The sequence below is a fragment of the Providencia sp. PROV205 genome, from assembly GCF_028479505.1.
GTDB lineage: Bacteria > Pseudomonadota > Gammaproteobacteria > Enterobacterales > Enterobacteriaceae > Providencia > Providencia huaxiensis.
The window spans coordinates 115344-173014 of record NZ_JAMPNU010000019.1 but is presented as its reverse complement, the minus strand read 5'-3'; the positions used below and the strand labels follow the sequence as shown (position 1 = coordinate 173014).

The window sequence follows — 57671 nt, the reverse complement described above, 5'->3', positions numbered from 1 at the left end:
GTTTTGAACTTATTTACCAATTACGCCAACAATTAGATGCAACAGAAAAGCAGCTTTATGTTTCTGATAGGCGTTGGAAAAAAGCAGTTTATTTATTACAAGCAAGTGCTTTCTTTAATGGGCGCAATAGCGTATCTCCTCTAGATCTTGTGTTATTAAAAGATTGCCTTTGGCATGACATGCAGTCGATGAATACGTTACCGAAACTATTGCAGTCATTATTACAAGAAGATGGCTGGCAACAACGAAAGTTAACCCGCGAAATAGAGCAAACTTATCAGCAATGGATGTCATCGACCCAAGACCAAAATAACCAAGATGCATTTAAAGTTAATAAAAACAATGCGATGTTTGCTCGTAAAGCGTCCTATGTATTACCCGAAAATATCGGTGACGGTCGAATTACTCTATTTTTACATCGCCCACTGCAACTGCATAATATGAAAGTCACTTTTGTAACAACCGATAAAAAATCCCTGATAACCTTCTTAAATAAAGGAACAACACTATCTGCCCACCTAAATGGGATTGGCTTTGCACAAGAAATTGCCGCTGAGGTAAATAATTTAAATCAGATACAGTTATTAGATGTAAGCCATCAATCATCTACTTTATATATTCAAGATAAAGCTTCGTCGCTAGTGCCAAATACAAATAACCAAGAGTGGCTAGACAAGCTGGATAAAATTCAAGAAGAGATTCAAACCGCGCGTTATCAGTTTGAAAAACAACAGCCCAACTTATTTATTGAACCGCACTGGCTTGCAGATATTGAACAAAGCTTCATGAAACTCACAGAAAAGCTAAACCAATTACGTAACCAAATCACGGGTAAAGTGGCCGAATAACGATGATGAGTTTAGCCACATTAGAAATGTTGCTTTCGGTTAATGAAGGCCAATTAATTGAAGAGATCATTATATCTTTACTGGCAACCCCTCAATTAGCGGTGTTTTTTGAAAAACACCCTCGATTAAAAAAAGCTTTACTCAAAGATTTATCGGGTTGGAAAAAGGATCTCAAACAGCGTATGCAAGATGCGCTTGTTCCCGCACAACTTTCAGAAGAATTTGAACTTTATCGTCAATCCCTTGGTATTTCGACAGATGCCTTTTTTAACCAATTACCGGGGGTTATAGCAAAACTTCAGCAGCTGGATTCCCCGTTTTATCGTGAGGCACATCAGCTACAAAGTGGAAAAATAGAAAACCGCAGCGCAAGGCAGTCATTATTTGTTCAAAGATGGCGAGTTAGTTTAATTTTACAAGTGACAACTCTTCATAAAGAACTGTTAGAGCAAGAAAAAGAACAATTGCTGGCGGAGTTACAACGCCGATTAGCGTTAAGTGGCAATTTAGAGGATATCTTAGGCGAAAATGAGCGAGCTGCAGGCCGGCTATGGGACTTAACCAAAGGTGTAAACATGACTTCCGCTTATAATGACCAATTATTAAGCCGATACAGTGATTTTTTACGTCAGCAGCCTGAATTAGAAAAAATAGCGCAATTATTAGGCCGTAGCCAATCTGCTCAATCGATTCCTGACGATAGTGTTTTTCTTGAGCCCATGACAATCATGGAAAAGGTACCCGAAATAGTACCTGAGCAAGTCAACGGTTTAAATCAAAGTGATGATATTTTACGGTTATTACCTGCAGAACTCGCCATGTTAGGCCTTGAAGATATTGAATTTGAATTTTATCGAAAATTACTCGAAAAACAGCTTCTAACCTACCGATTACAAGGGGATAGCTGGCAAGAAAGAAAAGTTCTGCGCCCTATTACCCATCACCATGATGAAGAGCAGCCAAGAGGGCCATTTGTTGTATGTATTGATACATCGGGTTCGATGGGCGGTTTAAATGAACGCTGCGCCAAAGCCTTTTGCCTTGCATTAATGAAAATTGCGCTGGCAGATAACCGCTCATGCCATGTGATGTTATTTTCCACAGAAATTGTGCATTACGATTTACTTTCTATTGATGGCCTAGAGCAATGTATTCGTTTTTTACATCAAACATTTAAAGGTGGGACTGACTTGGCAGCTTGTTTACAAGAAACCGCAGTAAAATTGGAATCAAAACAGTGGATTGATGCAGATGCCGTGGTGATTTCTGATTTTGTTGCTCAGCGTTTACCTGATGAATTGATTCAAAAAATTAAGACTATGCAGAAGAAAGGTAAATACCGCTTCCATGCGGTATCTGTATCAAATTATGGGAAACCCAGCATCATGAAAATCTTTGACCATATTTGGCGTTTTGATACTGGGTTAAAAAGCAGGCTGTTACGCCGCTTTAGTCGCTAATTACAGCATACCTTCAACAGATTCTTGCATTTCAGCACCCCAAACACCGCATTGTACTTGGCCAATGTGCTGGCGTTGAAGAAGTAGCATGACTAAGCGTGATTGGCCAATGCCACCACCGATAGTTTGTGGCATTTCACCTTTTACTAACGCTTGGTGCCACTCTAATTCCATACGTTTTTCATCACCGGTTAAGCCTAATTGGCGAGTCAAACACTCAGGGCTTACACGAATTCCCATTGAAGAGAGCTCAAATGCGTCCTGTAAAATAGGGTTCCACACAATGATGTCGCCGTTCAAACCACAAAAACCGTCTTCATTTTTTGTTGTCCAGTCGTCGTAGTCAGGCGCGCGAACATCATGTGATTCACCGCTAGATAGCTTACCACCGATACCAATTAAGAATACTGCGCCTAGTTCTTTTGCGATTGCACGTTCACGCCCTTTCGCATCTAAATCAGGGTAGCGCTGTAACAACTCTTCACTGTGAATAAAGTGGATTTGGTCTGGCAGGAACGGTGCCAACCCAAATTCTTTACTTACGGCAGCTTCTGTTTCTTTTATTGCCTTATAGATTTTACCCACTGTCTGCTTCAGATAAGGAAGTGTACGTTCCTCATCTGCCATCACTTTTTCCCAATCCCACTGATCAACATAGACGGAATGGATTGGGGTTAAGCGATCCTCGTCAGGACGCAACGCTTTCATATGCGTGTATAGACCTTGGCCTTCACTAAAACCGAAACGACCTAATGTTTTACGTTTCCATTTAGCCAAAGAATGAACCACTTCAAAGGTTGCACCTGGAATTGATTTCACTTTTACTTGAACGGCTTTTTCGCTGCCAGATAAGTTGTCTTGAGTACCATCCCCTAAACGGCTTAGGATTGGCCCTTGAACTTCAATCAACCCTAATTCTTTTTCAAGTAAACGTGAGAAATACGATTTCACAAAACTAATTTGTTGCTGATGTTCGATAAATGACTTGTCCATAATTTATTCCCATAATTTGTTAGCTGTGTTAGCTGATGTATAGATTAAGCAACAAAATGAGGTATAAATTCAATATCCATCATTAAAAAAAGCCTTTATTGTTTATTTTGAATAAAAAAACAGGTATAAAAATGAATAATCGTTAAAATAGAGGTGGAATAATGCCGGAAAATTATCAAATCGATAATCTCGATCGTGACATACTTCACGAATTAATGGGAAATGCACGTACACCGTATGCTGAATTAGCTAAAAAATTTGCTGTTAGCCCCGGGACAATTCATGTCCGTGTCGAAAAAATGAAGCAAGCAGGGATTATTAAAGGCACACGTATTGATATAAACCCAAAACAATTAGGCTTCGATGTTTGTTGCTTTATTGGCATTATTTTAAAAAGTGCAAAAGATTACCCAACCGCACTAAAAAAATTAGACGCCTTAGAAGAAGTTGTCGAGGTGTACTACACAACAGGGCAATACAGCATTTTTATTAAAGTGATGTGCCGCTCTATTGATTCTTTACAAGACGTACTTATCAACAAAATTCAGACCATTGATGAGATACAATCCACAGAAACACTGATCTCCTTACAAAACCCGATCTTACGAACAATCAATCCGTAGAAAAAAAATGATATAACCACATTATCCACAGGTAGATCCCAGCTCATTCACAGCGTACAATAGCGACCTATTATTGTGAAAGAGAATCACCATGACAAAAGTAACCTTAATAAGTGGCAGTACAATGGGCAGTGCGGAGTATGTTGCCGAGCACATGGCAGAGATTTTAGAAGAACTCGGTCATGAAACTGAAATTCAACATGGCCCAAAGCTTGATGACTTAACACTTGAAGGCATATGGCTGGTGGTGAGCTCAACACATGGAGCAGGTGATCTCCCTGAAAATATTCAACCTCTTTTTGATTCAATAGAAGAAAGCGCTCCTGATCTAAGCCAAGTTCAATTTGGTTCTGTAGGGATCGGCAGCTCTGAATATGACACTTTCTGTGGAGCGATCCACAAAATAGATGCTTTATTAATCAAGCAAGGGGCTAAAAGGATCGGTGAATGTTTGGAAATTGATGTCCAACAACACGAAATACCGGAAGATCCCGCAGGTGAATGGGTTAAAATTTGGGCAAACGAACTCTAGTTTGATTAAAATAACAGCAATCAACTGTGGATAACTCAGGGAAGATCCCGGTATTAACCCGTAGTTATCCAGAGTATAAGTTTTAAGGCTGACAATGCCTGTGTATAAGTACCCTTTTTGATCCCAGCTTATACGCAAACGGATCACGGATCATTCACAGTATATGATCCTTTACACTTTTATGATCTTTAAAGTGAAAATCCACTTATCCACAGAAACCCGTGATCCTAATAAAAGATCTAATAAAGAGATCTTTAAATAAAAAGATCTTAATATTATATAAGGGAGAAACCTAAAGCTTGGTCTCTTCCTCAAACTTGAGTAGAATTCTCTCCTCAAATGCACAATCCGCATTTTCTAACGTTTAAGGTTCACACATGTTTTATCCAGAGCAATTTGACGTCATCGTAATTGGTGGTGGTCATGCCGGTACTGAAGCAGCAATGGCAGCTGCACGTATGGGGCGTCAAACCCTATTACTGACTCACAATATTGATACATTGGGCCAGATGTCTTGCAACCCAGCCATCGGTGGGATCGGTAAGGGACATCTGGTTAGAGAAATTGATGCGCTAGGTGGCTTGATGGCCACAGCAACAGACAAAGCAGGTATTCAATTTAGAACATTAAATGCCAGCAAAGGGCCTGCAGTTCGTGCGACTCGAGCACAAGCTGACCGTGTTCTTTATCGCCAAGCTGTCAGAATGGCTTTAGAAAACCAGCCTAACTTAATGATTTTCCAACAACCTGTAGAAGACTTAATTGTTGAAAACAATAGGGTCACAGGGGCTATTACCCGCATGGGCTTAAAATTTAAAGCCAAAGCGGTGGTATTAACCGTTGGTACTTTCCTTGATGGCAAAATTCACATTGGTTTAGAAAATTACAGTGGTGGTCGTGCAGGAGATCCTCCTTCAATTTCACTTTCTCAACGTTTGAGAGAATTACCTTTACGTGTTAATCGTTTAAAAACAGGAACGCCACCACGTATTGATGCAAGAACCATTGATTTCAGTCAGTTAGCTCAACAGCTAGGTGACGACCCAATGCCCGTATTTTCATTTTTAGGTTCACAAGATCAACATCCACAACAGATGCCTTGTCATATCACCTATACCAATGAAAAAACGCATGAAGTGATCAGAAATAATCTGGATCGCAGCCCTATGTACGCAGGCGTGATTGAAGGGATCGGCCCACGTTACTGCCCTTCGATCGAAGATAAAGTCATGCGTTTTGCTGATAAAGACTCACATCAGATCTTCCTAGAACCTGAAGGCCTAACCAGCAATGAAATTTACCCTAACGGGATATCCACCAGCTTGCCATTTGATGTCCAAATGCAAATTGTTCATTCCATGAAAGGAATGGAAAATGCGAGGATCATTCGTCCTGGCTATGCCATTGAATATGATTTCTTTGACCCTAGAGATCTAAAACAGACGCTTGAAAGTAAATTTATTGATGGATTATTCTTTGCTGGCCAAATTAACGGCACTACAGGTTATGAAGAAGCTGGAGCTCAAGGCCTATTAGCAGGCCTTAATGCGGCACAACATGCCTTTGGTTTAGAAGGTTGGTTCCCTCGTCGTGACCAAGCTTATATCGGTGTTCTCGTTGACGATCTTTGTACTTTAGGGACAAAAGAACCTTACCGTATGTTTACCTCACGTGCAGAATACCGTTTGATGCTTCGTGAAGACAATGCGGATTTACGTCTAACAGAAAAAGGCCGAGAGTTAGGTTTAGTTGATGACGTTCGCTGGGCTCATTTTAATAACAAAGTCGAATTGATTGAAAAAGAGCGCCAACGCTTAAAAGATATCTGGGTTCATCCAAAATCAGATAACCATACAGAAATAGATGGAATTTTAACCGTTCCATTATCGAAAGAAGCCAATGGGGAAGATTTACTACGTCGCCCGGAAATGACGTATAAAATGTTAACCTCACTCAACCTTTTTGCTCCAGCTATTGATGATCCTCAAGCCGCGGATCAAGTGGAAATTCAAGTTAAATACGAAGGTTATATTGCCCGCCAAAAAGAAGAAATCGAAAGACAACTGCGTAATGAAAATACGTTGTTGCCTGTTGACCTCGATTACAAACAAGTTAAAGGGTTGTCTAACGAGGTAATGGCGAAACTGAACGACCATAAACCGACATCTATTGGTCAAGCATCACGAATTTCAGGGATCACGCCTGCTGCAATCTCTATTTTACTTGTTTGGTTGAAAAAGCAAGGCATGCTACGCCGGAGCGCTTAACATGGATTTATTATCAAAACTGAATCAATTGCTAGTAAAAACCGATATCAACTTGACGGAAAAGCAAAAACAGCAACTCATTGACTATGTTGGGTTATTAGCGAAATGGAACAAAGCCTATAACCTGACATCGGTACGTGACCCACAACAGATGTTAATCCGCCATATCATGGATAGCATAGTGGTGAACGGTCAACTCATCGGGCAACGTTTTATTGATGTTGGAACGGGCCCTGGTTTACCCGGCGTGCCTTTAGCGATTGTTCGACCTGATTCCCATTTTGTTCTATTGGACAGCTTAGGAAAGCGTGTACGCTTTTTAAAACAGGTTCAACATGAGTTAGGGCTGACTAATATTGAGCCTGTTCAATCACGCGTTGAAGAGTTTCCAGTGGAAAAAAGCTTTGATGGTGTGATTAGCCGCGCATTTGCTTCGTTGAATGACATGTTGAGTTGGTGCCATCATTTACCTTCAGCAGAAGGGCGTTTTTATGCACTCAAAGGTGTCATTCGTGATGATGAAATGGCGCTACCAGACGAGTTTATGATTGAATCGATCACGGAACTTGAAGTGCCCGAACTTGATGAGCAACGTCATTTAGTTAAAATTTCGATGAAATAAAGTTGCTTTCTATCAAATAATTTTATCATTTAGAGCGATAGCTGGACGTTTACAAACGGCCAGCTATTTTTATTCGCCATCAAATAATAAAAATATATATTTTACGTGGTATTTACACGGCAATAACGAATAAGTTGCAAAAATAAGGCATTGAAAGAAAAATACTGGCTAATTGATGATTTTTACTTAATCGATTTAGCAAAAAAATAGTGAATCGAAAAATATTGGATTTACTCTTTCAAAATTTAGCTTAGGAATTAATTTCTTTAATTATTTGATTTACTGGTTAAATCTATTTTTTGTTATGAATAAAATTGAAGTAATAAATAAAGTGAATAAAGTTAAATGTGATATATGTCACATTTATATGAATATATGCAGCAATTCATTAACTATTTATTAAATATTACAGCGACAATTCTGCGCTAACTCGAAAAAATTAAATATTTATTCACCTTTTCGCTACTTACTGATTGAATTCATTTCGCCTGCCCGTATAATTTGCACGTTTTTGTCTCTTGACACATTTACGCAAAGGCAGTTTTATACAACACTTAGCGTTTCTGAGGCTGAGAAGAGCTGGGAGTAAACAAAAGTTATGTCTGTATCCCTTTATGACAACAAGCATGCTGTAAAGCAGTTGTCTGTTCAGTTGATAACTTTTGTGATCCTCAGTGGGGCTTTCTGTGCAAATAGTATAGAATGGGGGGCCTCTGCTCTTGCTGGTGGGTTAGCATGCTGGTTACCAAATATCGTATTTATGCTGCTATCACAATTTCAGAAAGCAAAAGGAGAGGATGAACCTGTCCGCATTGCCTGGTTCTTAGCATTAGGAGCAGGGCTAAAGGTTGTTACAACTATCACTGTCTTAGTTGTTGCTTTCGGTGTGTTCAAAGCGTCATTAACACCACTGGGTTTGACCTATTTAGCGGTGCTAATTGTTCAGATTGTTGCACCAGCCGTTTTTAAACGGTAAGTATTTTTAAACTACAAAAGGGTAAGAGGCATCATGTCTGCATCAGGAGAAGTGATGACTACAGAGGATTACATAGGCCACCATCTGAGAAACCTTCAGTTGGACCTGAGTACCTTTAAGTTGGTCGATCCCCACGCTAGTCCAACATTTTGGACGTTGAACATTGACTCGCTTTTTTTCTCAGTAGTTCTCGGGGCTCTGTTCCTGTGGCTATTTAGAAGAGTTGCAGCCAATGCGACTAGTGGCGTACCCGGTAAGTTACAGACTGCAATAGAACTGATCATTGGTTTCGTTGATAACTCAGTCCGTGATATGTATCACGGTAAGAGCAAAGTTATTGCTCCTTTAGCATTAACAGTGTTCGTCTGGGTATTCTTAATGAACCTGATGGATTTACTACCAATTGATTTCCTTCCGTATATTGCTGAACATTATCTCGGGTTACCTGCATTACGTGCAGTACCAACCGCAGATGTTAGTGTCACATTATCGATGGCTATTGGTGTGTTTATCCTAATCCTCTTCTACAGCATCAAAATGAAAGGAATTGGCGGATTTACAAAAGAGCTCACAATGCAGCCTTTTAACCATCCTGTCTTCATTCCAGTAAACTTGATTCTTGAAGGGGTAAGCCTGCTGTCAAAACCTGTATCACTCGGTCTGCGACTGTTTGGTAACATGTATGCAGGTGAATTGATCTTTATTCTTATCGCGGCTCTGCTTCCGTGGTGGTCACAGTGGTTGTTAAGCCTACCTTGGGCTATCTTCCACATACTGATTATTACGCTACAAGCCTTTATTTTTATGGTTCTAACAGTTGTTTATCTGTCGATGGCATCTGAAGAACACTAATTTAATTTTATCAATAATTGTATTAACTGAAACAAACTGGAGACTGTCATGGAAAACCTGAGTATGGATCTGCTGTACATGGCTGCCGCTGTGATGATGGGCTTAGCGGCGATCGGTGCTGCGATCGGTATCGGCATCCTAGGTGGTAAATTTTTAGAAGGTGCTGCTCGTCAGCCAGATTTAATTCCTCTGCTGCGTACACAGTTCTTTATCGTAATGGGTCTGGTCGATGCTATTCCGATGATTGCTGTTGGTCTGGGCTTGTATGTAATGTTCGCTGTTGCCTAATTAACGTTACGGAACACTGTAAGAACATTAATTCACTAATGAATATGAGGTATTGTCTGTGAATCTAAATGCAACAATCCTCGGCCAGGCTATCGCGTTTGTCCTGTTTGTTTGGTTCTGTATGAAGTATGTATGGCCACCGATTATGGCGGCCATTGAAAAACGTCAAAAAGAAATTGCTGACGGTTTATCTTCCGCAGAACGTGCTAAAAAGAACCTGGAACTGGCGCAAACCGACGCAACCGACCGACTGAAAAAAGCGAAAGCTGAAGCTCAAGTCATCATTGAACAAGCGAATAAACAACGCGTTCAAATGATTGATGAAGCAAAAGCAGAAGCAGAAGCAGAACGTGCAAAAATCGTCGCACAAGCGCAAGCTGAAATTGATGCTGAGCGTAAACGTGCACGTGAAGAGTTACGTAAACAGGTTGCGATGCTTGCTATCGCAGGTGCCGAGAAGATCATCGAACGTTCCGTGGATGAAGCTGCTAACAGCGACATCGTTGATAAACTAGTCGCTGAACTGTAAGGAGGGAGGGGCATGTCTGAAATTGCTACTGTAGCTCGCCCCTACGCCAAAGCAGCTTTTGACTTTGCTGTGGAAAACCAAGCTGTTGCTAAATGGCAGGAAATGCTGGCCTTCACCTCTGAGGTGACGCGCAATGAGCAGGTTGGTGAGCTGCTTTCTGGTTCTATTGCACCAGAAACATTAGCTAAAACGTTTATCTCTGTTTGTGGAGATGAAATTGACGAGCATGTTCAGAATCTGATTCGTGTTATGGCAGATAACGGGCGTTTAACGACGCTACCAGAAGTTTTAACGCAGTTTATCCAATTGCGCGATTCTCTGGAATCAACCATTGAAGTTGATGTTTTATCCGCTAACGAATTGAGTGAACAGCAGTCAGCTAAAATTTCTGCAGCGATGGAAAAACGTCTGTCACGCAAAGTTAAGCTGAATTGCAAAATTGATAAGTCTGTTATTGCTGGAGTGATCATTCGTGCTGGAGACCTCGTCATCGACGGGAGTATCCGCGGTCGCTTAGAGCGTTTAACTGACGTCTTGCAGTCTTAAGGGGACTGGAGCATATGCAACTGAATTCCACCGAAATCAGCGAACTGATCAAACAGCGTATTGCTCAGTTCGATGTTGTGAGTGAAGCTCACAATGAAGGTACGATTGTATCCGTTAATGACGGTATTATTCGTATTCACGGTTTAGCCGAAGTCATGCAGGGTGAAATGATCGCGCTGCCTGGCAACCGTTACGCTATCGCACTGAACTTAGAGCGTGACTCTGTTGGTGCGGTCGTTATGGGTCCTTATGCCGACTTGGCAGAAGGCATGAAAGTTAAATGTACTGGTCGTATTCTTGAAGTTCCAGTAGGCCGTGGCCTGCTAGGACGTGTTGTGAATACACTGGGTCAACCAATTGATGGTAAAGGTCCTGTTGATAACGATGGCTTCTCTCCTGTAGAAGTTATTGCTCCAGGTGTTATCGACCGTCAATCCGTTGATCAACCTGTTCAAACTGGTTATAAATCAGTCGATGCCATGATCCCAATCGGTCGTGGTCAGCGTGAGCTTGTTATCGGTGACCGTCAAACAGGTAAAACTGCTTTGGCAATCGATGCAATCATCAACCAACGCGACTCTGGCATCAAATGTGTTTACGTCGCTATCGGTCAAAAAGCATCAACTGTTGCTAACGTTGTTCGTAAACTTGAAGAACATGGCGCTCTGGAAAACACCATTGTTGTTGTTGCAACTGCATCTGAGTCAGCTGCACTGCAATATCTGTCAGCCTACGCTGGCTGTGCAATGGGCGAATATTTCCGTGACCGCGGTGAAGATGCTCTGATTGTTTATGATGACCTGTCTAAACAGGCTGTTGCGTACCGTCAAATTTCACTGTTACTGCGTCGTCCACCAGGACGTGAAGCATACCCAGGTGATGTTTTCTATCTGCACTCACGTTTGCTTGAGCGTGCTGCTCGTGTTAACGCTGAGTACGTTGAAGCATTCACTAAAGGTGAAGTTAAAGGAAAAACGGGTTCATTGACTGCATTGCCAATCATTGAAACTCAAGGCGGTGACGTTTCTGCATTCGTTCCGACTAACGTAATTTCGATTACAGATGGTCAGATCTTCCTGGAATCTAACCTGTTTAACTCTGGTATTCGTCCAGCGGTTAACCCAGGTATTTCAGTATCTCGTGTTGGTGGTGCTGCTCAGACTAAAATTATCAAGAAATTGTCTGGTGGTATCCGTACAGCACTTGCTCAATATCGTGAACTGGCAGCGTTTGCTCAGTTTGCTTCAGACCTTGATGATGCAACGCGTAAGCAGCTGAGCCACGGTCAGAAAGTAACTGAGTTGCTGAAACAGAAACAGTATGCACCTATGTCAGTAGCAGAGCAGTCACTGTCTCTGTTTGCGGCAGAACGTGGATTCTTGGATGATGTTGAGTTAGCTAAAATTGGTGCGTTTGAAGCTGCTTTAGTTTCTTATGCATTGCGCGAGCATGCTGACCTTATGAACGAAATTGGCCCGGCTGGTAGCTATAACGATGATATCGAAGGCAAGTTGAAAAAACTGCTCGAATCATTTAAAGCAACCCAGTCCTGGTAATACTATTCGGCCCGAGTTTCTAGGGCCGTCTGGTTAATAAGGAGAAGCAGAAATGGCCGGCGCAAAAGAGATACGTTCCAAGATCGCCAGCGTGCAAAACACGCAGAAGATCACTAAAGCGATGGAAATGGTCGCTGCGTCCAAAATGCGTAAAACGCAGGAACGCATGGCGGCCAGCCGTCCTTATGCAGAGACCATGCGCAGTGTAATTGGTCACTTAGCATTAGGTAATCTGGAATATAAACATCCATATCTCGAAGAGCGTGAAGTTAAGCGTGTCGGGTATCTGGTTGTTTCAACAGACCGTGGTCTGTGTGGTGGCTTGAACATTAACTTGTTCAAAAAACTGTTAGCAGAGATGAAGTCGTGGTCTGAGAAAAACGTTCAGGTTGATTTGGCTTTAATCGGTTCTAAAGCGGTATCATTCTTCGGTTCTGTGGGCGGCAATGTCGTGACACAAGTTACCGGAATGGGGGATAACCCAACGCTTTCGGATTTGATTGGTCCAGTTAACACTATGCTACAAGCCTATGATGAAGGGCGTTTGGATAAACTGTATGTGGTGACGAATAAGTTCATCAATACAATGTCTCAGGAGCCAACTATTCTTCAATTGTTACCATTGCCTGCAAGCAATGATGAAACACTGAAGAAGAAGTCTTGGGATTACATTTACGAACCCGATCCAAAGGCGTTGCTGGATACCCTGCTACGTCGTTATATCGAGTCGCAGGTTTATCAGGGCGTCGTTGAAAACCTGGCTAGTGAGCAGGCCGCACGAATGGTAGCGATGAAAGCCGCTACTGATAATGGTGGAAACCTGATCAAAGAGTTGCAGTTGGTTTACAACAAAGCTCGTCAGGCCAGCATTACTCAGGAGCTTACCGAAATCGTTTCGGGTGCTTCCGCGGTTTAACAGCTAGGTTTACGAATTACGTAGAGGATTCAAGATGGCTACTGGAAAGATTATCCAGGTAATCGGCGCCGTTGTGGACGTCGAGTTCCCTCAAGATGACGTACCAAAAGTGTACGACGCTCTTGAGGTTGTTAACGGTAAAGAAACACTGGTGCTGGAAGTTCAGCAACAGTTAGGCGGTGGTGTTGTCCGTTGTATCGCAATGGGTACATCAGATGGCCTGAGCCGTGGTTTAGAAGTTGTAAACTTAGAGCACCCAATTGAAGTACCAGTAGGTAAAGCAACTTTAGGACGTATCATGAACGTTCTGGGTCAGCCTATTGATATGAAAGGTGATATCGGCGAAGAAGAGCGCTGGTCAATTCACCGTGCTGCACCTAGCTACGAAGAGTTAGCTAACTCAACAGAGCTGCTGGAAACCGGTATCAAAGTAATGGACTTAATCTGTCCATTCGCGAAAGGTGGTAAAGTCGGTCTGTTCGGTGGTGCGGGTGTTGGTAAAACAGTAAACATGATGGAACTGATCCGTAACATCGCGATTGAGCACTCAGGTTACTCAGTATTCGCTGGTGTTGGTGAGCGTACTCGTGAAGGGAACGACTTCTATCATGAAATGACTGACTCAAACGTTCTGGATAAAGTATCACTGGTTTATGGCCAGATGAATGAGCCACCAGGAAACCGTCTACGCGTTGCGTTGACTGGTCTGACTATGGCTGAAAAATTCCGTGACGAAGGTCGTGACGTACTGCTGTTCGTTGACAACATCTATCGTTACACACTGGCAGGTACTGAGGTATCAGCACTGTTAGGTCGTATGCCTTCAGCGGTAGGTTATCAACCAACGCTGGCGGAAGAGATGGGTGTTCTGCAAGAACGTATTACCTCAACTCAAACGGGTTCTATCACTTCCGTTCAAGCGGTTTACGTTCCAGCGGATGACTTGACTGACCCATCACCAGCAACCACCTTTGCTCACTTAGACGCAACGGTAGTTCTGAGCCGTCAAATCGCATCTCTGGGTATTTACCCTGCGGTTGACCCTCTGGATTCTACTAGCCGTCAGCTTGACCCACTGGTTGTTGGTCAAGAGCACTATGATGTTGCTCGTGGCGTTCAGTCTATTCTGCAACGTTACCAAGAACTGAAAGATATCATCGCAATCCTGGGTATGGATGAACTGTCTGAAGAAGACAAACTGGTTGTTGCTCGTGCTCGTAAGATCCAGCGCTTCCTGTCTCAACCATTCTTCGTTGCTGAAGTATTTACCGGTTCACCAGGTAAGTTCGTTTCTCTGAAAGACACTATCCGTGGCTTCAGTGGGATCCTGAACGGTGATTACGACCACCTGCCAGAACAAGCGTTCTATATGGTTGGTACCATTGAAGAAGCTGTGGAAAAAGCGAAAAAGCTTTAATCCAGCTGACAGGAGGTTGATATGGTAGCTGCAATGACATACCACCTGACTGTAGTAAGTGCTGAAAAACAAATGTTTGAAGGCATGGTACAGAAAATTCAGGTGACAGGTAGTGAAGGTGAGCTGGGGATTTACCCGCAGCATACCCCGCTGCTGACTGCCATAAAACCGGGCATGGTACGTATTACCAAACAGTTTGGTGAAGAAGAGCTAATTTACCTCTCCGGTGGTATTTTAGAAGTGCAACCAAATGGTGTTATCGTACTCGCTGATACAGCGATCCGTGGTAAAGATTTAGACGAAGCTCGTGCAGTGGAATCTAAACGCAAAGCGGAAGAACACGTCCGTAAAGCTCACGGCGATGTTGATTATGCTCAGGCATCAGCAGAACTTGCAAAAGCAATAGCGAAACTTCGAGTCATCGAGTTAACTAAAAAGCTAATGTAATGATAGCGGTATAGTAAAAAAAGCCAGTTGGTTAAGTCTAACTGGCTTTTTTATTTGAGCGAAATATGTAGTAATTTATAAAGGAAATAGGTTTACTTTCATCCCTAAGTTGGAGTTTCAGGAAAAATGACTGTGCAAAGAAAAAGTGTCGTGATTTTAGCTGCCGGTAAAGGCACACGGATGTATTCAGAGCTACCTAAAGTTTTGCATTTACTTGCAGGCAAACCCATGGTTCAGCATGTTATAGATACAGCAAAATCCATTGGTGCATCAGATATTCATCTGGTATACGGACATGGCGGTGATTTACTGAAAGAAAAACTGGGTGAGCAAAACCTCAACTGGGTATTGCAGGCCGAGCAGCTCGGCACTGGCCATGCGATGCAACAAGCAGCGCCAAGCTTCCAAGACGATGAAAATATTGTCATGTTATATGGCGATGTACCGTTGATAGCGAAAGATACCTTAGATCGCCTAATTGAAGTGAAGCCAGAAGGTGGTATTGGCTTGCTGACGGTTATTTTAGATAACCCAACAGGGTATGGCCGTATCATTCGTGAAAATAATGAAGTTGTAGGTATTATTGAGCAAAAAGATGCCAGTGAAGAGCAACGCAAAATCCAAGAAATCAATACAGGAATTATGGTTGCCAGTGGCAAAGATTTTAAACGTTGGTTGGCACAGCTGAACAACGATAACGCGCAAGGCGAATATTATATTACTGATATTATTGCATTGGCACATAAAGAAGGTAATAAAATTGCAACTGTTCACCCTAAACATTTAAGTGAAATGGAAGGGGTGAATAACCGCCTACAATTGGCTGCGTTAGAAAGGGTTTATCAGAAAGAACAAGCGGAAAAACTGTTATTAGCTGGTGTGATGTTAATTGACCCTGCACGTTTTGACTTGCGCGGAACGCTGACTCATGGGCGCGATATTATTATTGATACTAACGTGATTATTGAAGGTAATGTCACATTAGGGAATAACGTACATATTCAATCTGGCTGTATATTAAAAGACTGTGTAATCGGTGATAACTCGGTTATCAGCCCATATTCAGTGATAGAAAACTCTGAATTGTCAGCCGAATGTACGGTTGGCCCTTTTGCGCGTTTACGTCCAGGTGCTAAATTAGCGGCCAAAGCGCACGTAGGTAACTTTGTAGAAATGAAAAATGCCTCTTTAGGTTTAGGCTCTAAAGCAGGTCATTTAAGTTACCTCGGTGATGCTCAAATTGGTGATAACGTGAATATTGGCGCAGGTACTATTACCTGTAATTATGATGGTGCCAATAAACACAAAACCATTATTGGCGACGATGTATTTGTCGGGTCAGATACTCAGTTAGTTGCACCAGTTTCTGTTGCCAAAGGTGCAACAATAGGGGCTGGCACTACGGTAACACGTGATGTGAATGAAGACGAACTTGTCGTTAGCCGTGTAAAGCAAATGCATATTAAAAACTGGCAGCGTCCAGTTAAGAAAAAATAAGTAAATTTTGAGGAGAGATAGCGATATCTCTCCTATGATAAAAAAGCTAATTAATAGCAAATAATAAAATAGCTACCTAAGGTAGCAATATAAAAATATCCCCATTTTCTACAAGGCTGGGGAACAGTGAAAACTGTACAACAATTAGGTTGCGACAAATGAAGGTTTCTCAAGAAAGAAACCTTTTGTCTAGGGATCCAAAAAATATGTGTGGAATTGTAGGTGCTGTTGCACAACGTGATATCGCAGAAATTCTGTTAGAAGGTCTTCGTCGTCTTGAGTATCGTGGTTATGACTCTGCCGGTATGGCAGTTGTTGATCACGAAGGGCATTTGCAACGCTTACGTGAAGTCGGCAAAGTGCAAATGTTAGCTGAAGAAGCGGAGAAAAACCCGGTATCGGGTGGAACGGGGATTGCACATACCCGTTGGGCAACTCATGGTATTCCAAGTGAACGTAATGCTCATCCGCATACTTCTGGTTACATTGCGGTTGTTCATAACGGCATTATTGAAAACTATTTAGAGCTCAAAGATGAGCTGAAAAAACTCGGTTATATCTTTAGTTCAGAAACTGATACCGAAGTGATTGCTCACCTTGTTCACCATGAACAACAAAAAGGTGGCACGCTGGTGGAAGTGGTTCAACGTGTTATCCCACAATTGCGTGGTGCTTACGGTACCGTGATCATGGATAGCCGTATTCCTGAATTATTAGTTGCTGCACGTTCTGGTAGCCCGTTGGTTATTGGTTTAGGTGTAGGTGAAAATTTCTTAGCATCAGACCAATTAGCATTGTTGCCTGTGACTCGTCGCTTTATTTACCTCGAAGAAGGGGATGTTGCCGAAGTCACTCGTCGTACTGTTCATATTTTTGATAAAAATGGTGAAGCGGTCGATCGCGAACAAATTGAATCAAACGTTCAATATGATGCAGGTGATAAAGGCGTCTATCGCCATTACATGCAAAAAGAAATTTACGAACAACCAATGGCAATTAAAAACACCCTTGAAGGGCGTTTTGACAAAGACAATGGTATTGATTTAAGCGAGTTAGGCCCTCGTGCGAGTGAAATTTTATCTCAAGTTGAACATATTCAAATCGTCGCATGCGGGACATCCTACAATGCGGGAATGGTTGCACGTTATTGGTTTGAGTCTTTGGCTGGTATTCCTTGTGATGTGGAAATTGCTTCTGAGTATCGCTACCGCAACCCTGCTCACCGTAAAAACAGCCTGATGATTACGTTGTCTCAATCAGGTGAAACCGCAGATACACTGGCAGCCCTGCGTTTATCAAAAGAATTAGGTTATCTGACTTCTTTAGCAGTGTGTAACGTGGCGGGCTCTTCTCTAGTACGTGAATCTGAATTTGCTTTAATGACCAAAGCAGGGGCAGAAATTGGTGTCGCATCGACTAAAGCGTTTACCACACAGTTAACGGTTTTACTGATGCTAGTTGCGTATATGGGTCGTTTGAAGGGGGCAAAACCTGAGTTAGAAGAAAGCATTTCCCATGCATTACATGCGCTTCCTGCTCGTATTGAAAGCATGTTATCGCAAGATAAAGTCATCGAAGCACTGGCAGAAGATTTCTCAGATAAACACCACGCATTGTTCTTAGGTCGTGGTGATCAATTCCCTATTGCAGTTGAAGGGGCTCTGAAATTAAAAGAGATTTCTTACATTCACGCAGAAGCGTATGCCGCGGGTGAGTTAAAGCACGGCCCATTAGCGCTAATTGATGCTGATATGCCTGTTATCATCGTTGCACCTAACAATGAACTGTTAGAAAAACTCAAATCGAACATTGAGGAAGTCCGTGCGCGTGGTGGTTTGCTGTATGTATTTGCTGACCAAGATGCAGGCTTTGAAGCGAGTGAAAACATGAAAATTGTTTCGTTGCCTCATGTTGAAGAGTTAATTGCGCCTATTTTCTATACCGTACCACTGCAATTGTTGTCTTATCACGTTGCATTGATTAAAGGCACAGACGTTGACCAGCCTCGTAACTTGGCGAAATCGGTGACAGTTGAGTAATGACATACTGATTTAATATTGATGATGTGGGCGGACAATAAAGTCTTAAACTGAACAAAATAGATCTAAACTATGACAATAAAGTCTTAAACTAGACAGAATAGTTGTAAACTGAAATCAGTCCAGTTATGCTGTGAAAAAGCATACTGGACTTTTGTTATGGCTAAAGCAAACTCTTCATTTTCTGAAGTGCAAATTGCCCGTCGTATTAAAGAGGGGCGTGGCCAAGGGCATGGTAAAGACTATATTCCATGGCTAACAGTACAAGAAGTTCCTTCTTCAGGTCGTTCCCACCGTATTTATTCTCATAAGACGGGACGAGTCCATCATTTGCTATCTGACTTAGAGCTTGCTGTTTTTCTCAGTCTTGAGTGGGAGAGCAGCGTGCTAGATATACGCGAGCAGTTCCCCTTATTACCTAGTGATACCAGGCAGATTGCAATAGATAGTGGTATTAAGCATCCTGTTATTCGTGGTGTAGATCAGGTTATGTCTACTGATTTTTTAGTGGACTGCAAAGATGGTCCTTTTGAGCAGTTTGCTATTCAAGTCAAACCTGCAGCAGCCTTACAAGACGAGCGTACCTTAGAAAAACTAGAACTAGAGCGTCGCTATTGGCAGCAAAAGCAAATTCCTTGGTTCATTTTTACTGATAAAGAAATAAATCCCGTAGTAAAAGAAAATATTGAATGGCTTTATTCAGTGAAAACAGAAGAAGTTTCTGCGGAGCTTTTAGCACAACTATCCCCATTGGCCCATATCCTGCAAGAAAAAGGAGATGAAAACATTATCAATGTCTGTAAGCAGGTTGATATTGCTTATGATTTGGAGTTAGGCAAAACATTGAGTGAGATACGAGCCTTAACCGCAAATGGTTTTATTAAGTTCAATATTTATAAGTCTTTCAGGGCAAATAAGTGTGCAGATCTCTGTATTAGCCAAGTAGTGAATATGGAGGAGTTGCGCTATGTGGCAAATTAATGAGGTTGTGCTATTTGATAATGATCCGTATCGCATTTTGGCTATAGAGGATGGCCAAGTTGTCTGGATGCAAATAAGCGCTGATAAAGGAGTTCCACAAGCTAGGGCTGAGTTGTTGCTAATGCAGTATTTAGATGAAGGCCGCTTAGTTAGAACTGATGACCCTTATGTACATCTTGATTTAGAAGAGCCGTCTGTAGATTCTGTCAGCTTCCAGAAGCGCGAGGAGGATTATCGAAAAATTCTTCCTATTATTAATAGTAAGGATCGTTTCGACCCTAAAGTCAGAAGCGAACTCGTTGAGCATGTGGTCCAAGAACATAAGGTTACTAAGGCTACAGTTTATAAGTTGTTACGCCGTTACTGGCAGCGTGGTCAAACGCCTAATGCATTAATTCCTGACTACAAAAACAGCGGTGCACCAGGGGAAAGACGTTCAGCGACAGGAACAGCAAAGATTGGCCGAGCCAGAGAATATGGTAAGGGTGAAGGAACCAAGGTAACGCCCGAGATTGAACGCCTTTTTAGGTTGACCATAGAAAAGCACCTGTTAAATCAAAAAGGTACAAAGACCACCGTTGCCTATAGACGATTTGTGGACTTGTTTGCTCAGTATTTTCCTCGCATTCCCCAAGAGGATTACCCAACACTACGTCAGTTTCGTTATTTTTATGATCGAGAATACCCTAAAGCTCAGCGCTTAAAGTCTAGAGTTAAAGCAGGGGTATATAAAAAAGACGTACGACCCTTAAGTAGTACAGCCACTTCTCAGGCGTTAGGCCCTGGGAGTCGTTATGAGATTGATGCCACGATTGCTGATATTTATTTAGTGGATCATCATGATCGCCAAAAAATCATAGGAAGACCAACGCTTTACATTGTGATTGATGTGTTTAGTCGGATGATCACGGGCTTTTATATCGGCTTTGAAAATCCGTCTTATGTGGTGGCGATGCAGGCTTTTGTAAATGCTTGCTCTGACAAAACGGCCATTTGTGCCCAGCATGATATTGAGATTAGTAGCTCAGACTGGCCGTGTGTAGGTTTGCCAGATGTGTTGCTAGCGGACCGTGGCGAATTAATGAGTCATCAGGTCGAAGCCTTAGTTTCTAGTTTTAATGTGCGAGTGGAAAGTGCTCCACCTAGACGTGGCGATGCTAAAGGCATAGTGGAAAGCACTTTTAGAACACTACAAGCCGAGTTTAAGTCCTTTGCACCTGGCATTGTAGAGGGCAGTCGGATCAAAAGCCATGGTGAAACAGACTATAGGTTAGATGCATCTCTGTCGGTATTTGAGTTCACACAAATTATTTTGCGTACGATCTTATTCAGAAATAACCATCTGGTGATGGATAAATACGATCGAGATGCTGATTTTCCTACAGATTTACCGTCTATTCCTGTCCAGCTATGGCAATGGGGTATGCAGCATCGTACAGGTAGTTTAAGGGCTGTGGAGCAAGAGCAGTTGCGAGTAGCGTTACTGCCTCGCCGAAAGGTCTCTATTTCTTCATTTGGCGTTAATTTGTGGGGTTTGTATTACTCGGGGTCAGAGATTCTGCGTGAGGGTTGGTTGCAGCGGAGCACTGATATAGCTAGACCTCAACATTTAGAAGCGGCTTATGACCCAGTGCTGGTTGATACGATTTATTTGTTTCCGCAAGTTGGCAGCCGTGTATTTTGGCGCTGTAATCTGACGGAACGTAGTCGGCAGTTTAAAGGTCTCTCATTTTGGGAGGTTTGGGATATACAAGCACAAGAAAAACACAATAAAGCCAATGCGAAGCAGGATGAGTTAACTAAACGCAGGGAGCTTGAGGCGTTTATTCAGCAAACCATTCAGAAAGCGAATAAGTTAACGCCCAGTACTACTGAGCCCAAATCAACACGCATTAAGCAGATTAAAACTAATAAAAAAGAAGCCGTGACCTCGGAGCGTAAAAAACGTGCGGAGCATTTGAAGCCAAGCTCTTCAGGTGATGAGGCTAAAGTTATTCCTTTCAACGCAGTGGAAGCGGATGATCAAGAAGATTACAGCCTACCCACATACGTGCCTGAATTATTTCAGGATCCACCAGAAAAGGATGAGTCATGAGTGCTACCCGGATTCAAGCAGTTTATCGTGATACGGGGGTAGAGGCTTATCGTGATAATCCTTTTATCGAGGCCTTACCACCATTACAAGAGTCAGTGAATAGTGCTGCATCACTGAAATCCTCTTTACAGCTTACTTCCTCTGACTTGCAAAAGTCCCGTGTTATCAGAGCTCATACCATTTGTCGTATTCCAGATGACTATTTTCAGCCATTAGGTACGCATTTGCTACTAAGTGAGCGTATTTCGGTCATGATTCGAGGTGGCTACGTAGGCAGAAATCCTAAAACAGGAGATTTACAAAAGCATTTACAAAATGGTTATGAGCGTGTTCAAACGGGAGAGTTGGAGACATTTCGCTTTGAGGAGGCACGATCTACGGCACAAAGCTTATTGTTAATTGGTTGTTCTGGTAGTGGGAAGACGACCTCTCTTCATCGTATTCTAGCCACGTATCCTCAGGTGATTTACCATCGTGAACTCAATGTAGAGCAGGTGGTGTATTTGAAAATAGACTGCTCGCATAATGGTTCGCTAAAAGAAATCTGCTTGAATTTTTTCAGAGCGTTGGATCGAGCCTTGGGCTCGAACTATGAGCGTCGTTATGGCTTAAAACGTCATGGTATAGAAACCATGTTGGCTTTGATGTCGCAAATAGCCAATGCACATGCTTTAGGGTTGTTGGTTATTGATGAAATTCAGCATTTAAGCCGCTCTCGTTCGGGTGGATCTCAAGAGATGCTGAACTTTTTTGTGACGATGGTGAATATTATTGGCGTACCAGTGATGTTGATTGGTACCCCTAAAGCACGAGAGATTTTTGAGGCTGATTTGCGGTCTGCACGTAGAGGGGCAGGGTTTGGAGCTATATTCTGGGATCCTATACAACAAACGCAACGTGGAAAGCCCAATCAAGAGTGGATCGCTTTTACGGATAATCTTTGGCAATTACAGCTTTTACAACGCAAAGATGCGCTGTTATCGGATGAGGTCCGTGATGTGTGGTATGAGCTAAGCCAAGGAGTGATGGACATTGTAGTAAAACTTTTTGTACTCGCTCAGCTCCGTGCGCTAGCTTTAGGCAATGAGCGTATTACCGCTGGTTTATTGCGGCAAGTGTATCAAGATGAGTTAAAGCCTGTGCACCCCATGCTAGAGGCATTACGCTCGGGTATCCCAGAACGCATTGCTCGTTATTCTGATCTAGTCGTTCCCGAGATTGATAAACGGTTAATCCAACTTCAGCTAGATATCGCAGCGATACAAGAACAAACACCAGAAGAAAAAGCCCTTCAAGAGTTAGATACCGAAGATCAGCGTCATTTATATCTGATGCTGAAAGAGGATTACGATTCAAGCCTGTTAATTCCCACTATTAAAAAAGCGTTTAGCCAGAATCCAACGATGACAAGACAAAAGTTACTGCCTCTTGTTTTGCAGTGGTTGATGGAAGGCGAAACGGTAGTGTCAGAACTAGAAAAGCCCTCCAAGAGTAAAAAGGTTTCGGCTATAAAGGTAGTCAAGCCCAGCGACTGGGATAGCTTGCCTGATACGGATTTACGTTATATCTATTCACAACGCCAACCTGAAAAAACCATGCATGAACGGTTAAAAGGGAAAGGGGTAATAGTGGATATGGCGAGCTTATTTAAACAAGCAGGTTAGCCATGAGAAACTTTCCTGTTCCGTACTCGAATGAGCTGATTTATAGCACTATTGCACGGGCAGGCGTTTATCAAGGGATTGTTAGTCCTAAGCAGCTGTTGGATGAGGTGTATGGCAACCGCAAGGTGGTCGCTACCTTAGGTCTGCCCTCGCATTTAGGTGTGATAGCAAGACATCTACATCAAACAGGACGTTACGCTGTTCAGCAGCTTATTTATGAGCATACCTTATTCCCTTTATATGCTCCGTTTGTAGGCAAGGAGCGCCGAGACGAAGCTATTCGGTTAATGGAGTACCAAGCGCAAGGTGCGGTGCATTTAATGCTAGGAGTCGCTGCTTCTAGAGTTAAGAGCGATAACCGCTTTAGATACTGCCCTGATTGCGTTGCTCTTCAGCTAAATAGGTATGGGGAAGCCTTTTGGCAACGAGATTGGTATTTGCCCGCTTTGCCATATTGTCCAAAACACGGTGCTTTAGTCTTCTTTGATAGAGCTGTAGATGATCACCGACATCAATTTTGGGCTTTGGGTCATACTGAGCTGCTTTCAGACTACCCCAAAGACTCCCTATCTCAATTAACAGCACTAGCTGCTTATATAGCCCCTCTGTTAGATGCTCCACGAGCGCAAGAGCTTTCCCCAAGCCTTGAGCAGTGGACGCTGTTTTATCAGCGCTTAGCGCAGGATCTAGGGCTAACCAAAAGCAAGCACATTCGTCATGACTTGGTGGCGGAGAGAGTGAGGCAGACTTTTAGTGATGAGGCACTAGAGAAACTGGATTTAAAGTTGGCAGAGAACAAGGACACGTGTTGGCTGAAAAGTATATTCCGTAAGCATAGAAAAGCCTTTAGTTATTTACAGCATAGTATTGTGTGGCAAGCCTTATTGCCAAAACTAACGGTTATAGAAGCGCTACAGCAGGCAAGTGCTCTTACTGAGCACTCTATAACGACAAGACCTGTTAGCCAGTCTGTGCAACCTAACTCTGAAGATTTATCTGTTAAGCATAAAGACTGGCAGCAACTAGTGCATAAATACCAAGGAATTAAGGCGGCAAGACAGTCTTTAGAGGGTGGGGTGCTATACGCTTGGCTTTACCGACATGACAGGGATTGGCTAGTTCACTGGAATCAACAGCATCAACAAGAGCGTCTGGCACCCGCCCCTAGAGTTGATTGGAACCAAAGAGATCGAATTGCTGTACGACAACTATTAAGAATCATAAAGCGTCTAGATAGTAGCCTTGATCACCCAAGAGCGACATCGAGCTGGCTGTTAAAGCAAACTCCTAACGGAACCTCTCTTGCAAAAAATCTACAGAAACTGCCTTTGGTAGCGCTTTGCTTAAAGCGTTACTCAGAGAGTGTGGAAGATTATCAAATTAGACGGATTAGCCAAGCTTTTATTAAGCTTAAACAGGAAGATGTTGAGCTTAGGCGCTGGCGATTATTAAGAAGTGCAACGTTATCTAAAGAGCGGATAACTGAGGAAGCACAAAGATTCTTGGAAATGGTTTATGGGGAAGAGTGAGTGGTTAGGCTAGCTACATTTAATGACAATGTGCAGGTTGTACATATTGGTCATTTATTCCGTAACTCGGGTCATAAGGAGTGGCGTATTTTTGTTTGGTTTAATCCAATGCAAGAACGGAAATGGACTCGATTTACTCATTTGCCTTTATTAAGTCGAGCTAAGGTGGTTAACAGTACAACAAAGCAAATAAATAAGGCGGATCGTGTGATTGAGTTTGAAGCATCGGATCTTCAACGAGCCAAAATAATCGATTTTCCTAATCTCTCGTCCTTTGCTTCCGTACGCAACAAGGATGGAGCGCAGAGTTCATTTATTTACGAAGCTGAAACACCATATAGCAAGACTCGTTATCACATCCCACAGTTAGAGCTAGCTCGGTCATTATTTTTAATTAACTCCTATTTCTGTCGAAGCTGTTTGAGCAGTACCGCTTTACAGCAAGAGTTCGACGTTCAGTATGAGGTTGAGCGAGATCATTTAGAGATAAGGATCTTACCCAGTTCATCGTTTCCTAAAGGGGCGTTAGAGCAGTCGGCCGTAGTGCAGCTTTTGGTTTGGTTGTTTTCGGATCAAGATGTTATGGATTCGTATGAAAGTATTTTTAGGCACTATCAACAAAATAGAGAAATTAAGAACGGCGTTGAAAGCTGGTGCTTTAGCTTTGACCCTCCGCCCATGCAGGGTTGGAAATTACATGTAAAAGGACGTTCTTCTAACGAGGATAAGGATTATTTAGTTGAGGAAATAGTAGGTTTAGAAATCAACGCTATGCTTCCTAGCACAACAGCTATTAGCCATGCCTCTTTTCAGGAAAAGGAGGCAGGTGATGGTAGTACGCAGCACATAGCGGTTTCAACAGAGTCAGTTGTTGATGATGAGCATCTACAGTTGGACGATGAGGAAACAGCCAATATAGACACAGACACACGAGTCATAGAGGCTGAGCCGACATGGATAAGTTTTAGTAGACCTAGTCGAATTGAAAAATCTCGCAGGGCAAGAAAAAGTAGCCAAACTATTTTAGAAAAAGAAGAAGCAACAACAAGTGAAAATAGTAATTTGGTTAGTACTGATGAGCCACACTTAGGTGGTGTCCTAGCAGCGGCAGATGTGGGTGGGAAGCAGGATGCAACCAATTACAACTCTATTTTTGCTAATCGATTTGCTGCTTTTGATGAGCTACTTTCAATTCTAAAAACTAAATTTGCATGTCGGGTGCTTTTTGAAGAAACCTTGGTTTTGCCAAAAGTTGGGCGTAGCCGATTACATCTGTGTAAAGATGGCTCACCAAGAGTGATTAAAGCCGTTGGGGTGCAACGTAATGGCAGTGAATTTGTATTGCTAGAGGTGGATGCATCGGATGGGGTGAAAATGCTTTCTACCAAAGTGTTGAGTGGCGTTGATAGCGAAACATGGCGGAATGATTTTGAAAAGATACGGCGTGGAGTGGTGAAGAGCTCATTGAATTGGCCAAATAGTTTGTTTGATCAATTATATGGACAAGACGGGCATAGAGGGGTGAATCATCCAAAGGGGTTGGGGGAGCTGCAAGTATCGAGAGAGGATATGGAAGGGTGGGCTGAGAGAGTGGTTAGAGAGCAATTTACGCATTAAAGGAATGACTGAAAGAGCCTGTAAACCCTTTTGTGTAAGTGCTTTTGCCGGTCAGTTAAAGGTGGCCATTTAAACGGTCACCAAATTCGATCATAAAACGGTTCATGGCCGGCTTCCAGTTGCGGATCGGCATCGTCCATTTCTTGGTCGCCGCCTGGATAGCCAGGTACACCACCTTCATCGCTGATTCGTCCGTAGGGAACACCTTGAGTTCATATTAATGGAATTTTCTACAAATAGCCTCCGTGGTTTTGAGGGGGGATTACAGACGATCCATAGTAGTAATCCAATGAGTTCTTGAGCGCGGCGACATGTTTGGACGCCTTGGCAAAAATTAGAGCCTGCTTGAAGTGCAGGCGAGCACGTGCTTGGACGATTGATCCATTCGCGGTCAAAAACTCAATCTTGGATGACAGCGTGTCAGGAAATCCAATATCGAAGTCCCGCCCCGTGTCAAAGTAGGGCATTTCATGATCAAAGGACGAAGCTTCCCAGGCCACTTCCCTAATATTCCAGCCGCTAGAAACAAGATTTCGTACGACTTCATCAACTTTTTTGCTTTCCAACTTGTCACAAAGTGCATAGGCAAGAGCTTTGGCGGCAGACACGTGCGTTTCCTCTTAAACATAGGTCGAACGGATACCCGAGGCAAAGCGGAGCATTAGTCCCAAAGCATCTCCGGTAGATCCGGAGGCTCCATACTGAAGGCATGGCATCTTGGGCATTGATATTTGAAACTTCTCTCTAGATAGCAGGGATTTCTTGGCCTTGCCTCATGCTGATAGCTTGTAAATATCACACGATCCTTAGCCCCACAAAGTGAGCATACTCCGTAGCTTTCATTTATAGAAATCGTCGTTAGATTGTCGCAGCATGTGCACGTTCCGACTATTTGCTCAGGAAGCATCGCCATACCTTGGCCTAGGTAAAGAAGATCAGACTCGTAGCCACATCGGTGGCAACTGAGCTTGTACGCAATGCCCATCTGGTTGTCTCACCTGAATCGTAACGTCAGAGCTATTCATCCATCCATTCGGCATCAATGTATGCCACTAAGCCGACCAGCTGACCGTTTGGACTGAAGTATGTTGCCTGCACCCCACTTGACATCTCATCAATACCACCGCACTGCGCTAGGCGCCGGTCCCACTTGCCCACAGAAGCGTCAGGATCGGCTGAGTTCCCCAAGACCCTTGTGAGCCATGCCTCCTTTAACTCAACCTCTCGAATGATTGCGTCGGCCAGCTCCTCCGCGTTATCTAGTTCGACATAGTCTGGAATTCGGACGTACGTTCTGAACACAGCTGGATACTTACTTGGGCGATTGTCATACATGACATCAACAATGTACCCGTTTGTGTAACCGTCTCTTGGAGGTTCGTATGACACTAGTGGTTCCCCTCAGCTTGCGACTAGATGTTGAGGCCTAACATTTTATTAGAGAGCAGGCTAGTTGCTTAGATACATGATCTTCAGGCCGTTATCTGTCAGGGCAAGCGAAAATTGGCCATTTATGACGACCAATGCCCCGCAGAAGCTCCCATCTTTGCCGCCATAGACGCCGCGCCCCCCTTTTGGGGTGTAGAACATCCTTTTGCCAGATGTGGAAAAGAAGTTCGTTGTCCCATTGTTGGCAATGACGTAGTAGCCGGCGAAAGTGCGAGACCCATTTGCGCTATATATAAGCCTACGATTTCCGTTGCGACTATTGTCGTAATTGGATGAACTATTATCGTAGTTGCTCTCAGAGTTGTCGTAATTTGATGGACTATTGTCGTAATTGCTTATGGAGTTGTCGTAGTTGCTTGGAGAAATGTCGTAGTTGGATGGGGAGTAGTCATAGGGAAGACGAGCTTCATCCACTAAAACAATTGGCAGGTCAGCAAGTGCCTGCCCCGATGCCATCGCAAGTACGAGGCTTAGAACCACCTTCAACAGATCGCGCATAGTCTTCCCCAGCTCTCTAACGCTTGAGTTAAGCCGCGCCGCGAAGCGGCGTCGGCTTGAACGAATTGTTAGACATTATTTGCCGACTACCTTGGTGATCTCGCCTTTCACGTAGTGAACAAATTCTTCCAACTGATCTGCGCGCGAGGCCAAGCGATCTTCTTGTCCAAGATAAGCCTGCCTAGCTTCAAGTATGACGGGCTGATACTGGGCCGGCAGGCGCTCCATTGCCCAGTCGGCAGCGACATCCTTCGGCGCGATTTTGCCGGTTACTGCGCTGTACCAAATGCGGGACAACGTAAGCACTACATTTCGCTCATCGCCAGCCCAGTCGGGCGGCGAGTTCCATAGCGTTAAGGTTTCATTTAGCGCCTCAAATAGATCCTGTTCAGGAACCGGATCAAAGAGTTCCTCCGCCGCTGGACCTACCAAGGCAACGCTATGTTCTCTTGCTTTTGTCAGCAAGATAGCCAGATCAATGTCGATCGTGGCTGGCTCGAAGATACCTGCAAGAATGTCATTGCGCTGCCATTCTCCAAATTGCAGTTCGCGCTTAGCTGGATAACGCCACGGAATGATGTCGTCGTGCACAACAATGGTGACTTCTACAGCGCGGAGAATCTCGCTCTCTCCAGGGGAAGCCGAAGTTTCCAAAAGGTCGTTGATCAAAGCTCGCCGCGTTGTTTCATCAAGCCTTACGGTCACCGTAACCAGCAAATCAATATCACTGTGTGGCTTCAGGCCGCCATCCACTGCGGAGCCGTACAAATGTACGGCCAGCAACGTCGGTTCGAGATGGCGCTCGATGACGCCAACTACCTCTGATAGTTGAGTCGATACTTCGGCGATCACCGCTTCCCTCATGATGTTTAACTCCTGAATTAAGCCGCGCCGCGAAGCGGTGTCGGCTTGAATGAATTGTTAGGCGTCATCCTGTGCTCCCGAGAACCAGTACCAGTACATCGCTGTTTCGTTCGAGACTTGAGGTCTAGTTTTATACGTGAACAGGTCAATGCCGCCGAGAGTAAAGCCACATTTTGCGTACAAATTGCAGGCAGGTACATTGTTCGTTTGTGTCTCTAATCGTATGCCAAGGAGCTGTCTGCTTAGTGCCCACTTTTTCGCAAATTCGATGAGACTGTGCGCGACTCCTTTGCCTCGGTGCGTGTGCGACACAACAATGTGTTCGATAGAGGCTAGATCGTTCCATGTTGAGTTGAGTTCAATCTTCCCGACAAGCTCTTGGTCGATGAATGCGCCATAGCAAGCAGAGTCTTCATCAGAGTCATCATCCGAGATGTAATCCTTCCGGTAGGGGCTCACACTTCTGGTAGATAGTTCAAAGCCTTGGTCGGATAGGTGCACATCGAACACTTCACGAACAATGAAATGGTTCTCAGCATCCAATGTTTCCGCCACCTGCTCAGGGATCACCGAAATCTTCATATGACGCCTAACGCCACGCTCACCGGCAAATTAGGAGCGCAGCGAGTAATTTGTCCGTGTGTAGCGTATTGTTAGGCGCTTGTGCCTTGCCAGCGACGATACAGGCTGGCAATGCCAGACGAACAAAGAAAAGGCATTGCTTCCTTGATTTGTTCCAGCGGCCAATCCCACCAAGCCATATCTAAAAGCATAGAAATTTCTTCTTCAGAAAAGCGCTTCCTAATCGACTTTGCAGGGTTTCCCCCCACTATGGTGTAGGGTTCCACGTCTTTGGCAACCAAAGCGCGGCTACCTATCACCGCTCCATGCCCGATCTTGATCCCGGGCATGATCATGGCCTCCGAACCGATCCACACATCACTTCCTATAACTGTGTCGCCAGCCCGCTGGAATGCATCGACTGATTTTGCAAACGCGGGCTCCTCGTTCATGTAGAAGAAAGGGAAAGAAGAGACCCAATCATATCGGTGGCCTTGATTCCCAGCCATAATAAAAGCTGCGCCTGATCCGATGGAGCAGAAGCTGCCGATAATCAGCTGATCAACGTCATCACGGTCTGGTAGAAGGTAGCGAGCACAATCATCAAACGAGTGCCCATGGTAATAGCCGGAATAGTAGCTATACCGCCCTACCTTGATGTTCGGATTCTTCACCTGCTCAGTCAGAAGCTTCCCTTTGAAGGGACTCTCAAAATAATTCGTCATAAAATTTGTACCCGAAAATTCTAGAGCGACTCCACGCGTCGCCTAACGCCTGGCACAGCGGATCGCAAACCTGGCGCGGCTTTTGGCACAAAAGGCGTGACAGGTTTGCGAATCCGTTGCTGCCACTTGTTAACCCTTTTGCCAGATTTGGTAACTATAATTTATGTTAGAGGCGAAGTCTTGGGTAAAAACTGGCCTAAAATTGCTGGGGATTTCAGGAAAGTAAACATCACCTTCCGGCTCGATGTCTATTGTAGATATATGTAGTGTATCTACTTGATCGATCAGGCTTTTGTATATCTCCCCACCACCTGAAACAATGACATGATCCGTTATTTTCTTTAGGTTGGTTAAAGCATCTTTAATTGATGGAAAGATCAATACGTTCTCATTGTCAGATGTAAAACTTGAACGTGTTACGACCGCATACTTTCGGTTGGGTAATGCTCCCATTGATTCAAAAGTCTTGCGTCCAACCAACAGCCATTGGTTATAGGTAATAGCTTTAAACAGGAGCTGTTCACCTTTGGCACTCCATGGAATATCAGGGCCATTCCCGATAACTCCATTCTTCGATATAGCTACCATTAGTGATAGTTTCACAATTCTTCCTCAGAGGTTAACATTTTATTAGTAAGCATGCTCGTTTTGTCACCCGCTGATGCTTACCGTTAATTAATATAATCACTTGTATTAAATAGACTTTCTTTAAAAATACAAGACACTCTGTTATTACAAATCGTGCATGCCGTCTATCCTGCTTGCACGATGCACATTATCTCACCCAAAGAACTCATAACATTTTAATTTATTTAGCATTAAATTAAAACTCTACCGGTAAACAAGCATCTCTAGGCGTAAAAAACAGGCACTTTTTTAAATCCCAGCTAGAATAGGCTGTATAGGCAGACAGTTGCAAGACAAGGAGCGTTTTATGTCTAACAGTCCATTTTTAAATTCTATACGCACGGATATGCGACAAAAAGGTTATGCGCTGAAAACTGAAAAAACTTACCTGCACTGGATTAAGCGTTTTATTCTGTTTCACAAAAAACGTCATCCTCAGACCATGGGCAGTGAAGAGGTCAGGCTGTTTTTATCCAGCTTAGCAAACAGCAGACATGTAGCCATAAACACGCAGAAAATCGCTTTAAATGCCCTAGCTTTTTTGTACAACAGGTTTTTACAACAGCCGTTGGGCGATATTGATTATATCCCTGCAAGCAAGCCTAGACGGCTACCCTCTGTTATCTCTGCAAATGAAGTGCAACGCATTTTGCAGGTTATGGATACTCGCAACCAAGTTATTTTTACGCTGCTGTATGGTGCAGGTTTGCGCATTAATGAATGCTTGCGTTTGCGGGTTAAAGATTTTGATTTTGATAATGGCTGCATCACTGTGCATGACGGTAAGGGTGGGAAAAGCAGAAACAGCCTACTGCCCACGCGCCTAATCCCAGCAATAAAATAACTCATTGAGCAAGCGCGGCTTATTCAGCAAGACGACAACTTACAAGGCGTAGGGCCATCGCTGCCTTTTGCTTTAGATCACAAATACCCTTCTGCTTATCGACAAGCGGCGTGGATGTTTGTCTTTCCCTCCAGCACGCTCTGCAACCACCCGTATAACGGCAAATTATGCCGCCATCATCTGCATGACTCCGTTGCGCGAAAGGCATTGAAGGCAGCCGTACAAAAAGCAGGCATCGTTAGCAAGCGTGTCACTTGTCATACATTTCGTCACTCGTTTGCTACGCATCTATTACAAGCGGGGCGTGATATTCGCACTGTGCAAGAACTCTTAGGGCATAACGATGTTAAGACCACGCAAATCTATACGCATGTGTTGGGTCAGCATTTTGCCGGCACCACCAGTCCTGCGGATGGACTGATGCTACTTATCAATCAGTAAAAGTAGATAAATATCTTTATGTAGCCCTGAGTAGCCCCTGATACTTTTTATGGTGAAAAAGATAAACAATCATAGAGGGGATAAATATGAGCCAGTTCTACCATTGTTCAGATAAGTTTAAGCAAGATACTGTCAATCACAGTGACCATTCATGGTCATTACACTTCCTCCAGTTGCCAGACAATGCCTAACATAAAAACGCAAAAGCCCAAAAGTCAGAGCTTAGGTGTTCTAGGCGTTTTCTAAGCGCTGAAGAAATACGTCTTACCGTAGATTGCGTGCGTTTCTGAAGCACATTTTCCTTATACATGGCTTTATCCCAGGCAGCTTCATCAAGCTCTTGGAGTAACAAGCCAGTAATAATGCGACACTCTCGGGTTTGTAGCGAGCCGCTGGTGAGATCGGAGTTATAGCGGAAAGGGGTCATTTGTAATTATTTGTGGGTGGAGGATAGTTAACTTATTATTGTAGTTGGAAGAGGCTGCTTTCCAAACATTAGCACCTCGTAATGCTTGTTACTGTATATTAATTTATGCTCTTAGCGCATGTTAATGGGCTATTACAATGCATAATGTCCACATCAAGATAACTGTGGCTTAACACCTGTACAAGCGAAAAAAATCAATCACCTGTCCGGAAATACGGGATCACTGTAAAGTGTTGGTGAGGCAGTCTAGGAGGGGGATTTAATTTGGGATACTGATGAAAGGATTATGATCAGTTGGATATAGGATCGTACTAAGCTGAGCGGCAGGTTAGCTAGATTAGTTAACCAGATAAGTGAAATCTAGTTCCAAACTATTTTGTCATTTTTAATTTTCGTATTAGCTTACGACGCTACACCCAGTTCCCATCTATTTTGTCACTCTTCCCTAAATAATCCTTAAAAACTCCATTTCCACCCCTCCCAGTTCCCAACTATTTTGTCCGCCCACAGATGACCGGTACAACAGACGCTGCTGTACCGGTTTTTTATTGAGTCATGGGGTCGTTATTTATTGAGGACTGCGAGTGCTTCTTGCTTTAGCTGATTCGCGATATTCTGCACAAATTTAAGCTGGTTCATAGCGTCGTTGAATTCTTTTTCTAAACGCTCATCGAGCCCTTCTGTTGGCATTGGCGTTTCACTTGCGCCACGATATGGGATCCATGGGTTATCCCCTTCATCATCAAAGCGAAAAGCAGGTGCGTAATAGTCAACTTCTTCTTCTAAGCCAAAGGATATGACTTGTGGTTTTTCATCACCCAAGCAAATTAGTTTTTTAACTAATTCTTTGAAAGGTACTTCGCCTTCACCTGAAAGGCTCGCTTTGTGACCAAATCCTTTTCCTTCAGGAAGGCGAACGGCATCTTTCATATGGACCTGAGTGATATTGCCTTTCATTTTATCAAAAGCTTCTAACGGTAGTTCATTAGCATTGAACATATTGCCGAAATCAAACAGCAATGAAAAATTAGGGAAATCAGCGTCTTCGACTAATTGATTAAGTTCATGGCTTTTTAGATCTTCATGTTGCTCGATAACAAACTTCAGGCCCGTGTGCTCATAAGTTTCTTTGATATACTGGATATCAGCTTTGACTTTCTTAAGTACATCTTGAAGATTCCCTTCGTAGCGAGGGTAAAAGCGAATAGAGCTAGCACGTGTTTTTAGTGCAATGTGTACGGCTTCATCAATTGCATTGGCGGCAGAAGAACTCGTTTCAATTTTTAAATCGAGGTTATATTCCTTTGCTTTTTGTCCAAAAGCCTCTAGTTGTGCATCACCCATGGTTTTTAGGGCTTTAGTTTCACCATCTTCAACATGAATCTTAGCGCCTGTTAAATGATGCTTTTTCGCTATTTCTAATAAGTCATCGGGTAAAATACGCTCTTTTCTCATGTTTAAATGGAAGGCATAAGCGTGGAGGTACAGTGGCATTGAATCAATACGATCAATAATTTTTTGTGCTTCGATGTTATTCATTTTTTCACCTGTAATGTCAATTCTATTCATTTTCTGTTGCTGCATTGATTTCGCGTTGTTTTATACGTTTAGTTAAAATTTTAGCGGTCACGAAACCTAACAAGCTAAACATGATCATCATGCCAAAAACAAAGTTATAGCCAGTTATACCAGGGTAGTTATCTAGGAAAGAGCCATAAATCGCGTAAGCAAACATCGCAGGCATATAACCAAGAATACAAGCAAATGCCATTGCAGAACCTGCATACTCACGTTTAGTCCCAATTTCTTCCATCGGGGCGAAGAAAATAGCTCTCTGGCTAAAAATAATAGCTCCGAAGCCTAATGTTGCCGCCATACCGAGATAAACATTCATATTTTCATGAGGTAACATCATGAATAAACCCATTGCGACGGCAGATAATAAGCAGGTGAACTGTAAGAACTTAGTAGGTGATTTAAATACTTTGTCCGATAAGAAACCACCAATAGGGCCTCCTACCATTTTTAGAGCATATTGGTTGATGATCCCGTAGGCACCCACTAATGCAATGGGTAACGCATAGATATCTTTCAAGAATGGGATGAAGTAAGTTAATCCACAATATGATGCATAGATAAAGAAAATAGTCATCGATGCAAGCCATAAGTTAGGACATTTAATGACACTTTTTATCCCTTCAATAACTTGCTTATTTGCCTCTGATGAATTGTCTGCAACTTTTTTGTCATCATCGCTAACGATGAAATAAGTGATAACCCCAATAACCACGGTCACAATGGTGTAGAACATTAACCCAGCTTGCATACCTTCTTTGCCTTCACCGAACAGGACAAAGACATACAATGCACCGGAAGCAATAATTACGTCTACAATACCGCGTCCAGCCTCAAGGAAACCAAATAGGCGGCCTTGTTCTTTTTTATCACCGAGTAAGCGCACGGCTTTAAGTAGTACTGGCCAATAAATAACATCTGCAAACAATGCCATGACGGCAAAGGATATGAGATAACCGGTAAATGGCGGAAGAGTGGATAAGTACGCACCACAAAGCCCAACCCCAATTAACCCTACGGGTAGAAGGATTTTTTTCGAGAATCTATCTGCAATATATAGTGATGAGAATAGACCAATGGTTTGAACAATAGTGTAAACCGTAAAACCAAAGCCAATTTGGGCATTTGTTAGTCCCCAATCTTGCTGCATAGGAACGTAAAAAACATCTTTCATACTGGATAATTTAAAAATAGTACCAGCACCAAGAATGAGAAAACTGAGTCTTATCCACTTATTCATAAATCCGCCTTAATTATTATATTTAGCGTTTATTGCTTCAAAACGATCGCTTCAACTTCTATTAATACGTCTTTTGGAAGGCGAGAAACTTCTACACAGGAACGAGCGGGGTAGATACCTTCAGAGAAATAGGATTGATAGACACCATTAAAGGTAACGAAATTATTCATATCACTGATGAAGCAGGTGGTTTTGACCACGTCATCCATAGAATATCCCGCGGCTTCAACAACGGCTTTTAGGTTTTTCATGACTTGATTTGTTTGTGTGGTGATGTCGGCACCAACGACAGAGCCATCTTCATGATGGAAAGGGCAGCAGCCCGAGATATAAACGCTATTGCCAACTTTTCGGGCTTGGGAATAAGGGCCGATGGCTTTAGGGGCATTTTCAGTTGAAATAATCATTATTGGTTCCTTTGGTTGTTATCTTGACGCTGATGATTAAATCACAATCATATTTTCCCTTCCGTGATTATTGTCAATTTTTTGACTAAGTATAAAAAAATTATACTAAGGTGTGTTTTTATGGATTAAGTATTGAAAAATTTACTCTAATTTATTAAAGTTATGGGAATTTACTAAGTGGATTGTTGAGTATGGATATGAATATTAATTATGTTTTTACTGAGCAAGATCGAAAATTATTGCAGTCATACACCCCTATGATTGAGTGTCTCGGTGAGTTTTTGGGGCCATATTGCGAAGTTGTTTTGCATAGTTTTGAAGATTTACACAGTTCTGTGATCCACATTGCTAATGGGCATCTAACAGGGAGAACACTTGGAGCTCCTGCAACGAATATTGCGCTTGAGAAATTGGCTGGTTTTAAAAAGAATCATTCATCTTGGGAAGTGTATTTTAATACTAAAAGTATTCGTCCATTTCGCTCTTCTTCAACCTTAATTGTGAATTTAGATAACCAGCCGATTGGTATGGTATGTATGAATTGGGCATTAGATATGCCAATGAATGCGATGGTTGATTTGATGGGCGGGGGGAACAATTCTAAAAATGAAAACTTTTCGCAAGATGTTAATAAATTAATTATGGATCATCTTGAACCCATTAAAAATACGATCTATTTAAATAAAAACATTCCAAGTAAAAATAAAAACTTTGAAATCATTAAAGAACTCCATGACTGTGGTATGTTTGAATTTTCTGCTGCGCATAAAATTGTGTCTGTCGAATTAGGGATTAGCTCAGCGACCATATATAAGCACCTTAGAAAAATAAATTCGTAATATAGATAATAAAAATAGCCCGGAAATCTACATTTTCCGGGTTTATCTTTTATTTTTAATAACATGAATATTTACTTTGTTTTTTATATTTTTCTATTAATACATCCCTCCCATTTTCTAAGGTTATGATATGAGTAAATTGGCTATGATTTGTTGATAATTCTTTATTTTTATTTGCAATTTTAATGATGAAGTCATATATTTTATATATGGAACCATCAGTTTCATTTTTTAATAAACTAAACATATTGATAAAAATTGCATTGTTACTATTTATTTTGTTCTCATTATGATTGTGTATTAGCTCTATTTTTTTTGAGTCTGGTGAACTATAAATAAAGTAAAGGTTTTTTTTCGTTAAATCATTTCCAAAAGCGTAATTGTCGTATTCTAATAATTCTTTTTTTATATGGTTTTGTGGTTTATTCGGTTGTGTTTTTTTAAAACTGTCAGTTTTTCTATCTAACTCTTCAAATTTCTTCTTTAATGAAGCTACACAGTCAGTGTTAATGGGCTTTTCTTTTATATTATAGATAAATGGTTTCTTATTATTAATAAAATTATTGTTTTTATTTGTCTCTATAAGTAATTTTAATTCATTTACTTTCATTTTAAATCATCTCCATTTTATTTCTTATTTTTAGTTTATTGGAGTGGAGTTATTATCGATATCAAAAAAAGAGACTAAGTCTACCCTTTTAATAAATTTTCTAAATCACTAAATATAGATTGCCATTCATTATCATCAATTTCCATGAATCCCATATAGCGCAGCATAAAAGCGCCTTCAGTGGCTAGAAAAACAATTCTGGCCTGTTTACCTTTTTCTGTTGAGGTGTCTAACTTAGCAAGCCGTTCACGGTACCAAATACGCGTACTTTCCAGATATTCAGGGGTTTGTAATAAGGATGCCATTAAAGAAGCGCCTTTTGCCATCGAGACTTTGTCGTGCTGGTGGGTCGCTTGCATATGCGCAAAAATTTGCCCTTCAGGGGAGTTATCTTGTTCAATTTTTTGATTGAAAATTTCATCATAGGACTGGCCCCAACGCTCAAACATTGCATCGATTAAGGCATCTTTATTGCCAAAACAGTACTGAACACCGCCTTTGGAAATCCCCATTGCTTTGGCGACTGCGTCGATAGTGAGCGCTGTAGCGCCTTGCTGTAGAACAATGTCTTCAGCAGCATCAAGTAATTTTTCTCTATCGATTGTTCGTTGACGTCCCATTTAGAAAAACCTATTTTCAATACGTACGTATGGATTTATATTGTAGCACGATCAGCACAGAAATCATGATCAAATAAACTCATTGAGAGAATTTTATGTTAACCGATTATAAGCGCTGGATAGTGCTTCTATTAGTTTCAAGTGTACTATTTCTTATAGTTATTGATGTCACTGTACTGTATACCGCTTTACCTAAATTAACCCATGATTTAGGCGCTACGTCATCTGAAAAACTGTGGATAATGAATGCTTACCCACTGGTGGTCGCTGGTTTATTACCTGCGGCAGGGATGCTAAGTGATAAAGTCGGTCACAAGCAAATGTTTTTGTTGGGGTTACCATTATTTGGTTTAGCTTCGTTGTGTGCAGCTTTTTCACCAACAGCAACCAGTTTAATTTTGTCTCGTGGCTTTTTGGCTGTAGGTGCTGCAGTAAGTATGCCTGCCACCCTTGCGATTGTAAGACATGTTTTTTTAGACCCGAAAGAAAGAGCTCTCGCTATTGGAATATGGTCGGCAGTTGCTTCAGGTGGCGCGGCTATTGGCCCTTTGATCGGCGGTATCTTACTTAACCACTTTTGGTGGGGCTCTGTTTTTCTCATTAATGTGCCGGTCGTTTTATTGGTTATTCCGTTTGCGTGTTATTTGATCCCTAAATGTGGTGGTAACAGCGATAAAAAAATCGACATTTTAGGTTCTATTTTAGTATTAATTGGTCTAATTGGTGTTATTTATGCGTTGAAGGAGCTCGGTAAACCTTATACCGATTGGCCAGCGGTATTGGTTTCGGGGGTTATTGGGGTTTTCTTTTTGGTGGTATTTAGAAATCGACAAGTTAAATCCACATCACCAATGATTGATTTTACGTTATTAAAGCACCCTAAATTCAATGCAGGGCTGATGATGGCGGTTTTATCCATTGTAGTTATTGTTGGTGTCGAGTTATTACTAAGTCAACGTCTACAGCTGGTTTTGGGTTATACCCCGTTTGAGGCAGCGTTATATATCATTCCAATTCCATTGGCTTCGGTGATAGCTGCGCCATTGGCAGGTATGTACCTTCATAAATTTGGTGAGGTAAAACTCACTGTTTTTGGGTTTACTTGTACGTTAATTGGTGTTGTTGGTTTAACGATGGTGTACCAAACCTCGACAGGTATTCTGTTACTTTCATTCCTCTTTTTGATAGGTTTTGGTTTGGGTGCTATTTTTACAACGGCTTCGACCACGGTGATGTTAAATGCCCCCGATGAAAAAGCAGGTATGGCGGCATCAATTGAAGAAATCGCTTATGAAATTGGCAGCGTTTTAGGCGTAACGTTTATGGGGGGACTAATGAGTGCTATCTATACGTTAAAACTTTCACTGCCTGAAGGTATAACTGTCAGTGATAAAGTTTATGACAGTATTGATGAGGCCTTGTTAGTTTCCGAATCACTGCCAGCGAATAATGCATTTGCGTTGATAAATCAGGCTAATATTGCCTTTGACCATGCTTTCTTAGGGGTGATGGTAGCAACTATTTTTGTTCTGCTGATCAGTATTATTGTTCTGCCTTATTTTTTACGCTCCCAAAAGGTATTAACGAACTCATTAGATTGATTTTTCATTAAAGAGGGAGCTTTGGCTCCCTTTTGCTCTTTTTTATCTGATTTTGCGGATTAATACCGTTGCGAGTAATGGGCTAATAGCAAATAGGGCGAATAACCAGATTGAAGCTTGCTGTGCTCCCGCAATCCCCCCAGGGTTAATTAGCCCGCTATTATTGACGACGACTCCCACTAAGGCGGCAGATAGCGCGGTTGCATACAATTGAATGGTAATAATGGAAGAGGATGCGAGGTTTTCCTCTCCCTCTGGCGCATTTTTAAAAACACGCAATACCAGGTGAGGCCAACACACACCAATTCCTAGACCCACCCCTGCCATGGCGATGAGATAAATAACGAACAGTGGCCATGATTCAATAAGCTGTTGATTATGCGTTAAAACAGCAAGAACAATTAAAGACATCAATATGATGATCGGTCCTATTCGAATAATTCGGATAACAATCGCCCCCGTTTTATTGGCACTAAAGAGCGCTCCGATGGTCCAACCTGCGGCCATTATTGCGGTTAAATAACCCGCAGTGAGTGGAGAAAACTGATGGATGGTTTGTAAGAAATAAGGGACATAAATTTCTGTTGTCATACCTCCAACTAACAAACACATGGTTAAAAATATGACGCCAAGTGGGCTTTTGAGTGAATAGGATCCAGTTGGTAATAAGTGTCTGTCATTTTTGCCATCGAGTAAGGCAATAGTCAGCAGTATGGCTAGACCAATTAACAAACCAATAAGGTTTATGAATAAACTTTCAGACAAACTTCCAATTGAAATAGCAAGAACGGATATCACTAACAAAGAAATCGCTAGGAATGGAACTTTGCTGTTTTTTGGTGCTTGAGTTTGCTTTTTAGGAAGTTGATTGATGACAATGAGTGCGAGAAAAACAGCGACAGGCAGTAAAGCCCAAAATGCCCAACGCCAGTGGCCACTTTCTGCAAAAATCCCCCCAATTGCAGGGCCACAGAGTGTTGCTATTCCCCACATACCCGAAACAACTCCCATTGCTCGGGACCATAAGTTTTCGGTAAAGACAATGCGGATCAATGCATAGCTAAGAGCAAATAGAATACCACCCCCCAGCCCTTGCAATGCTCTACCACCAAGTAATACCAGCATTGATGGGGACGCTGCACACCAAATAGACCCCAAAGAAAAGAGAATGAGTGCGAATAAATAAGAATATTTAGGCCCAAAACGGTCTAATACTTTACTGGAAAGGGCTGAACCGACAATGGATGTTGCTACAAATAAAGTGGTATTCCATGCGTAATATTCGAGACCACCAATATCGTTAACGACACTAGGCAATATGGTTGTTACGATATAAATATTGATAGCATGTAGTGCAACACCTCCAGTTAGGGCAATAGTGAGTAATGCATTAGTGCCACTGAGTAAATCAGCCCATTTGGCTTGAGGTATGGTTGATGTTTCATTGCTCATAGAGAGACCCGCTAGACGGAATAGTAGAAAAAGAGGTATTATCCAAGTAATAGCTTGGATAATAGAGTCGCATAATGATTAATGCAAGTAATTACTTTGATAATTTAAATTTGACACAGGCCGTGGATAAGGTTCTTTTTTGTATCAAAACTAAAGGGCCAATTTCTACCGCTGTGATCGCAAATGATTTAAATATGACCGGAGAAGCTGCAAGGCAGCACATCCAAAAACTGACGTCATTAGGGTTAGTAGAGGGGGCGCAGTGCTTATCGCAAACAGGGGCAGGACGTCCTCGACAAAATTGGGTGTTAACGGAGTTGGGGCATCAACGCTTTCCTGATACTCACGCGCAACTTGCTCTGCAATTGATTGATTCCGTTCGTACTATTTTTGGAGATGAAGGACTAGAAAAGCTGATTAACCAAAGGGAAACGGAAAGCAGAGAAAAATATTTTGCCCGTTGTAAAAACTTACCATTAGCTGAGCGGCTTGAAGCATTGGCTGAAGTGCGTAGCGAAGAAGGGTATATGGCGAAGGTTGAGCAAGATGGTGACAGTTGGTTGTTTATCGAAAACCATTGTCCAATTTGTGCAGCAGCCACTGCTTGCCAAAACTTTTGTCGGTCGGAATTGGCGTTGTTCAGTGAGATTGTGGGTGATAATGGTAGCATTGAACGCGAACAGTACTTACTAAATGGTGCTGGGCGCTGTGTGTATCGTGTGAAGGTTAAAAGCTAAATACCGAGACACCTTGGTATTTAGCTTAATAATAGTATTATCTCTCAATTATTAGTGTTTCAGTTGACTCAATATATGGCGCCAGCTCTTCGCTGTTAAGCCATAACGGTTTCTTACCAAATTGCTGATATAAAGAGAGTTGGTCTTGATAGTGAGGCGAAGGTTTTCCTTGCGGGGAAATAAAGCCACTTTGCCCTGGAGCTACAACGTCCCATGCGCTCACCCCTTCTTCGGTAAACACGATTAAGTCGTTTTCAGTTCCCCGATTATGGTATTCATTTTGATGGAAATTTTCTTGAGGTAAGGCTTGTGGTATACCAAAAAAATTATTTTCACGGAAGGTTAATGCCGTGGCTGGTGTTTGCCAATTAGCCGGGTTATCACCGTATTTTTCTATCATTTTTTGGTAAGTCGTATTCAAAGCCTTTCTAATAACATCATTCTGCGGTTGTCCTGAAAATAAATCGATAGACTGAGGTATGGGGGATTTATCTTCTAAGAGAGATTCATACAGTAATTTTGCACCTGTACTGATATTTAATGACCCTGTTGGGCCTTCTTGCGTCGTCTCATAACCACTCGCTAGGTACCATTTATCAAATGGTGCAGGGACGGTTTGGCCTAGGGTGGCTTTAAGCATTTCTTTTAACCAGATATCGAGGATAGCAGACCCTGGGTGAATATAATGTTTTCCATCACTTGATAACTGGTTTATGCCATCCCATTGCTGGAGCATGGACACTAATTTGGCGCTATTGTCATTTGATGGCAAACCTTGTGTCGCTTGAGTTAGAAATGGTGTAAATAAGCGATGATTAAGGTCGACACGGCTAGTTTGCTGTAAAATCGCCCACATATCATCAGCCGTTAACTTATCATAGGCTTCAATGCGGTTATCGATTTCTTTCACCCTATCTGCACTGCCCCATAAGAAGGCAAATAAGTCGCTAGCGGGGTAATTTTTAGCTGGAGAGTTATTCCAGTTGGCGATATAACCTGATTTGGGGTTATACACTTTTGGATTATTAGCAAAAGGTTGTATACCTTTCCAGTCCCATTCTCCCGTGCCTGATACTGGTAAACGAGGATCATGGTTTATTTGGCGATCGGGGTAGTGTCCGGTATGGACATAGCCAATGTTTCCGTCTTTATCTGCATAATACCAATTGATCGTCAGTGCTTGGTTTTGTGCTTGGTCTAGCCATTGCTGCCAGTTTTGCGCTTGTCCTTGCTTTACCCAAGCCATTAAGGATGTAAGCTCCTTGCCATCCCATGCGCGAGCTTTGCTGTAGGCGGTGTGAGTTGTCTTATCCCGTTTAACCACATTACCGTGCACAGTACGGTATATTTCAAAAGTAATGGGTTGTTCACCTTTTACATTCAATGTCTCTTGGCGAGAAAGCATTTTCTTCCACTGCCCTTGGTGGAGGTAGCTATTTGGGTCTTCAGGTGAAACTTGTTCTGCAAATATATCAACACCGTCACCAAACCCAGCGGTAGAACCCCAAGATATATGTCCATTATGGCCGAATAAAATCGCGGGATAAGCAAACGGTGTATTTCCGACAATATTAAACCCTGCCCCATGTAAGCCAATACCGTATGTATAGGCTGGGTTAAACCAACCAAACTGTGGGCCATTAAGTAAAATGGCTTTTGCGCCAGAAGCTTTTGCTTTTCCAACAAGCCAAACATTGCTGGTGGTTGGGTAGCCAGCTAGCCCATTCGCACCACTTTGTTCATATTGCTTAGCGATTAACGCATTATTTTCTTGAGAAGAAAGTGCAATGACTTTTCCAGTTGTATCTTTGGCTGTGCGTTCAAACATGGGAGCAGTAAGTCGGTAATCACTAATTTGATTCAATTGAGATATGTTTTTTGTTTTTTGTGAATCTGAATAGGTGAACTCTTCTGATGATATTGTTGTTGGCGCATTGGGATTATTAAGCCAATTAATTTGGTTAAAGAACTCTACTCCCAATTGTTCACCGTACTTATCTTTAAGCGCAGTGAGTAATGCTAGGTTATCAATTTCACTATTCATATCGGAAAAGCGGTTTGCCATTGTACCGACCATAATCATAGCAACATCAAAACTCGTCCATTGGGATGGCAAAAAATCATAGTCAATGAACTGTTTTGGCATTAAGTCATCTGGCTTAGTATTGATTTGTTTAATCCATGCATTCATACCATCTGCATACCCTCTTAAAATATCTTGTTCTTGGGAGGGTAACTGATTGATTTGTTTATGGATAGAATCAGGCCAATAGTTGTTTCTGATTTCTTTATCAAAAGAAATATAATCCTTACCTAATACTTCAGAAACAGTACCTTGGGTACTGCGTTTGGCCATTTCCATTTGGAATAATCGGTCCTGTGCCACAGCATAGCCGTACCCATAGAACAGGCTATAAGTATCATTGGCATAAATATGAGGGACGCCATAATTATCTCGTTCAATTTTAATTTGAGTTGATTGAGAAAATGATGACAGTGATAAGGAGCTTAAACTTAGAACAATAGCGATTGAGATGAGGTGTTTTTTCATTTATTGAGTCCCATGTTGTTATTATTTTTCGAGACTATCATTATTACAATGTTAATAAATGGTTAATTTATAGTTAATTGTTAATATGTGAACCACGATCACATAAAAAGATACATAAATTTAAATAAAGCATAAAAAGTGAGTCATAATTGTGATGGTGCTAATTTAAGGTGAGCGATTATTGGTTTTTTGATGGTAACGATGACTCAGCCATGCATAGATAGCCCCTGCAATAGCCCCCGCTATATGTGATTCAGTTGAGATGTATAAGTGAGTAGGTAATAAGCCGCTAGCCATTGTGCCAAAATAGAACAGCACTAATAATGCGATAGCGATATCACCCCATTTTCGCCGGAAGAAGCCTTGAGCAATTAGCAACCCCCATAAACCAAAAACCCACCCGCTTGCGCCGATGTGAGCTGCATTCCTACCAATGAGCCAAACTGCTAACCCACCAACAATAATGATAAACAGTGATGCCAATATGTAAGCTTTGATGGTGCGATGAAGCAATAATGCGCTTAAGATGATAAATGGGGGCAAATTGCTGAGTAGATGCTCCCAGCTTCCATGAATAAATGGAGCGAAGAAGATACCGAGCAAGCCCCATTCTGTACGTGGAACTAGCCCAAATTGGGTTAAACCGCCAGCGGTTAAGCTATTAACCGATTGAACAATAATAAAAATTGCAACAATTGAGGTTAATAACTTAACGCGAGGATACCCTGATAAATAGCTCATTAGTGGTTGCCAAGTGCTTGAACACTTTCAACGAGTGACGCTAGCTGGCCAACAACCCGATCACCAATATCTGCATTATCTCCACCTAACGATTTGTTACGCATAAAGTCTTTCTTGATTTGTTGCCAACGTGCAGAATCTTTTTCTGTTAATGTACCACGCAGTTCAGCGAGTTTGAGTAGGTTTTCTTCTGCACCCGTTGTGAGCAGCTGTGCTTCACCCAAGTAGTGGTCATCGAGTAATCTTTCAAGTTCATTATTATTCATCACTGAAGAGACTTTTTCGCTGAGTTTATTCATATTACGGTAACTACCTTGCAAGCGAAATGCAGGCTCTGTCCGGTACTTATCGGATTGCGCTGCGCTAGCGATATAGTGTTGATTCACTTTCAATACAACATCCCGTAACTTAATTAACTTGCTGATTACCGAGGTGATTTCATTAATTTCTGCATCAGAGTATGGGTAACTTAAGGTATTGGTAGAGACAGATTTGCCCATCGCTTTATCGACAAATAAGTACAGGTCGTTCAGATCTCGTAATGCAAGAGGGGCTAATACAGGGTTTGATGTCAGGCTGTTTTCGATATAGCTCAAAGCAAATGCTTCATCCATACCCCCTAGCACCTCACCAAGGTTATAAATATCAGCGCGGTTTGCAAGCATGTCAGGGATCCGGAAAACTTCTCCAGACTCGGTATAAGGGTTACCTGCCATAACGACACAGAATTTTTTACCCCGCATGTCATACGTTTTGGTTTTGCCTTTCCAAACCCCTTCAATGCGTCGTGTTCCATCACATAAAGAGATAAATTTTTGCAAAAACTCAGGGTGTGTGTGCTGAATATCATCAACGTATAGCATCACATTATTACCCATTTCTAAAGCTAGATTGAGCTTTTCTAGCTCTTGTCTTGCCGTTGCGTTAGGCGCTTGTTCAGGATCAAGAGAAAGTACATCATGGCCAAGAGCAGGCCCGTTGACCTTCATAAAAATTAGCCCTAAACGGTCAGCGGCATATTCCATTAAAGTGGTTTTACCGTATCCGGGCGGTGAAATCATTAATAGCAGCCCCATGAGGTCAGTGCGTTTACCTTCCCCTAAAGCCCCAATTTGTTTTGCCATGTTATCGCCAATGATAGGCAAATAGACGTCGTTTATCAGTTTGTTACGTACAAAAGAGCTTAGTGGCTTTGCTTTGTATTCATGCAGTTTTAAACGGCTACGTTCTTCAGTCACAATTTGTTGGCGCAGAGTTTGATACTGGCGGAATTCGGGAATGAATCGCTTCCTTTGACCACGCATACGACTGAAGTAGTTATCTAAACTCAGTGCTAGAGTTTGGTTTTCTATGGTCGGGTGTTCACCGAGCAACCCGCTAACCTTAAAGTAAAGGTCTGCTTCACTAAAGCGAGCGGAAGCTACTTTATCTAAGATAATAATGGCAATAGCACCCGGTATGTATGGAACAAGGTGAGCAAATTCAGGGGTTGAGCACAGCCCTTGTAGCCAGTTTTGAACTAATGACCAGCGCTGGGCGTAGCGAGCCCCTAAATTTTGTTGTGAGCGATTAAAATCACCCCACATATGGGCTTCTTCTAAGCGGCTCTGGAGCGCTAAAACTAACTCCCTTGCGTACTTGCTATAGACGAGCTCTATCGGAGTTCTTGCTAATACAAAACTAAGGTATTCAGCGGCTTGGGTTTGCTCATAAGCTTGGCATTGAATGGGGTTATTTTGTAAAAATAAGCTAATCCCAGCTTCGATTTCGGCTTGTAGGTCAAGAAGTGCATTGTCATTATGGAATAATTGGTGAATATTCATGGCTGTTCTTGCACGTTCAGGCCATAAAGCGGGGAAATCGTCGTTTTGTACTTGCTCCCAATAAATAGCTGCGATAGCACGGGCTGTCGGGCTATACCGTAATAAATCTGCACTTTCACCGATTGGCAGTAGTTTTTTCAGTAAAGCAACAGCATCGTGGTCATGAATGCCTTTTTCATAGCCTTCTTTATAGCGTGGGCTCGCAAAATCACGGACAATTTTTTCAAGTTTTTCCGTTGATGTTAATGCATTTTTTAGGATATCAAAATCTAGCCCTTCTTGGCGTTTTGTTGCGGCATAGATAATTGAATAAGCAAGATATTCTGCGCGGTAAACCGTATTAGATTCGGACTCTAATGAGGCACTCCAATAAGGTTTGAGTTGTGATAGTTGTTCATTTTCTATGGGTTCTTGGAAATCTGTCCCAGTGAGATAAACCCATAGTTGTTCATTTTTTGGTAAAATAGTGAGATCAAGCTCTTGAGTGTTTACGCTGAACCGGTGACGACCGAGCTTAATGACATTCCCACCATCTTCAAAAATATCTGTTTTATCACGCAAAACTCGAATGGCTTGGTCCCGAGAGGATTTCAAACGTGCATCAATATCATCAGCTTTAACGTTATCGTTAATTTCCCTTAATTTTTCAATTATTTCACGTGTTTTAAGCGCGAGAGGGTCTGAGGCAAAGAAGGCATTGAGCTCATCTTGAGACTGCAAACGAGTTGTTCGTCGTTGCAGGCTCTCTAGTAGGCGATCTGCTGCAGTAACTAAATTTTGGGCGCGGCGTTGGCGGTCATCAATAAGAACTTGTTTATGTGATTCAAAGGTTTCGAGTAATTCTTCCCGCTTAGCCAAGATATCATCAAGAAATTCATCATGATTGCTAAATTGGCTTTCGAGTTCTTCTAACTGAACAAGCAATCTTGATAACTGATCATCGCAACGTTCAGGATCAGTGGCAAGAGACAGGGCATTGGTAATGCCTTGGCTGAACAGCCGGAATTGTGCGCCAAATTGAGCGACGGTTTCCACACTGCTTTGTGATTTTCGTTTTTGTTGTAAACGAGCTCTAGATTGGTTTAGCTGAGCATAGATTTGCGAAATAGCATCAATAATGTGGGTTTGTTGTGTGACATCGTTGAAACTCAGTGAAGCCATTAAGTTTGATAGCATATCTAAATCAGTAGACATTTTTTCCATATCCTTCATGGGAATGTCTAACTGAGCACTGTTTTGGGCTTTTTCTATTTGTTCTTCGAAAACAGTTAATTGTGTTTTAAAGGGCTGTAATGCTTTATCGCTAGCCAGGAAAACAGCGGTTTCTTGCGATACATATTGTTGATTTTTCTCTATTTCACTTTCCATTTCGCTAAGCTTTTCTAAATCCATATAGCGAAATTCGCGCAGTGAAATCAAGTGCCCGCGTTGAGCACTCAGGGCATTTAAGCCATCAACAAATTGTTGAATATCAGCCCAACTTTCAGGCAACGTTAGTGAAAGTAGTGATTTTTGGCGGCTGATGGCTTCATTCATTGATTTAGCTGATTGCTGCCGTATGCTTTCGACCTTCTCATATTCATCAAGGACAAGTTCACTTGTTTGGGTGATTTCTTTGAGCAATTTGCCAATACCAAGGCATTGTTCATCACCAAACCAGTAATAAATATCCAGTAAATTTTTTGCTTGTTGGCTGAGCTGTTCGTAGCGAGCGATAGAAATTTGGCTGCCTTCTATTTCTTTGGAAACATGTAATATTTCAGAAATACCTCGAACTAAATCTGCATTGCCGATACGCCCTAAAAAACCGCTACGAGTCGGCTGTTGGTCGGCAAATTCTTCTGAGTAAAATGGGGTCTGCCAAACTTGCATAGGATGAACGCGAGTCGCTTCTTCGCCTTCACCTTCAAATAACACCATTTTTCCGTCTTCAAGCATGGCATAGCCATGGCCAATAAGCGGAACTGAAAGTGTTCGTTCAATTAAGTTGTAATTGAATAGAGCAATACGACCTTGATTTGGTGAATAGAAAACATATAGGACATCTTCTCCATTTGGAGAACGACGCAAACGGCGAAAACGCATTCCATCCATAGACTGCTCAAACGTTTTATAGTCACCATTTTGTAAGTAGTAGCCGCCAGGGAAAATAATACCGTGGTCTTCTGGTAGCTGGACACATGCTTGCCCAATGGCATCAATGCGTTGTACAGATTGAGACAGCGTGTTGTAAACCAAGTAACGCCAAGTTTCTTCTCGATAGGGTAAAACTTTTAAGATAATTAAACTGCCAGTTTGTGCATATTCAATTTGTGCGTCATCTAAAGATTGGTTTTTATCAAGAACAGCTTCTTGGTAAATCCCCAAACCATCTTCAGTGTTATTTTCACACTTGATGGTTAAATCACCGCCAATAGTTTCTATGAATACAGTGTCAAGAATATTGATGTGAGGGTATCGGCCGTTAACCGTGTCTTCCCGTGTGGTTTTTTGCCATTCAAAATCATAGGCTGGTGGGAGGGCTATATCGCGTTCACCCCGGTTATCAATATACTCAATTTTGCGTTTGTCGCTGGAGATTGACCAGCGAAAAACTCGCACGTCCGTGATGCGATCGCCAATTTGAAAACTAGCAAGAAGTTTGCCGTCCCGTTCAACAAGTTGCAGTAACTGTGTGTTCTTATAATAGGTATAGAGTTCAGTAAAATCTTGAACAAAGCGATTATCACTCAAGAAGGTATCTTCATAAGGGACTGCTTCAACATCAAACTCATTGTCGTTTTCAATTAACCGATATAGTGAAAATACATCTTCGAGGTGCGTTTCTTTTTTTAGGCCGAGGAATACGTTATAACCGAATAAGAGCCATTCACCGACGCGGACAATGTCCCTTGCTTGGCAATTATTTTCAGTACGAATGCGAATACGACCAATAATATCCATTTGGCTTTGACCAAATTCATCCAACCGCATTTCATTGAGTTGTGCGGCTTTTTGATGCAGCTGTTGCCCTTGGTCGGTCAGGCGTTTGCGTAATATTTCATAAGCACCGCCTTCTGCAACAGCGCTATCGAGTATTTCTTGTTCGCGATCCGTATCCTGAATATCTGACATTGCGCAGCGAATTCCCTTAACTAAGACAATAAAAATGGAAAACAAATAATGAAGAACAATAGGGGGTAGGTTCACTACCCCAATGTGCTAAAGGTTTACAGCTGGTCATCCGTCGGTGGAATCGGTTTTGACATGACTGTTTTTGCTGGCTGGTTAGCCCCTTTAGCTGCCATAAAACCGTTGATAAGGTCTTGAACTTCTGGGTTTTTCAATAATGCGGCAATATCAATTTTTTTGTCTTCTTTGCTACGATTTATGAGCTTCTCGACATTTTCTTTTGCGAAACTGCTTTTATCCATAAAGCCATCAACCGCTTTACCGAGGCTTAGTGCTTTAGAGAAGGTGTTGAAGAAGCTGCCGTCGCCGCCCACAATTTCAATATTGGTTTTGCTAAGAGCTGCAGCCAATACATCAGCTTGCTCGCGGGCAATTTCTTTATTTGCGTCGATAGAGGCCATGGATTGTTCGAACTCTTTCTCAAGGCGCATACGAAACTCTTCATGTGAACGTGCAGTATCGCTGAGGTGATCCATTGATTTAAATTTGTCGGTTAAACCATCGGCTTCAGCTTTCAAGCGTTGGCGGATAACTTCTGCTTGCGCTGAACCTAATTGTCCTTCACCTCGAGCTTGTGCTGCCAGTTTTTCTTCCAGTACTTTCGCGTCAGCTAAGCCTAGTTTTTCTTTAGCATTTGCTTGTTGTTCTTCACCACGAGCTTGGGCTGCTAATTTCTCTTCAAGGATTTTTGCTTCAGCAAACCCTTGTTGTTGCTCTGCTTTAGCTTTAGCTTCCATAACCTGGGCTTCCGTTAAGCCTTTTTCTTTCAGCCCACGTGCTTCTGCTAACAGTTTCTCAGCCGTAATATTGGCAAGAACAAGACCTTCTTTTTCTTCTGCCTCTGCAGTTGCTTGGCGAACTCGAGCTTCTGCTAAACCTAATGCCGCGTGTTCGGCTTCAACCCCTTCAGCTAAGCGCTTTTTGGCTTCAGCTTGCTTTGCCGATGCTTCGAGTTCTGCTTGTGCCATGGTGCTTATTTCTTCTGCACGGTGTTTAGCACTGGCTTCATCAGCTTCGGCTTTTTTCACTTGGCGAACTAGCGACTCTTCTGCTTCTGCCTGTGCGTTAATCACGGTGACTTGGCGCATGCGTTCAGCTTCAGAGACTTCACGAACTTCTTTGATGCGTTCTTCTTCTTGTGCCACGGTTTTTTCAACGGCTACACGCTCACGTATAACATTGGAGATATTTTTGCGTTCTTCTTCGAGTGCTTTTTCTTTTTCTATACGTTGTAATTCAACTTCTCTTTCACGGGCAACAATTTCGAGCTCACGTGCGCGGCTCACGCGTTCTTCTTCGATGGCGACTGCACGAGTACGGTTTTGTTGAGCAACTTCAACTTCGCGCATGCGGTTTTCTTCACGGATTTCAATTTCTTGCTGGGTTTGAATACGCGCTTGCTCTGCTTTAAGGCGCTCTTCTTCTTGAACACGTAAGGTTTCAGCTTGTTCACGTGCACGGATATTATCAATTTCACGTTTTTGGCGAGCTTCGGCATCGGCTTGTTGGCGCTCTAAGGCTAAACTTGCTTCGCGGGTTTCAACGTTTTTCTTTTGAATTGCGAGCTCTTGATCACGCTCTTTTTGGTTGGTCTCAATATTGTGGATCGCGGTGATTTCAGTAATTTTACGAATACCTTCGGAGTCAAAGATATTGTTTGGGTCTAAGGCTGATTTTGGTGTTTGTTCTAGGTAATCAATCGCCACATCTTCAAGTGCATAGCCGTTAAGGTCCTTTCCTATCACATCAACAATGCGATCACGGAAGTCTTGTCGGTTTTCAAATAAAGTGGCTAAATCCAGTTGCTTACCGACTGTTTTTAAGGCTTCAGAGAATTTTGCACTGAATAATGTACTGACCGCTTGATGGTCTGATGCACGGTCAACACCGATAGCTTTTGCAACTTTCAGCACATCTTCTGTCGTTTCATTCACTCGCAAATAGAAAGCAACAGTGATATCAGCACGTAAGTTATCATGACAAATCAAGCCATCTTTACCGCGGCGATCAACTTCAAGTGTTAGCAAAGAGATACGCATGAATTCTTTTTTGTAGATGACAGGGTAAACTAATGCCCCTGTAAAATGCACTTTAGGCTGTGATGACATGTCATTGACAATCAAAGCAGTACCTTGTGGAACTTTGATATAGAAGGCTTTGAATAACCCAAAGAACCCTAAAATAACTAGGATGATCCCCCCGATAATTGTTAAAAAGGGCATTAGTGCAGCCAAGTCCATATTAATTCTCCATTGGTTCTGACGATGACGTCATTTCGATTATGCAAGCAAGATATTTATTTTTAAAAAGCGAAGTTATCCGTGGCGAAACTCATTTTCACTGACAACTTGGTAACTGTGCGATGCTGCGTCATAGCTAATAATAACAACACGATCACCGCGTTTTAACTGTTCGGAGGATGGGGCGCGTATTTGTAAAATTAACCCGGCTCCGCCATCTTCTAATAGCGCTTCGCCATTTTGTTCACTCACCATTCCTGAACGTACTGTGGCGTATTTACCGATAAGTTGTTGTACTGTTTTGGGTTTATTAAGGCTCACCAATTTTTTGCGCACAGGTTTTAAGCACAAAGCGGTTAAATGAAGAGAGATAAATAGGGTGATCGCAAAAACGGCGAAGCTGACGAGATAACGTAATAAATCAGTATCAATGAAGCGAATAAAGATATGTACGCTGAAATAACTGATTATCCAACCAAAAAGAGTAAATAACGTGACAATAATGGTGACAGGGATCCCTGCTAAGCCAAGCTTGGTTAGCCAACCCGCGAAACCTGTTGCATCAATGCCAGCATCAAATTCGGTATCAAGATTAAATACGTCGATATCCAATAAGCCAAAAGCGGCACATAACCAATAAAATAGAACAATGATTAGCAAACCACTAAAGATAATTGTCGGGAACATCAAACTGTTATGGAAAAACAAACTCATAGGGTTTTCTCTTTATTATTAATGCATTATTGAGCTTACGTGAAAAGGAACGTTTGTTTAATTTATCACCATAAAATTATTTAGCTTAATAATATATTTTTTAATTAATAGCAGTATCAGACTAGTCTATAAGCACTTTTAATTTTTTGAAGTCTCTTATAGTACTGGTTGTTTATCCAGCTTTATTTGGTGAAGTTATTCCTAAAGTCTTATCGATAATAGTAAGACATTAATGAGATAGGATTTTACCATTAATAATCAAGTTGATGATAATCATTCTCAACTATAATAAGCGTGTTTAAAGTACAAAATGGGGGGGATTAATAAGATTAAAGTGATAAATTCGCGCTTCATGGATGAAAACTATTATGAAGCGCAAAAAAGTAAGATTAGTCTATCAAGTTCAGGAATGCCGCACCTCGTGCGCCTCCAGAGTCACCATAACGTGCTTTTTCGATTGCAGGTAATGTTGCTATACCATATAGGTATTGTGGAAGTACTTCTGGTAGTTGTTTATAGATCTCTTCAAACTGTGATAACCCTCCACCAATAACCACTAAGTCGGGGTCAAAAACAGTGACAATTTGCCCCATAAACATCGCAAGTAATGACATATAGCGGTTAACATGCTCTTTTGCTTGAATATCACCTTGTTTATATAGCTCAATAATTTCGATAGCCGAACGTTTTTCATTGTTGAATGAAGAATAAATACGCTCAAAGCCCGGGCCGGATAGATAGGTTTCAAAGCAAGCTGTTTGGCCACAGCCACAAGTTATTTCAGGAACTTTTTCCCCTAATAGCTTGGCTCCACGAACGCTGAGGTTCATGTGGCCTATTTCCCCTGCAATTCCATTTTTACCGGATAAAACTTTGCCATTTATAATAAACCCACCGCCTACACCAGTCCCTAAAATTAAGCCAAGAACGGTAGGGTAGCGTTTGAAATTAGGGTCCCAAGCTTCTGATAATGCAAAGCAATTTGCATCATTTTCTACTTTTACTGGGCGCTGTAATATATTAGCAAGATCATGAATTAAAGGTTTGTATTGTGCAGTAGGGACATTGGTTGTAAATACGGTTCCTTCAGCGTGGTTTACGATACCCGGAACGCCAACACCCACTTTTCCTTGGCAGTTAAATTTTTCATCTGCTTCTCGTGTGAGCTCAAGAAATGTATTTAAGAGCGTTTGGTAGTCATCTTTGGGTGTAGGAACACGCTTTTGCCAGACCTGATTTAATTCGTTATCAAAGACGGCAAGTTCAATTTTTGTCCCGCCCATGTCAAAGCCGTAATACATTTTCATCGTCCTTTAGTTATTTATGTATCATGTATCTATATGATAAATAATAAATGAAAGTGCTAATTAACCTGATTATACAAAAGTTATTTGATGAAAGAATTATTGATTTAATATTTATTTTTATATTCACATGAGGTTAGCTTCAGGGGGCTGACAAACAGACAATGTTTGGGAAAAAGCCAAATAGGTTATTGATTTTCGCCTGATAAAACAAAGTGAGAAAATTACGTGTTTATCTCGCTTTATCAATCAAAGTTAGCAGATACCAGCTAACCTTGATTGATAAATAAAGCGTTATTTTTGGTTGTTTAGTGGGTTGTACTTTTTTAAGATAAAATTATGCAATTCCATCGCAATAATTTGATGGACTTCCTGAGTAGGATGAACATCATCGATAAAAACATAATGAGGGTCGATTTCTAATGGTGCGGTATTGTCTTGGCGAATATAACCATCAGTAAAAGCGTCTTCTATATTATATGCTCCCGGTGAGTTTTTATTTATGTCGCCAACTACATTCGTTATATTTTTCATTACGTTATTAACATTAAAGTAATTAATATTGATATTTTTGTTTAATTTCAATAGGTTAATTATAGTCTGAAGCTTGTTGTTATGTTCGATGCTGAGATTTTGTATTTTTTGTTGTTTTTTCGGTGAACTGGTTTTTATTGCAGGGGTTTGGGATAGATCAGGAAGCCCCATCACTAGAATATTTTTCGCACCATTTTTGATCATTTTTTTGATTGTTTTTTCTTGACTAGAGATAACAACATCGACATTTTCTTTCGAATAGGTCATATAGTCATTGGCACCAATAAAAATAATACCTAAACTTTTGTCATCAAACTTAAGGTGTTTTGCTTGTTTTTCGATATTTGAAAGTATGGCAAATTGAGGGTGAAGTGTGGATTTAAAATAAGGTGCACAAGTTGAGCCACCTTCCGACTTATTCGTGAGTGTAACTTTACCTTTACTGGAATGGCTTTGCATCGTATTAGGCATGGTGAGAAACTCAGGCCATGTGAAACCATTAGTGAACCGTCCATTATAGTATTGGTTAGCATTAGTGAGTAATCCACACGACTTTTTATGCATCCTTCCTTCAGAGTCAGATAAGCTGTCACCAATAACTGTGACACTATCAAAATAGGTTATCGGTTCTTTTTTCCCTATATTAAATTTATTTGAATACGCAGTAGCTAATTGGAATTGATTTCCAGGAATTCTTTTTTCTGTATGTTTGCCCCAAAGTGACCCATCTACATCATCATCGACGGGGGTGTCCGTCGAAGACATACTTTTAGCTCTGTCGCTATAAAGTTGTACAGATATGCTGCCACCGATACTATTCTGTAGCGGAACATTTCTAGTCGATACTATTTTTTCCGAGGCTAGATTGGTATTGGGTACTGTTGAATTAGGTCTGTGTGTAGTTGCATACAGAGTTGTATTGGATATCGATGTCATAGGAGTCCTTATTGATTGGGATACTTCTCGATAAAACTACCAATCAACAGACAAACACAGTATCAAATAAAGATTATTTATCTATAATGATATGACTAATAATTAATAAATTAATGTATATAAAACAATTGCTTGTTTGCTAATTATTATTATTATCGACAAAGTTATTGCATCGTTTTTTAAAAAAATGTATTGTTATATTATAACATTACATTTAGGTGGTTATTATGAAACAGGGGATCCATCCACAATACCGTACCGTGGTTTTTCATGACACAAGTGCAGATGCCTATTTCAAAGTAGGCTCAACAATAAAAACTGAAAAAACAATCGAGTATGAGGGTGAAATATTTCCGTATGTCACGCTTGATGTCTCTTCTCAGTCACATCCGTTTTATACCGGTAAACAGAAAATGATTTCTCAGGAAGGGAAAACGGCACAGTTCCAGAAGCGTTTTGGTCGTTTTTTACAGTCAGAGGGTAAATGAAGATGAAAGTACTGAGTTCATTAAAAACGGCAAAAAACCGTCATCCAGATTGCCAAATTGTTCGCCGTCGTGGCCGGGTGTATGTGATATGCAAAACAAACCCACGTTTTAAAGCAGTGCAAGGCTGTAAGAAAAAACGCTAATTATTGAATTTAAACATAATTATAAAATTTCCTGTATCGCTTTATATTTTATTTGCTTAGCCATTGCAGATTATTGCTCTCTGCCGTGGCTTTTTTTCATTTGTTTTTTTGTCCACTGATCCCCTCGATCATTAGCATGATTACTAATCTTCTTATTATTAGTGATGAAATTCACTTGCACATGGATGCATATTTTGTCAGGTTTAATACATCCGAAAAATTTCTAGTTTCAATTTTTGTGAATACTGAATGAATGATAACAATGACGGTATTTACTTTGTGGGGTCGAAACTAGAAATTTCTTGGTAAAAATTTAAACGAACAGGGTGAGTGAAAATGAAAAATGTAGGGTTTGTTGGCTGGCGTGGAATGGTCGGCTCAGTATTGATGCAGAGAATGGTCGAAGAACGTGATTTTGATGCGATCCGTCCTGTATTTTTTACCACATCACAACAGGGTGCAGAAGCACCTGTTTACGGTGGCCATCGTGGTGTTTTACAGGATGCCTTTGATATTGATGCACTAAAAGCATTGGACATTATTATTAGCTGCCAAGGCGGCGACTACACGAATGAAGTTTATCCTAAACTTCGTGAGTCTGGCTGGAATGGTTACTGGATTGATGCTGCGTCTTCATTACGTATGAAAGATGATGCGATTATTATTCTTGATCCCGTAAATAACCAACATATCCAAGACGGCTTAAATAAAGGCATTAAGACCTTTGTCGGTGGGAATTGTACGGTAAGTTTAATGTTGATGTCTTTAGGTGGGTTGTTCACTAATAATTTAGTGGAATGGGCATCTGTGGCAACTTATCAAGCGGCATCAGGGGCTGGGGCTCGAAATATGCGTGAGCTTCTGGCACAAATGGGGTCTTTGCACACACAAGTGGCTAAAGAACTCCAAGACCCGGCCTCCGCTATTTTAGATATCGAGAAAAAAGTCACAGATTTCACTCGCAGTGGCACAATGCCAACGGATGCGTTTGGCGTACCATTAGCGGGTAGCCTGATCCCATGGATTGATAAAGCGTTAGAAAATGGCCAAAGCCGCGAAGAGTGGAAGGGCCAAGCAGAAACCAATAAAATTTTAGAAACGGGCAATAATATTATTCCAGTTGATGGGTTATGTGTTCGTGTGGGTGCGCTGCGCTGTCATAGCCAAGCTTTCACATTGAAGCTGAAAAAAGATGTTCCGTTGAGTGAAGTTGAG

At 41.8% G+C, this 57671-nt stretch carries 50 protein-coding genes and 2 pseudogenes (2 of these 52 cut by a window edge); 29 read left to right on the top strand and 23 right to left on the bottom strand.

Annotation, left to right across the window (positions count from 1 at the left end; genetic code table 11):
- Both ravA and viaA read left to right on the top strand, forming a co-directional pair.
- Positions 1-848: the 3' portion of an ATPase RavA gene (gene ravA, locus PR800_RS12525; protein ID WP_102140431.1), read on the top strand. 670 nt of this gene lie to the left of the window's left edge; only the last 848 of its 1518 coding nucleotides appear in the window; its start codon lies beyond the left edge, outside the window; it ends in the stop codon at positions 846-848.
- Between the two features lie 2 nt (positions 849-850).
- Positions 851-2308: an ATPase RavA stimulator ViaA gene (gene viaA / locus PR800_RS12520; protein ID WP_206276948.1), complete on the top strand. Its 1458-nt coding sequence runs from the start codon at positions 851-853 to the stop codon at positions 2306-2308.
- On the opposite strand, the gene asnA is transcribed toward viaA, so the two are convergent.
- A complete protein-coding gene (gene asnA / locus PR800_RS12515) occupies positions 2309-3301 on the bottom strand; it encodes an aspartate--ammonia ligase (RefSeq protein WP_102140429.1) in 993 nt (330 codons plus the stop codon). It abuts the gene before it with no gap.
- 161 nt (positions 3302-3462) lie between these two features.
- Here asnA and asnC point away from each other — a divergent pair, with 161 nt between their 5' ends.
- From asnC to PR800_RS12415, 20 genes are all read left to right on the top strand, one after another.
- Positions 3463-3924, top strand: a complete 462-nt coding sequence (asnC, locus tag PR800_RS12510; protein WP_125893840.1) for a transcriptional regulator AsnC — start codon at positions 3463-3465, stop codon at positions 3922-3924.
- Between the two features lie 91 nt (positions 3925-4015).
- Positions 4016-4456, top strand: a complete 441-nt coding sequence (gene mioC / locus PR800_RS12505; protein WP_102140427.1) for an FMN-binding protein MioC — start codon at positions 4016-4018, stop codon at positions 4454-4456.
- A gap of 377 nt (positions 4457-4833) precedes the next feature.
- The gene (gene mnmG, locus PR800_RS12500) at positions 4834-6723 is read left to right on the top strand and encodes a tRNA uridine-5-carboxymethylaminomethyl(34) synthesis enzyme MnmG (protein ID WP_102140426.1); all 1890 of its coding nucleotides are present in this window, start codon (positions 4834-4836) and stop codon (positions 6721-6723) included.
- A gap of 1 nt (position 6724) precedes the next feature.
- Positions 6725-7345 (top strand): 16S rRNA (guanine(527)-N(7))-methyltransferase RsmG, encoded by a 621-nt coding sequence (rsmG, locus tag PR800_RS12495; protein ID WP_102140425.1) that lies wholly within the window; start codon positions 6725-6727, stop codon positions 7343-7345.
- A 598-nt stretch (positions 7346-7943) separates the two neighbouring features.
- Positions 7944-8321, top strand: coding sequence for a F0F1 ATP synthase subunit I (gene atpI, locus PR800_RS12490; protein WP_102140424.1), 378 nt, complete (start codon positions 7944-7946; stop codon positions 8319-8321).
- A gap of 33 nt (positions 8322-8354) precedes the next feature.
- Positions 8355-9173, top strand: coding sequence for a F0F1 ATP synthase subunit A (gene atpB / locus PR800_RS12485; RefSeq protein ID WP_042846803.1), 819 nt, complete (start codon positions 8355-8357; stop codon positions 9171-9173).
- Between the two features lie 48 nt (positions 9174-9221).
- Positions 9222-9461 carry a F0F1 ATP synthase subunit C gene (gene atpE, locus PR800_RS12480; protein WP_004093904.1) on the top strand — a complete coding sequence of 80 codons (240 nt, stop codon included), beginning with the start codon at positions 9222-9224 and terminating at the stop codon, positions 9459-9461.
- A 58-nt stretch (positions 9462-9519) separates the two neighbouring features.
- Positions 9520-9990 (top strand): F0F1 ATP synthase subunit B, encoded by a 471-nt coding sequence (gene atpF, locus PR800_RS12475; RefSeq protein ID WP_004906301.1) that lies wholly within the window; start codon positions 9520-9522, stop codon positions 9988-9990.
- 12 nt (positions 9991-10002) lie between these two features.
- Positions 10003-10536, top strand: a complete 534-nt coding sequence (gene atpH / locus PR800_RS12470) for a F0F1 ATP synthase subunit delta (RefSeq protein ID WP_102140423.1) — start codon at positions 10003-10005, stop codon at positions 10534-10536.
- Between the two features lie 14 nt (positions 10537-10550).
- The gene (gene atpA / locus PR800_RS12465; protein WP_102140422.1) at positions 10551-12092 is read left to right on the top strand and encodes a F0F1 ATP synthase subunit alpha; all 1542 of its coding nucleotides are present in this window, start codon (positions 10551-10553) and stop codon (positions 12090-12092) included.
- Between the two features lie 52 nt (positions 12093-12144).
- A complete protein-coding gene (atpG, locus tag PR800_RS12460) occupies positions 12145-13008 on the top strand; it encodes a F0F1 ATP synthase subunit gamma (RefSeq protein WP_102140421.1) in 864 nt (287 codons plus the stop codon).
- 34 nt (positions 13009-13042) lie between these two features.
- Positions 13043-14425 carry a F0F1 ATP synthase subunit beta gene (gene atpD / locus PR800_RS12455; protein WP_102140420.1) on the top strand — a complete coding sequence of 461 codons (1383 nt, stop codon included), beginning with the start codon at positions 13043-13045 and terminating at the stop codon, positions 14423-14425.
- A gap of 21 nt (positions 14426-14446) precedes the next feature.
- Entirely contained in the window at positions 14447-14872 is a 426-nt protein-coding gene (locus PR800_RS12450; protein WP_004906291.1) for a F0F1 ATP synthase subunit epsilon, read from the top strand.
- A gap of 126 nt (positions 14873-14998) precedes the next feature.
- Entirely contained in the window at positions 14999-16369 is a 1371-nt protein-coding gene (gene glmU / locus PR800_RS12445) for a bifunctional UDP-N-acetylglucosamine diphosphorylase/glucosamine-1-phosphate N-acetyltransferase GlmU (RefSeq protein WP_166268161.1), read from the top strand.
- A gap of 206 nt (positions 16370-16575) precedes the next feature.
- Positions 16576-18408, top strand: coding sequence for a glutamine--fructose-6-phosphate transaminase (isomerizing) (glmS, locus tag PR800_RS12440; RefSeq protein ID WP_181489996.1), 1833 nt, complete (start codon positions 16576-16578; stop codon positions 18406-18408).
- A gap of 159 nt (positions 18409-18567) precedes the next feature.
- Positions 18568-19389, top strand: coding sequence for a TnsA endonuclease N-terminal domain-containing protein (locus PR800_RS12435; RefSeq protein WP_001029679.1), 822 nt, complete (start codon positions 18568-18570; stop codon positions 19387-19389).
- Complete coding sequence (locus PR800_RS12430; RefSeq protein ID WP_000267723.1) at positions 19376-21484, top strand: DDE-type integrase/transposase/recombinase; 2109 nt, start codon at positions 19376-19378, stop codon at positions 21482-21484. Before PR800_RS12435 ends, PR800_RS12430 begins: the two co-directional genes overlap by 14 nt.
- A complete protein-coding gene (locus PR800_RS12425) occupies positions 21481-23148 on the top strand; it encodes an AAA family ATPase (protein ID WP_001276994.1) in 1668 nt (555 codons plus the stop codon). The genes PR800_RS12430 and PR800_RS12425 overlap by 4 nt, the downstream gene beginning before the upstream one ends.
- 2 nt (positions 23149-23150) lie before the next feature.
- Entirely contained in the window at positions 23151-24677 is a 1527-nt protein-coding gene (locus PR800_RS12420) for a TnsD family Tn7-like transposition protein (protein WP_001243518.1), read from the top strand.
- On the top strand, positions 24678-26294 hold the full coding sequence (locus PR800_RS12415; RefSeq protein ID WP_000251879.1) for a Tn7-like element transposition protein TnsE: 1617 nt from the start codon (positions 24678-24680) through the stop codon (positions 26292-26294). It begins immediately after the preceding gene.
- Positions 26295-26349: 55 nt separating this feature from the next.
- Here the strand turns inward: PR800_RS12415 and PR800_RS12410 are convergent.
- The 8 genes and pseudogenes from PR800_RS12410 to dfrA1 all read right to left on the bottom strand — a co-directional run.
- A pseudogene (locus PR800_RS12410) lies at positions 26350-26502 on the bottom strand (IS256 family transposase); the annotation flags it as partial.
- Positions 26503-26524: 22 nt separating this feature from the next.
- Entirely contained in the window at positions 26525-26902 is a 378-nt protein-coding gene (locus PR800_RS12405) for a hypothetical protein (protein ID WP_001271300.1), read from the bottom strand.
- 409 nt (positions 26903-27311) lie between these two features.
- Positions 27312-27683 carry a hypothetical protein gene (locus tag PR800_RS12400; protein ID WP_000119696.1) on the bottom strand — a complete coding sequence of 124 codons (372 nt, stop codon included), beginning with the start codon at positions 27681-27683 and terminating at the stop codon, positions 27312-27314.
- 60 nt (positions 27684-27743) lie between these two features.
- The gene (locus tag PR800_RS12395) at positions 27744-28241 is read right to left on the bottom strand and encodes a hypothetical protein (protein ID WP_001444089.1); all 498 of its coding nucleotides are present in this window, start codon (positions 28239-28241) and stop codon (positions 27744-27746) included.
- A 75-nt stretch (positions 28242-28316) separates the two neighbouring features.
- Positions 28317-29105 (bottom strand): ANT(3'')-Ia family aminoglycoside nucleotidyltransferase AadA1, encoded by a 789-nt coding sequence (gene aadA1 / locus PR800_RS12390; protein ID WP_001206315.1) that lies wholly within the window; start codon positions 29103-29105, stop codon positions 28317-28319.
- Between the two features lie 57 nt (positions 29106-29162).
- Positions 29163-29687, bottom strand: a complete 525-nt coding sequence (gene sat2 / locus PR800_RS12385; RefSeq protein ID WP_000704156.1) for a streptothricin N-acetyltransferase Sat2 — start codon at positions 29685-29687, stop codon at positions 29163-29165.
- 71 nt (positions 29688-29758) lie between these two features.
- Positions 29759-30391, bottom strand: a complete 633-nt coding sequence (locus PR800_RS12380) for a type B-2 chloramphenicol O-acetyltransferase CatB2 (RefSeq protein WP_012477387.1) — start codon at positions 30389-30391, stop codon at positions 29759-29761.
- A gap of 129 nt (positions 30392-30520) precedes the next feature.
- Positions 30521-30994: a trimethoprim-resistant dihydrofolate reductase DfrA1 gene (gene dfrA1 / locus PR800_RS12375; RefSeq protein WP_000777554.1), complete on the bottom strand. Its 474-nt coding sequence runs from the start codon at positions 30992-30994 to the stop codon at positions 30521-30523.
- 331 nt (positions 30995-31325) lie between these two features.
- Here dfrA1 and intI2 point away from each other — a divergent pair.
- Positions 31326-32303, top strand: a pseudogene (gene intI2 / locus PR800_RS12370) (class 2 integron integrase IntI2).
- Positions 32304-32490: 187 nt separating this feature from the next.
- Here intI2 and PR800_RS12365 read toward each other — a convergent pair.
- The 4 genes from PR800_RS12365 to PR800_RS12350 all read right to left on the bottom strand — a co-directional run bounded on the left by PR800_RS12365 (position 32491) and on the right by PR800_RS12350 (position 35952).
- Positions 32491-32730 carry a BrxA family protein gene (locus PR800_RS12365; RefSeq protein WP_001353740.1) on the bottom strand — a complete coding sequence of 80 codons (240 nt, stop codon included), beginning with the start codon at positions 32728-32730 and terminating at the stop codon, positions 32491-32493.
- Positions 32731-33294: 564 nt separating this feature from the next.
- Positions 33295-34269: a sugar phosphate isomerase/epimerase family protein gene (locus PR800_RS12360; protein ID WP_272530941.1), complete on the bottom strand. Its 975-nt coding sequence runs from the start codon at positions 34267-34269 to the stop codon at positions 33295-33297.
- Between the two features lie 22 nt (positions 34270-34291).
- Positions 34292-35545, bottom strand: coding sequence for an MFS transporter (locus PR800_RS12355; protein ID WP_125893818.1), 1254 nt, complete (start codon positions 35543-35545; stop codon positions 34292-34294).
- A 29-nt stretch (positions 35546-35574) separates the two neighbouring features.
- Positions 35575-35952 carry a RidA family protein gene (locus tag PR800_RS12350; RefSeq protein ID WP_166267208.1) on the bottom strand — a complete coding sequence of 126 codons (378 nt, stop codon included), beginning with the start codon at positions 35950-35952 and terminating at the stop codon, positions 35575-35577.
- 191 nt (positions 35953-36143) lie between these two features.
- Here PR800_RS12350 and PR800_RS12345 point away from each other — a divergent pair, with 191 nt between their 5' ends.
- Complete coding sequence (locus tag PR800_RS12345; RefSeq protein WP_166267206.1) at positions 36144-36791, top strand: helix-turn-helix transcriptional regulator; 648 nt, start codon at positions 36144-36146, stop codon at positions 36789-36791.
- 55 nt (positions 36792-36846) lie between these two features.
- Here the strand turns inward: PR800_RS12345 and PR800_RS12340 are convergent, their stop codons facing one another.
- On the bottom strand, positions 36847-37401 hold the full coding sequence (locus tag PR800_RS12340) for a hypothetical protein (RefSeq protein ID WP_272530940.1): 555 nt from the start codon (positions 37399-37401) through the stop codon (positions 36847-36849).
- 80 nt (positions 37402-37481) lie between these two features.
- Positions 37482-38021, bottom strand: a complete 540-nt coding sequence (locus PR800_RS12335; protein WP_272530938.1) for a TetR/AcrR family transcriptional regulator — start codon at positions 38019-38021, stop codon at positions 37482-37484.
- Positions 38022-38116: 95 nt separating this feature from the next.
- Here PR800_RS12335 and PR800_RS12330 point away from each other — a divergent pair, with 95 nt between their 5' ends.
- Positions 38117-39622 (top strand): MFS transporter, encoded by a 1506-nt coding sequence (locus PR800_RS12330; protein WP_166267202.1) that lies wholly within the window; start codon positions 38117-38119, stop codon positions 39620-39622.
- A 42-nt stretch (positions 39623-39664) separates the two neighbouring features.
- Here PR800_RS12330 and PR800_RS12325 read toward each other — a convergent pair whose 3' ends face one another.
- A complete protein-coding gene (locus tag PR800_RS12325; RefSeq protein ID WP_272530936.1) occupies positions 39665-41074 on the bottom strand; it encodes an MFS transporter in 1410 nt (469 codons plus the stop codon).
- 74 nt (positions 41075-41148) lie between these two features.
- On the opposite strand from PR800_RS12325, the gene PR800_RS12320 reads away from it, so the two are divergent.
- Entirely contained in the window at positions 41149-41811 is a 663-nt protein-coding gene (locus PR800_RS12320) for a helix-turn-helix transcriptional regulator (protein ID WP_102140066.1), read from the top strand.
- Positions 41812-41848: 37 nt separating this feature from the next.
- On the opposite strand, the gene PR800_RS12315 is transcribed toward PR800_RS12320, so the two are convergent.
- From PR800_RS12315 to PR800_RS12285, 7 genes are all read right to left on the bottom strand, one after another.
- Positions 41849-44362, bottom strand: coding sequence for a penicillin G acylase (locus tag PR800_RS12315; RefSeq protein ID WP_272530935.1), 2514 nt, complete (start codon positions 44360-44362; stop codon positions 41849-41851).
- A 165-nt stretch (positions 44363-44527) separates the two neighbouring features.
- Entirely contained in the window at positions 44528-45103 is a 576-nt protein-coding gene (locus PR800_RS12310) for a rhomboid family intramembrane serine protease (protein WP_210843249.1), read from the bottom strand.
- A complete protein-coding gene (locus PR800_RS12305; protein ID WP_272530933.1) occupies positions 45103-50040 on the bottom strand; it encodes a DNA repair ATPase in 4938 nt (1645 codons plus the stop codon). Before PR800_RS12305 ends, PR800_RS12310 begins: the two co-directional genes overlap by 1 nt.
- Before the next feature lie 95 nt (positions 50041-50135).
- Positions 50136-52337, bottom strand: a complete 2202-nt coding sequence (locus PR800_RS12300; protein ID WP_102140062.1) for a flotillin family protein — start codon at positions 52335-52337, stop codon at positions 50136-50138.
- 75 nt (positions 52338-52412) lie between these two features.
- Complete coding sequence (locus tag PR800_RS12295) at positions 52413-53051, bottom strand: OB-fold-containig protein (protein ID WP_272530931.1); 639 nt, start codon at positions 53049-53051, stop codon at positions 52413-52415.
- A gap of 389 nt (positions 53052-53440) precedes the next feature.
- Positions 53441-54352 (bottom strand): N-acetylglucosamine kinase, encoded by a 912-nt coding sequence (gene nagK / locus PR800_RS12290; protein WP_272530930.1) that lies wholly within the window; start codon positions 54350-54352, stop codon positions 53441-53443.
- 297 nt (positions 54353-54649) lie between these two features.
- Positions 54650-55825 carry an SGNH/GDSL hydrolase family protein gene (locus tag PR800_RS12285; RefSeq protein WP_272530929.1) on the bottom strand — a complete coding sequence of 392 codons (1176 nt, stop codon included), beginning with the start codon at positions 55823-55825 and terminating at the stop codon, positions 54650-54652.
- A 227-nt stretch (positions 55826-56052) separates the two neighbouring features.
- Here PR800_RS12285 and PR800_RS12280 point away from each other — a divergent pair, with 227 nt between their 5' ends.
- From PR800_RS12280 to asd, 3 genes are all read left to right on the top strand, one after another.
- Complete coding sequence (locus PR800_RS12280) at positions 56053-56313, top strand: type B 50S ribosomal protein L31 (RefSeq protein WP_004906261.1); 261 nt, start codon at positions 56053-56055, stop codon at positions 56311-56313.
- 2 nt (positions 56314-56315) lie between these two features.
- On the top strand, positions 56316-56456 hold the full coding sequence (ykgO, locus tag PR800_RS12275; protein ID WP_102140059.1) for a type B 50S ribosomal protein L36: 141 nt from the start codon (positions 56316-56318) through the stop codon (positions 56454-56456).
- A 336-nt stretch (positions 56457-56792) separates the two neighbouring features.
- A protein-coding gene (asd, locus tag PR800_RS12270; RefSeq protein ID WP_166267184.1) for an aspartate-semialdehyde dehydrogenase crosses the window boundary here: on the top strand, positions 56793-57671 show its 5' portion. 228 nt of this gene lie beyond the right edge of the window; 879 of the gene's 1107 nt are visible here — the first part of the coding sequence; it begins with the start codon at positions 56793-56795; the stop codon falls past the right edge of the window.

Excerpts from the sequence above, each read along its gene's own strand:
- viaA (WP_206276948.1), top strand. The coding sequence starts at position 851 with ATGATGAGTTTAGCCACATTAGAAATGTTGCTTTCGGTTAATGAAGGC.
- asnA (WP_102140429.1), bottom strand. The coding sequence starts at position 3,301 with ATGGACAAGTCATTTATCGAACATCAGCAACAAATTAGTTTTGTGAAA.
- asnC (WP_125893840.1), top strand. The coding sequence starts at position 3,463 with ATGCCGGAAAATTATCAAATCGATAATCTCGATCGTGACATACTTCAC.
- mioC (WP_102140427.1), top strand. The coding sequence starts at position 4,016 with ATGACAAAAGTAACCTTAATAAGTGGCAGTACAATGGGCAGTGCGGAG.
- mnmG (WP_102140426.1), top strand. The coding sequence starts at position 4,834 with ATGTTTTATCCAGAGCAATTTGACGTCATCGTAATTGGTGGTGGTCAT.
- rsmG (WP_102140425.1), top strand. The coding sequence starts at position 6,725 with ATGGATTTATTATCAAAACTGAATCAATTGCTAGTAAAAACCGATATC.
- atpI (WP_102140424.1), top strand. The coding sequence starts at position 7,944 with ATGTCTGTATCCCTTTATGACAACAAGCATGCTGTAAAGCAGTTGTCT.
- atpB (WP_042846803.1), top strand. The coding sequence starts at position 8,355 with ATGTCTGCATCAGGAGAAGTGATGACTACAGAGGATTACATAGGCCAC.
- atpE (WP_004093904.1), top strand. The coding sequence starts at position 9,222 with ATGGAAAACCTGAGTATGGATCTGCTGTACATGGCTGCCGCTGTGATG.
- atpH (WP_102140423.1), top strand. The coding sequence starts at position 10,003 with ATGTCTGAAATTGCTACTGTAGCTCGCCCCTACGCCAAAGCAGCTTTT.
- atpA (WP_102140422.1), top strand. The coding sequence starts at position 10,551 with ATGCAACTGAATTCCACCGAAATCAGCGAACTGATCAAACAGCGTATT.
- atpG (WP_102140421.1), top strand. The coding sequence starts at position 12,145 with ATGGCCGGCGCAAAAGAGATACGTTCCAAGATCGCCAGCGTGCAAAAC.
- atpD (WP_102140420.1), top strand. The coding sequence starts at position 13,043 with ATGGCTACTGGAAAGATTATCCAGGTAATCGGCGCCGTTGTGGACGTC.
- PR800_RS12450 (WP_004906291.1), top strand. The coding sequence starts at position 14,447 with ATGGTAGCTGCAATGACATACCACCTGACTGTAGTAAGTGCTGAAAAA.
- glmU (WP_166268161.1), top strand. The coding sequence starts at position 14,999 with ATGACTGTGCAAAGAAAAAGTGTCGTGATTTTAGCTGCCGGTAAAGGC.
- glmS (WP_181489996.1), top strand. The coding sequence starts at position 16,576 with ATGTGTGGAATTGTAGGTGCTGTTGCACAACGTGATATCGCAGAAATT.
- PR800_RS12435 (WP_001029679.1), top strand. The coding sequence starts at position 18,568 with ATGGCTAAAGCAAACTCTTCATTTTCTGAAGTGCAAATTGCCCGTCGT.
- PR800_RS12430 (WP_000267723.1), top strand. The coding sequence starts at position 19,376 with ATGTGGCAAATTAATGAGGTTGTGCTATTTGATAATGATCCGTATCGC.
- PR800_RS12425 (WP_001276994.1), top strand. The coding sequence starts at position 21,481 with ATGAGTGCTACCCGGATTCAAGCAGTTTATCGTGATACGGGGGTAGAG.
- PR800_RS12420 (WP_001243518.1), top strand. The coding sequence starts at position 23,151 with ATGAGAAACTTTCCTGTTCCGTACTCGAATGAGCTGATTTATAGCACT.
- PR800_RS12395 (WP_001444089.1), bottom strand. The coding sequence starts at position 28,241 with ATGCGCGATCTGTTGAAGGTGGTTCTAAGCCTCGTACTTGCGATGGCA.
- aadA1 (WP_001206315.1), bottom strand. The coding sequence starts at position 29,105 with ATGAGGGAAGCGGTGATCGCCGAAGTATCGACTCAACTATCAGAGGTA.
- sat2 (WP_000704156.1), bottom strand. The coding sequence starts at position 29,687 with ATGAAGATTTCGGTGATCCCTGAGCAGGTGGCGGAAACATTGGATGCT.
- PR800_RS12380 (WP_012477387.1), bottom strand. The coding sequence starts at position 30,391 with ATGACGAATTATTTTGAGAGTCCCTTCAAAGGGAAGCTTCTGACTGAG.
- PR800_RS12365 (WP_001353740.1), bottom strand. The coding sequence starts at position 32,730 with ATGACCCCTTTCCGCTATAACTCCGATCTCACCAGCGGCTCGCTACAA.
- PR800_RS12360 (WP_272530941.1), bottom strand. The coding sequence starts at position 34,269 with ATGAATAACATCGAAGCACAAAAAATTATTGATCGTATTGATTCAATG.
- PR800_RS12355 (WP_125893818.1), bottom strand. The coding sequence starts at position 35,545 with ATGAATAAGTGGATAAGACTCAGTTTTCTCATTCTTGGTGCTGGTACT.
- PR800_RS12350 (WP_166267208.1), bottom strand. The coding sequence starts at position 35,952 with ATGATTATTTCAACTGAAAATGCCCCTAAAGCCATCGGCCCTTATTCC.
- PR800_RS12345 (WP_166267206.1), top strand. The coding sequence starts at position 36,144 with ATGGATATGAATATTAATTATGTTTTTACTGAGCAAGATCGAAAATTA.
- PR800_RS12340 (WP_272530940.1), bottom strand. The coding sequence starts at position 37,401 with ATGAAAGTAAATGAATTAAAATTACTTATAGAGACAAATAAAAACAAT.
- PR800_RS12335 (WP_272530938.1), bottom strand. The coding sequence starts at position 38,021 with ATGGGACGTCAACGAACAATCGATAGAGAAAAATTACTTGATGCTGCT.
- PR800_RS12330 (WP_166267202.1), top strand. The coding sequence starts at position 38,117 with ATGTTAACCGATTATAAGCGCTGGATAGTGCTTCTATTAGTTTCAAGT.
- PR800_RS12325 (WP_272530936.1), bottom strand. The coding sequence starts at position 41,074 with ATGAGCAATGAAACATCAACCATACCTCAAGCCAAATGGGCTGATTTA.
- PR800_RS12320 (WP_102140066.1), top strand. The coding sequence starts at position 41,149 with ATGATTAATGCAAGTAATTACTTTGATAATTTAAATTTGACACAGGCC.
- PR800_RS12315 (WP_272530935.1), bottom strand. The coding sequence starts at position 44,362 with ATGAAAAAACACCTCATCTCAATCGCTATTGTTCTAAGTTTAAGCTCC.
- PR800_RS12310 (WP_210843249.1), bottom strand. The coding sequence starts at position 45,103 with ATGAGCTATTTATCAGGGTATCCTCGCGTTAAGTTATTAACCTCAATT.
- PR800_RS12305 (WP_272530933.1), bottom strand. The coding sequence starts at position 50,040 with ATGTCAGATATTCAGGATACGGATCGCGAACAAGAAATACTCGATAGC.
- PR800_RS12300 (WP_102140062.1), bottom strand. The coding sequence starts at position 52,337 with ATGGACTTGGCTGCACTAATGCCCTTTTTAACAATTATCGGGGGGATC.
- PR800_RS12295 (WP_272530931.1), bottom strand. The coding sequence starts at position 53,051 with ATGAGTTTGTTTTTCCATAACAGTTTGATGTTCCCGACAATTATCTTT.
- nagK (WP_272530930.1), bottom strand. The coding sequence starts at position 54,352 with ATGTATTACGGCTTTGACATGGGCGGGACAAAAATTGAACTTGCCGTC.
- PR800_RS12285 (WP_272530929.1), bottom strand. The coding sequence starts at position 55,825 with ATGACATCGATATCCAATACAACTCTGTATGCAACTACACACAGACCT.
- PR800_RS12280 (WP_004906261.1), top strand. The coding sequence starts at position 56,053 with ATGAAACAGGGGATCCATCCACAATACCGTACCGTGGTTTTTCATGAC.
- ykgO (WP_102140059.1), top strand. The coding sequence starts at position 56,316 with ATGAAAGTACTGAGTTCATTAAAAACGGCAAAAAACCGTCATCCAGAT.